The following is a 55,247-nucleotide window of genomic DNA, read 5'->3' as shown; positions in this document are numbered from 1 at the left end:
CAAGCACGGCATCGGCCGTCTGGATCTGGTCGAGGGCCGGTTCGTGGGCATGAAGTCGCGCGGCATCTACGAAACACCGGGCGGCACCATCCTTCTGGAAGCGCATCGCGGCATCGAATCCATCACCATGGACCGCGGAGCAATGCACCTGAAAGACCAGCTGATGCCGCAATATGCCGAGCTGATCTACAACGGTTTCTGGTACAGCCCCGAGCGCGAGATGCTGCAGGCCGCCATCGACAAATCTCAGGAACACGTCACCGGCACCGTCCGCGTGAAACTCTACAAGGGTCTGGCCTCGACCGTGGGCCGCTGGTCGGATCACTCGCTGTATTCCGAGGCGCATGTGACTTTTGAGGAAGACGCTGGCGCCTATGACCAGAAAGACGCCGCGGGCTTCATCCAGTTGAACGCACTGCGGCTCAAGCTGCTGGCGGCGCGCGACAAGCGGTTGTCCAAGTGACCGAGGATGACGGCCTGGACGACGAACTGGAAATGTTCATCGAAGCGCAGGACACGGTCTGGTCCGATGTCCTGCGCGAACTGGAACGGGGGCAGAAGACCAGCCATTGGATGTGGTTCGTCTTTCCGCAACTGGCCGAGCTGGGCCAATCGCACATGGCGCAGCTTTACGGGATCGAGGATCTGGACGAGGCTGCGGCCTACCTGGTCCATCCCGAATTGCGCCGCCGCCTGACCGAGGTGGCCCGGCTGATGCTGACCCACGCGGGCAAGGACCCGGCCGAGATTCTGGGCAAGGTGGACGCCAAGAAGCTGCGGTCGTCCATGACCCTGTTCGCCGCCGTGCCCGATGCTCCGCCTGAATTCCAGGAGGTTCTGGGCGCGTTCTATGACGGGCAGCCCTGCCCGCGCACACAGCAGGCCCTGGGCTGAGCGGTTTCCCGTAAGGTCACGCTTGCCCCGGCCCCTGCCCTCTGTCACCCCGAACGCAAGTGCGAAAAAGGGAGGCAGGGATGCTGCAGGAGATCGCCGAGGGAATCCAAAAAGGGCTGGCCGACAAACGCTTTGACGGCTCGTTGAAATTTGATTGCGGCGCCGATGGCGTGATCGTGCTGGCCGACAATACGGCCACCACCCAGGACCGCGAGACCGATTGCACCATCCGCATCTCGCGCGAAAACCTGGGCAAACTGCTGACCGGCAAGCTGAACCCGATGACAGGGGTGATGATGGGCAAGCTCAAGATCTCGGGCGACATGGGCGTCGCGATGAAGCTGGGGCAGTTGCTGGGCTAGGCGATAAACTCGTCTCACCACCGCGTGACAAACGGTTTCAGCCGATTGCCAGCCGCCCCGTTGCGCGGCAGCCTGAGGCGGAAAGGAGATCCGCCATGACCCGTTGCCTCGACCAGATCAAGCTGACCCTTCTGTTTGCGCTGATTGCGCTGGCGCTGATCCTGCGCGCTCAGCCTTCCCCGGCGGCCGGAACCGAGACGCTGACCGTGGCGGGCGGCTGTTTCTGGTGCGTCGAGGCCGATTTCGAATCCGTGCCCGGCGTGATCGAGGCGGTTTCGGGTTACACCGGCGGCACGACTCCGAACCCCACCTACAGCCAGGTCACGAGCGGCGGCACCGGCCATTACGAGGCGGTGCAGATCACCTTCGATCCGGCCCGCGTTTCCCGTGAAACCCTGCTGAACCTGTTTTTCCGCTCGGTCGATCCCACCGATGCGGGCGGGCAGTTCTGTGACCGGGGTGAGAGCTATCGCACAGCGATTTTTGTCTCTGACACAGGCGAAAAAGCTTTGGCCGAACGCAGCAAGGCCGAAGCACAGCGTGCGCTGGGTCAGGCCATCGTGACTCCGGTCCTGTCGCTTGGGGCGTTCTATCCGGCCGAGGCCTATCATCAGGATTACTACAAGGGCAAAAAGCTGGTGTTCACCCGGTTCGGGCCGAAACGCCAGCTGAATGCCTACAAGGCCTATCGCAAGGCCTGCGGCCGCGATGCACGGGTCCGGCAATTGTGGGGCAACGCCGCGCCGTTTGCCGGATCTTAATCCAGCGCGGCCTCGCGCACCTCTTTCAGATCGGGAATGACGTCCGCCGTACCAGGCCGCATCACCATCAGGGCAGCGGCCCGGTTGGCTTGGGTGATGGCCTGCGCCATCGGCATCCCCCGGTCCATTCCCGCCAGAACATATCCGGTAAAGGTGTCCCCGGCCCCGGTCGTGTCCACGGCCTTGACCTTGTGGGCGGGAAACTCTGCCGCCGCCTGCCCGCGTTGATGATAGCGGGCGCCTTTTGACCCCAGCGTGACGATCACATGCTCGACCGGCAGATCGGCCGGAGCCATCCCTGTGGCCTGTTGCAGCTGGGCGGCCTCGACCTCGTTCAGGATCAGGAAATCCAGATAGGGCAGCACCGCCTGCACCGCCGTTGCGCTGAAGGGGGCTGCGGCATAGCACACCGTCAGACCCCGCTCGCGGCCCAGCTTCGCGGCCTCGACCTGTGCGGTGGTCTCGTTCTGGAACACCAGAAGACCGCGCGTGTCAGAGTCTGCCAGCGCGGCGGAAACCTGACCGGCTCCGATCGCATGGTTGGCGCCGGGGTACAGGATGATCAGGTTTTCGCCCTGCGCATCCACGGCGATGATCGCATGGCCCGTGGGCTGATCGACCTGCGCGATGTGCCGCGTGTCGACCCCGTATTCGGTCAACCGGTCGCGCGCCCACAGCCCGTCGGCCCCCACGGCGCCGATGTGGCGCACATGCGCCCCGGCCCGTGCCGCCGCAACCGACATGTTCGCGCCCTTGCCGCCCAGAAACCGCTGCAAACCGCTGGCCGCAAGGGTTTCACCCGGCGCCGGCAGGTGCGGCAGCGCATAGACCATGTCGGCATTGATCGAGCCCAGGTTCCAGATTGCCATCGGATCACGCCATGTCGCACGAGGCCAGGATGGCCATGTTCAGGATGTCATTCGCGGTCGAGCCGGTCGAACAGATCTGGATCGGCTTGTCGATGCCGGTCAGGATCGGGCCGATCACCGTAGCATCGGCCATTTCCTGCATCAGCTTGGTGGAAATCGAGGCCGAGTGCCGCGCAGGCACGATCAAGATGTTGGCCGGCCCGGTCAGGCGGCAGAAGGGATAGGCCTCTTGCTGGTGGGCGTTCAGCGCCACGTCGACGGTCATTTCGCCTTCGTATTCGAAATCGACGCCGCGCGCCTCCAGCACCTGCGGGGCTTTGTACAGCTTTTCGGTCCGCTCGGAGACCGGATAGCCGAAGGTCGAGAAGCTGACGAAGGCCACCCGAGGCTCCAGCCCCATGTGGCGGGCAACCGTGGCGGCGCGTTCGGCAATCGTCGCCAGATCGTTCTCATCGGGCCATTCATGCACCAGCGTGTCGCCGATCAGGACGATCCGGCCCTTGTGCAGCAGCGCGGTGATCCCGGCAGCGCCATGGGCGGCGTCGGCGTCGAACACATGGCTGATGCGGTCCAACACATGCGCCGATTTGCGGGTGGCCCCGGTCACCAGACCGTCGCCATGCCCATGCGCCAGCATCAGGGCCGAGAACACATGCCGGTCGCGCGCGGCCAGGCGGTGGATGTCCTTGCGGTCAAAGCCTTTGCGTTGCAGTCGCTGATACAGAAAGTCCTTGTAGGTCTCGAGATGCGTGGTGTTGGCGGCGTTGACCACCTCCAATTCGCGCACCGCGTCGCCCAGACCGGCGGCTTCCAGCTTGGTCTTGACGTCGTCGGGCCGGCCCACGACCAGCGCCTTGCCAAAGCCCGACCGCTGATAAATCACCGCCGCGCGCAGAACCCGCGGATCGTCGCCCTCGGCAAAGATCATCCGGCTTTGCGCCGCGCGGGCCCGGGCGTTCAGGCCGCGCAGAATGCTGGCGGTCGGGTCCATGCGCGACTTGAGGCTCAGCTCATAGGCCTCCATGTCGATGATCGGCCGCCGGGCCGCGCCGGTGTCCATCCCCGCCTTCGCGACGGCCGGCGGAATGCGATAGATCAGGCGCGGATCAAACGGCGTGGGAATGATGTAGTCGCGCCCGAAGGTCAGCGATTTGCCATAAGCCAGCGCCACCTCGTCGGGCACGTCCTCGCGCGCCAGACGGGCCAGCGCGTGGGCGCAGGCGATCTTCATCTCGTCATTGATGGCGCGCGCGTGGATGTCCAGCGCCCCGCGGAACAGGTAGGGAAAGCCCAGAACGTTGTTGACCTGGTTGGGATAGTCGCTGCGCCCGGTGGCCACGATCGCATCGACGCGCACCTCGTGTGCCTCTTCCGGGGTGATTTCCGGGTCGGGGTTGGCCATGGCGAAGATCACCGGATTGTCGGCCATGCTGGCGACCAACTCCTGCGTGACCGCGCCTTTGACGGACACGCCCAGGAACACGTCGGAACCTTTCATCGCCTCTTCCAGCGTGCGCAGCTCGGTCTGAACCGCATGAGCCGACTTCCACTGGTTCATGCCCTCGGTCCGACCCTGATAGATCACACCCTTGGTATCGCAGACGATGCAATTTTCATGCTTGGCACCCATCGACTTGAGCAGTTCGATACAGGCGATCCCCGCCGCCCCGGCCCCGTTGAGGACGATCTTCACGTCCTCGATCTTCTTGCCCGAGATGTGCAGCGCGTTGATCAGCCCCGCCGCACAAATCACCGCCGTGCCGTGCTGGTCGTCGTGAAAGACGGGGATGTCCATCTCTTCCTTCAGGCGCTGTTCGATGATGAAGCACTCGGGCGCCTTGATGTCTTCCAGGTTGATGCCGCCAAAGGTCGGCCCCATCAGCCGCACTGCACGGCAGAATTCGTCGGGGTCCTCAGTGTCCAGCTCGATATCGATCGAGTTCACGTCGGCGAAGCGTTTGAACAGGACCGATTTGCCCTCCATCACCGGCTTGGACCCCAGCGCGCCCAGATTGCCCAGCCCCAGAACCGCCGTCCCGTTCGAGATCACGGCCACAAGGTTGCCCTTGTTGGTATAGTCATAGGCGGTCTCGGGGTTCTCGGCGATGGCTTCGCACGGAACCGCCACGCCGGGGCTGTAGGCCAGCGACAGATCGCGCTGCGTGGTCATGGGAACGGTGGCCTGCACCTCCCACTTGCCGGGGGTGGGTTCCAGGTGAAAGGCCAGCGCCTCTTCTTTGGTGATCTTCGCTTTGGGCATTTTGACGGTCGGTTCCATGACTTCGGGGCTTTTCGCCTCATACCGCAGGCGGGGGCGCGCCTCAACGACTATGCGATTTCACCTTTCGTCGCGGTTGGGGGATTTGTAAGGTCGCGCCGGAATACGCCAGAGGGGAGCAGCCTTGTCCAACGTCACGCCAATGATGGCGCAATACCTGGAAATCAAAGAGGCCCACAAAAACGCCCTGCTGTTCTACCGCATGGGCGATTTCTATGAGATGTTCTTCGAGGATGCCGTGAACGCCGCCGAGGCGCTGGACATCGCCCTGACCAAGCGCGGCAAGCACAATGGTGAAGACATCCCCATGTGTGGCGTGCCGGTACATTCGGCCGAGGGCTATCTGCTGACGCTGATCCGCAAGGGCTTTCGCGTCGCCGTCTGCGAACAGATGGAAAGCCCGGCCGAGGCCAAGAAAAGAGGCTCTAAATCGGTGGTAAAGCGCGATGTGGTGCGCCTCGTCACCCCCGGCACCCTGACCGAAGACGCCCTGCTGGAGGCGCGCCGCCACAATTTTCTGGCCGCCTATGCCGAGGTGCGCGACGAGGCCGCGCTGGCCTGGGCCGACATTTCGACCGGGGCGTTTCACGTGATGCCGCTGACCTCGGTTCGCCTCAGCCCCGAGCTGGCCCGGCTGGCCCCGTCCGAACTGATCGTGGCCGATGGCGCCGAGGCCGATCTGCGCGACACGGTCGCAGACCTGGGCATCGCCCTCACCCCCATCGGGCGGGCCAGTTTCGACAGCACTGCGGCAGAAAAACGCATCTGCGGGTTGTTTCACGTGGGCACGCTGGACGCGTTCGGAAGCTTTGGCCGGGCCGAGATCTCGGCCATGGGCGCGCTGATCGACTATCTGGAAATCACGCAGAAGGGCAAACTGCCACTGCTGCAGACCCCGATGAAGGAATCCGAGGATCGCGTCGTGCAGATCGACGCGGCCACCCGCCGGAACCTGGAACTGACGCGATCTTTGTCGGGCGGACGGGCCGGATCGCTGCTGTCGGTGGCGGACCGCACCGTGACCCCGGGCGGCGCGCGCCTGTTGGAACAACGCCTGTCCAGCCCTTCCCGCAACCTAGATGTGATCCACGCGCGGCTGGACGCGGTCGATTTTGCCGCGCAGGACAGCCTGATCGCCGCCGATCTGCGCGAGGCGCTGCGCAAGACGCCCGATTTGGACCGCGCCCTATCGCGCCTGTCGCTGGAGCGCGGCGGCCCGCGCGATCTGGCCGCCATCCGCAACGGGTTGGCGCAGGCGCAGGCGATTGCCGAGATCTGCGCGGGTCAGGACCTGCCGGTGCTGCTGGCGACCGCGGTGCAGAACCTCGTGGGCTTCGACGATCTGCTCGACCTGCTGGATCAGGCGCTGGTCGCCGACCCGCCGCTGCTGGCGCGGGATGGCGGCTTCATCGCCCCCGGTTTCGACGCCGAGCTGGACGAGGCCCGCACCCTGCGCGACGAAGGCCGCTCGGTCATTGCCGGGTTTCAGAAGAAATACGCGGAACATACCGGCATCGCCTCGTTGAAGATCAAGCACAACAACGTGCTGGGCTATTTCATCGATACCACGGCCGCCCATGCCGAAAAGATGCTGAACCCGCCGTTCAGCGAGACCTATATCCATCGCCAGACCACCGCCAACCAGGTGCGGTTCACCACGGTTGAGCTCAGCGAGATCGAAACCCGCATCCTGAACGCCGGCAATTTGGCATTGGAGATCGAAAAGCGGCTCTATCAAAGGCTTTCTGACGAGATTCTGGCCCATGCCGCCCGCATCAATCAGGCCGCGCGCGGGCTGGCCGAGCTGGACCTGACCATCGCGCTGGCCGATCTGGCGCTGGGCGAGAACTGGTGCCGTCCGCAGGTGGACAACTCACGCGCCTTCGACATCGTCGCGGGCCGCCACCCGGTGGTCGAGCACGCGCTGCGTCAGCAATCTGGTGATGCCTTCATCGCCAATGACTGCGACCTCAGCGCCGAGGACGGTGCCGCCATCTGGCTGCTGACCGGCCCGAACATGGCTGGTAAATCGACCTTCCTGCGCCAGAATGCGCTGATCGCGCTGCTGGCGCAGATGGGCAGTTTCGTCCCGGCCGAGTCCGCCCATATCGGGCTGGTCAGCCAGCTGTTCAGCCGCGTGGGCGCCTCCGACGATCTGGCGCGGGGCCGGTCGACCTTCATGGTCGAAATGGTGGAAACCGCGGCCATCCTCAACCAGGCCGACGACCGGGCGCTGGTGATCCTCGATGAGATCGGGCGCGGCACCGCCACCTATGACGGCCTGTCCATCGCCTGGGCCACGCTGGAACATCTGCACGCCGCCAACCGCTGCCGCGCGCTGTTCGCCACCCATTACCACGAGCTGACCGCGCTGGCCGGCAAGCTGGAGGGCGTCGAAAACGCCACCGTCGCGGTCAAGGAATGGGAGGGCGAGGTGATTTTCCTGCACGAGGTCCACAAGGGCGCAGCCGACCGGTCCTATGGTGTGCAGGTCGCGCAACTGGCCGGCCTGCCGGCTTCGGTCGTCGAACGCGCACGCGTGGTTCTGGACCAGTTGGAGAAGACCGAGCGCGAGGGGGGCAAGCAAAAAGCGCTGATCGATGATCTGCCGCTGTTTTCCGCCGCAACGCCCCCGCCGCCACCGGCTGCGAAAGCCTCGCCGGTCACCGACATGCTGGACCAGATCCTGCCGGACGAGCTGACCCCGCGCGATGCGCTGGACCTGATCTACAAACTGAAAGAGGCGGCCAGATCCTGACCGCCCCATTCAATTGTCAGTGAAGCACTGGCCCGTCAGCTGGCCGGGGTCGAGCTGACCCCCACCTGCGCCGGACGCAGCAGGCGGTCATGCAGCATGAACCCTTCGGCTGAGACCTGGATAATCTCGCCCGCTTTGGTGCCCGGCACCGGGGCTTCGAACATGGCTTCGTGCAGGTTCGGGTCGAACTTGTCGCCAACCTCGGGTGTGATCACCTCGATCCCGTGTTTCTGGAATACGTCCTTCAACACGCGCATGGTCAGCTCGACACCTTCGATCAGGCCGGCTGCGACCTCTTTCTGCTCGTCCGTAGCCGCCTCGAGCGCTCGTTTCAGGTTGTCGTAGACCGGCAGCATGTCGCGCGCCAGTTTGGACCCACCATACTGTTCGGCCTCACGGCGGGCCCTGTCGCCACGCTTGCGTGCGTTTTCCGCATCCGCCAGGGCGCGCATGAACTTGTCGCGCAACTCATCGCGCTCGGCCTTCAGGGCATCCAGTTCCAGCGCTTCTTCGCTGATCTCGGCCATCTCCTCGGCCAGTTCTTCCGCCTCGGCAGTTGCAATGTCGTCCAGAAAGTCTTCGTTCTTCGGCTCTGCCATCTTTTACCCTCTAGCTCCGATCGGAAATCAGCTTCCCAACCAGTTGCGCCGTGTAGTCCACGATCGGCACGATCCGCCCATAGTTCAGACGGGTCGGCCCGATCACGCCAACGGCGCCGATTATCTTTCGATCAGCGTTCATATAAGGAGACACCACCAAAGAGGAACCCGAAAGTGAGAAAAGTTTGTTCTCGGAACCGATAAAAATGCGCACACCTTCGCCTTCCTCGGTCAATTCGAGGAATTCGGCAATGTCACGCTTGCGTTCCAGATCGTCAAACAGGACCCGGATTCGCTCCAGCTCCTCTTCTTGACCGGTTTCGCCCAGCAGATTCGCCCGCCCGCGCACGATCAGACGCGCCGAGTCCGACGCCTCACCCTCCCAGGCCGCAAGGCCGCTTTCCACAAGCTCGCGGGCCAGCACGTCGATCTCTTGCCTGCGCGCTGCGATTTCGGTCTGGATCATCCGGCGCACATCAGACAGTTTCCGGCCCTCGATCAGGGCGTTCAGGAAATTGGCGGCCTCACGCATCGAACTGGGCGTCTGACCCGGTGGTGGCGTGAACAGCCGGTTCTCCACATGGCCATCTGCGAAAACCAAAACCACCAGGGCCCGGTCATGGCCCAGGGAAACGAACTCAATATGCTTGATTTCGGATTCGTGCTTGGGTGTCAGCACCAGCGACGCGCCATGCGTGACGTTCGACAAGGCAGCCCCGACGCGATCCAGCATACCGCTGACATCACCGGAATTGCTGCCCAGTGTTTCATCCAGCTTCTTGCGGTCGTCCTCGCCCAGGTCGCCAACTTCAAGCAGGCCGTCGACGAACATGCGCAACCCGACCTGTGTGGGCACCCGGCCGGCGCTGACATGCGGACTGCCCAAAAGGCCCAGAAATTCGAGATCCTGCATGACATTGCGAACCGTTGCCGCACTGACTTTTTCGCTGAGCGACCGGCTGAGGGTGCGGCTGCCGACAGGCTCGCCGCTTTCCAGATAGCTTTCGACGATCAGGCGAAACACTTCCCGCGACCGGTCGTTCAACTCGTCCAGAATTTTGCTCGCTTCACTCATCGGTGGTTCCCTTGCTGGGTGGCCATTAAATAGCTGCCAACAGAAAGGTCAATCGGGGTTGCATCGCTGCCATGCCGGGCGTTATCCCCAAGCCAGCAGACAAAGGATATCTCATGCGACCCTCTGGACGAGATTTAAGCGAAATGCGCCCGGTTTCAATCGAGACCGGGTTTACCAAACATGCCGAAGGTTCCTGCCTGATCAAGATCGGCGACACCCATGTTCTGTGCACCGCCACGATCGAGGATCGCGTACCGCCTTTCATCAAGGGGTCAGGCCTGGGCTGGGTCACCGCCGAATACGGCATGCTGCCCCGCGCGACCAACACCCGGATGCGGCGCGAGGCCGCCAGCGGCAAACAGGGTGGCCGGACCGTCGAGATCCAGCGCCTGATCGGCCGCGCCCTGCGCGCCGGGGTCGACCGCGTCGCCTTGGGCGAACGCCAGATCACCGTCGATTGTGACGTGCTGCAGGCCGATGGCGGCACCCGCTGCGCCTCGATCACCGGCGGCTGGGTCGCGCTGCGGCTGGCGGTGAACAAGCTGATGAAGGCCGGCGACGTGATCACGGACCCGCTGGTCGATCCGGTCGCCGCCGTATCGTGCGGCATCTATGCCGGCCAGCCCGTTCTGGACCTGGACTATCCCGAAGACAGCGAGGCCGGCGTTGACGGAAACTTCATCATGACCGGCTCGGGCAAGCTGATCGAGGTGCAGATGAGCGCCGAAGGTTCGGTCTTCAGCCGCGCGCAGATGGATCAGCTGATGGAACTGGCCGAAAAAGGCGTGTCCGAGCTGGTGGCCGCGCAAAAGGCCGCCACCGCATGACCCGCCGGTTCGAAGGTGATAGGCTGCTGGTGGCCACGCACAACAAAGGCAAGCTCGAGGAGATGGCCCATCTGCTCGAGCCCTTTGGCGTGACCGTCGTGGGCGCGGCCGAGATGAACCTGCCCGAACCCGAAGAGACCGAGGACACGTTCGTCGGCAACGCGCGCATCAAGGCCCACGCGGCCGCACAGGCCACTGGTCTGCCGGCCCTGTCCGACGATTCCGGCATCACCATCGATGCGCTGGATGGCGCGCCGGGCGTGTACACCGCCGACTGGGCCGAAACCGGAAATGGCCGCGATTTCCTGATGGCCATGACCCGCGCCCACACCGAGCTTGAGGCGCGCAACGCTCCGCATCCACGCACCGCCCAGTTCCGCTGCACGCTGGTACTGGCTTGGCCCGACGGCCATGACGAGGTGTTCGAGGGCGTCGCACCCGGTCATCTGGTCTGGCCGATCCGCGGCAAGGACGGGTTCGGCTATGATCCGATGTTCGTCCCTGAAGGATTCGTCATTACCTTTGCCGAGATGGATCGCTGGGAAAAGAACAAGATCAGCCATCGTGGTCGCGCGGTCGAGCTGTTCGTGAAAGGCTGCTTTGGCGGATGATTGGCGCAACGGGGGCTTTGGCCTGTACGTGCATTGGCCCTTTTGCGAGGCCAAGTGCCCCTATTGCGATTTCAACAGCCATGTTTCCAGAAATATTGATCAAAAACAATGGCTTGACGCCTATCTGTCCGAACTGAAGCGCTCGGCCGCCGAAACCCCCGACCGGGTTCTGAACACGATCTTCTTTGGCGGCGGCACCCCGTCGCTTATGGCGCCCGAAACCGTTGCCGCCGTGATCGACACCGCCCGCAGCCTTTGGCGGCCCGCCAATGACATGGAAATCACGCTCGAGGCCAATCCCGGCTCGGTCGACGCCGGACGGTTCGCCGCCTATCGCGATGCGGGCGTGAACCGGATCTCGATGGGCATTCAGGCGATGAATGACGAAGATCTGCGGCGGCTGGGCCGCATCCACAGCGTGGCCGAGGCACGCGCGGCCTTCGACATCGCCCGCACCTGTTTCGACCGGGTCAGCTTTGACCTGATCTATGCCCGCCAGTACCAGACGCTTGAAGCCTGGCGCGCCGAGCTGACCGAGGCGCTGTCGATGGCGATCGACCATCTGTCGCTGTACCAGCTGACCATCGAGGCCGGCACCGCATTCGGCGACCGCTACTCTGTCGGCAAGCTGCGTGGCCTGCCCGAGGACGACAACGCAGCCGATATGTATCTGGCCACGCAAGAGATCTGCGAAGCCCACGGCATGCCCGCCTACGAGGTGTCGAACCACGCTGTTCCCGGGGCCGAGTCTCGGCACAACCTGATCTATTGGCGCTATGGCGATTATGTCGGCATCGGACCGGGCGCACATGGAAGGATCACGGTGAACGGCCAACGGATCGCAACCGAAACCCATTTGGCTCCGACCGCGTGGCTGAATGCTGCCACGCAAGGAAATGGCGAAAAGCTGCGGACCCCGCTGACCGCCGAAGAACAAGCGAACGAATACCTCATGATGTGCCTTCGCTTGACTGAGGGTCTAGATATGGACCGTTTCAATTGCCTGTCCGGGCACCCTTTGCCTCAACCCAAACTGGACTATCTGCAAGACATCGGAATGATCACCCAAGACGGCCCCCGCGTTTCCGCCACTGCTGACGGCCGCGCGGTTCTCAATGCGGTGATCCGTGAGTTGCTGGATTAGTCATGCACTATTTGTGGGCCACATTGGGATTGCTCTGCGTCGCGTTGGCCATGATCGGTGTTGCCCTGCCCCTGCTGCCCACCGTTCCGTTCCTACTGTTGGCCGCCTTCTGTTTCGCGCGCTCTTCTTCCCGGCTGCACGACTGGCTGATGTCTCACCGAACCTTCGGCCCGTTGATCCTTGATTGGCAAACCTCGGGCGCGATCCGGCCAGCCGCAAAAAAGGCGGCGACCCTATCGGTTGCCGCCGTCTTTGGTTTGTCGGTTCTGGTCTCTGTGCCCAGCCATGTCCTGATTATTCAGGCCGTGACCTTGGGCGCGGTGATGATCTTTATCTGGTCACGCCCTAACGGCTGAGCTTGGCGCAGAGATCATCCAGTTGATCCAGGTTTTCATAGGTCAGCACGACCTGCCCGGTCTCGGTTCCGGGCTTGTGGTTGATGACCACCTTCATCGCCAGAATCGCGGAAAGGTCTTTTTCCAAGGCCCGCGTGTCCGCGTCCTTGCCTGCATTCAGGTCACGCGACCGCGGTGCGGGACGATCTTTGTCGCCCTGTTGCTGCTTCTTGACCAGCGCCTCGGTCGCGCGGACTGACAAGCCGTCTTTCACGACAATTTTCGCCAGTTCGGACGGGTTATCCGCCGTGATAAGGGCGCGCGCGTGTCCGGCTGAGAGTTTGCCTTCAATAACAAGGGCTTGAACGTCACTTGGCAGGGACAGCAGCCTCAGAAGATTGGCAATGTGACTGCGGCTCTTACCCAGGGCTTCGGCCAGCTTTTCCTGGGTGTGACCGAACCGATCCATCAACTGCTTGTAGCCAGCGGCCTCCTCCACTGCGTTTAGATCAGCGCGCTGGATATTCTCGATGATGGCGACTTCAAGTACTTCGGTGTCGTCAAATTCGCGCACGACGACCGGAATGTCGTGCAACTGTGCCATCTGCGCGGCGCGCCAGCGGCGCTCACCCGCGACGATTTCATATTCGCCGCCGCCGACCGGGCGAACGATCAGGGGCTGGATGATCCCTTTCTCTTTGACCGAGGCAGCAAGCTCGTCCAGTTGATCCTGTGAAAATGTGCGGCGCGGCTGATTCGGGTTTGCCCGCAGCTTCTCGATCGGAACCTTCATGTCTGGCCGACGTGGTTCAGCTGTGACCCGGCCTTCAGGATCCTGTGATACATCCGCCATCAAGGCGGACAAGCCGCGCCCCAATCCGCGAGGTTTTCCTTTTCTGGCGCTCACTTCGCCCTCCTGACAGCCGCTCAGGCAGCCACTTTTTTGTTCTTTTGCATGATTTCGCGTGCCAGATGCCGGTACGCCATCGCCCCCAGAGACCCCGAGTCATATTGAAGGACCGGAAGTGCAAATGACGGCGCTTCGCTGACCCGGACATTTCTGGGTATCTTGGTTTTAAATACCATCTCTCCCAGATTGTCACGCGCATCCTTTTCGACCTGCCGGGACAAGTTGTTGCGGTTGTCATACATGGTCAACACAATACCTTCGATTCTGAGGTCTGGATTCGCAGACTGGCGAACCTCTCGAATCGTCAGCATCAGTTGCGACAGGCCTTCCAGCGCAAAGAACTCGCTTTGCAACGGAACCAACACCGAGTGCGCCGCCACCATCGCGTTGACTGTCAGCAGATTGAGGGACGGCGGGCAGTCGATCAGAACGAAATCAAAACCGAACTTGTCGATCGCCGGTTGCCTGAGCGCGTCGTGCAGCAAGTAGCTGCGTTTTTCATTCGAGATCAGCTCAATATCGGCCGAGCTGAGGTCAACCGTGGCCGGAACGATACTGAGGTTTTCGATTTCGGTTTCCTGCACGACGGCCTCCAAGGGCGCCTCGTCCAGGATCAAATCATACGTGGTCCAATCACGATCCTCGACCCCAAGCCCGGTGGACGCATTTCCCTGCGGGTCCAGATCCACGACCAGAACCTTGCATCCTGCCTCGGCCAAACCCGCCGCCAGATTGATTGCTGTCGTAGTCTTGCCGACCCCACCCTTCTGATTGGCAACCGCCATGATACGAGGTCCTGCAGGGCGCGACAGATCAACCACGTGAGACTCCTTTGATCTTCAGGATGACAGCCTGGGGGTCAGTTAAACTATTAGCCGTCTCCGTGGTGAAATTCCATTCCCGTTGTGCCGCGTCGATTTCTTTTTTCCAGGTGGCGCCTTTGGGAAACACAGCCACTCCATCTTCCCTTAAATGCCTGTCACAGAATGACAATAAAGTCGTCAGGTCTGCGAGCGCCCTTGCGGACAGGACATCAGCGCCCAGGGGATCGATAGCCTCGATCCGCTTTGAAATTACCGAGCAGTTGGCCTTGGTTTCGCGGATGACGGTGCGCAAAAACGCCGATTTTCTCTGATCGCTCTCAACCAGGGTAAATTCCGTCTCAGGCGAAGCTTCAGAGGCCAGTATCGCGCAGACCAGCCCCGGAAGTCCTCCACCGCTTCCCAGATCGACCCAGTGATTCTTTGGTTCAACCAAGTGAAAGACCTGGATCGAGTCCTTTACGTGCCGCGACCAAACTTCTGGCAGAGTGCTGCGCGAAACCAAGTTAATCTTTGGATTCCACTTCCGCAGAAGATCGACAAAGACTGACAGCTTTTCGAATGTTTCACGTGAAACATTCAAGCCATCGGGCGAAGCGCACGAGTCGCCGTTCATGCCTTTTTTGCTCTCTGACTGCTTCTGAGTTTTGCCAGTACCAAGGTCAAAGCAGCAGGCGTAACACCCTCCACGCGACTCGCCTGGGCAATGTTCGCCGGTCGCGCGGCTGACAGCTTCTGCTTCAACTCATTCGAAAGACCTGTGAGCGAGGAATAGTCAAAATCCGCGGGTATGGCATGGGTTTCGTCGCGCTTCATGGCTTCGACGTCTCGTTGTTGCCGAGCTATGTAATTGGCGTACAGCGCGTCCCTTTCGATCTGCCGACGGGTGTCTTGGTCGACGTCCTCCAGCTGCTGGATCAGCGGCACAAGGTCCTCGAAGCAAACGTTCGGAAACGCCAAGATTGCCATTCCGTCCCTGCGGTTACCATCCTGATTTACTTCGATGCCAGCTGTGCGGATTTCCTTGGGCGTAAAGGTCCGTTCGGTCAGTACTGACTTCACAGCACCCAGCCTTTCCATTTTGGTTTCAAAAGCCAGGCGACGGTGATCCGATATACACCCAATTTCCAGGCCTTTCGGCGTAAGGCGTTGATCCGCATTGTCCGCGCGCAAGGACAGACGGAATTCGGCGCGCGAGGTAAACATCCGATACGGTTCCGCTACACCCCGTGTGGTCAGATCGTCAATCATGACACCAATATAGCTATTGGCTCGAGTAAATTGAATCGCATCTCGCCCCTGAACTTCCAACGCGGCATTCAGGCCCGCGACCAAGCCCTGAGCGGCCGCCTCCTCATATCCTGTGGTTCCATTGATCTGCCCTGCAAGATATAGTCCCGGGATCTCCGGCAAGGCCAGGGACGCGTTCAACACACGCGGGTCCACATAGTCGTATTCAATGGCGTAGCCCGGCTGCAGGATCTCTGCCGACTCAAGGCCTTTGATGGATCGGACATACTCGACTTGGACATCCTGCGGCAGCGAAGTCGAAATCCCGTTTGGATACACCGTGTGGTCATTTACCCCCTCAGGCTCCAGGAAAATCTGGTGGGAGTCCTTATCCGCAAACCGAACGATCTTGTCTTCGATCGAAGGGCAATATCGCGGCCCCACTCCCTCGATATGCCCCCCATACATCGCAGAGCGACTCAGGTTCTTCTCGATGATTTCATGGGTTTGCGCGTTCGTATGTGTGATGCCGCAAGAAATCTGCGGCGCCACCGGTGTTTTGGACAAGAATGAGAACATGGTCGGGTCATCATCACCGTCCTGCCGTTCCAATCCGTCCCAGTCGATCGTGCGTCCATCAAGTCGAGGAGGCGTTCCTGTTTTCAGCCGCGCCATCGGCAGGTCATAGCTATCCAACCGCTCAGCCAGTCGTACAGACGGCCTGTCGCCCATACGGCCTCCGGGCCTCTGAACATCGCCGATATGGATCACGCCCCGCAGAAACGTTCCCGAGGTTAAAATAACCGCTTTTGCAGGGATTTCAGATCCATCGGACAGAACCACCCCGGCAACACGATGACCGTCCATTCGGAAATCTATGACTTCTCCGGTAATGACTTCGAGGTTCTTGCGCGCCTTTGTTTCCTGCTGCATTGCAGCCCGGTACAGCGAGCGGTCGGCCTGCGCACGGGGCCCTTGAACGGCGGGCCCTTTACGACGATTCAGAAGGCGAAACTGGATTCCCGCCCGGTCTGCAACCCGCCCCATAACGCCGTCCAGCGCGTCGATCTCTCGAACCAGGTGGCCTTTTCCAAGTCCACCGATCGCCGGATTGCACGACATGACACCGATGTCGGTTTCCGAAAGTGTCACCAAAGCTGTCTGCGCACCCATCCGGGCCGCGGCGTGGGCCGCCTCGGCCCCTGCATGTCCCGCTCCGATAACGACGACGTCAAACTCCGAATGTTTCACGTGAAACACTCCTCATTTACCCAAACAAAAGCTGGCGAATATTTCGTCCAGCAGGTTTTCCACATCTACTCTACCGACCAAAGACTCCAACGCGCGGATGGCGATCCGCAGCTCTTCTGCTGCAATATCGTACAGGTCCGGGCCGGAATCCAGAACTCTGAGTGCTTCGGACAGAGCGGCCGAGGATTTCAGCATTGCAACACGATGGCGTTCCCGGGTGGCAATACCAGAACTTGCGGTTCGCTCTCGCAAGACTACCGATATGTTGTGGATCAGGCGGTCTATTCCCTGACCTGTCTTCCCCGACACACCCTCGGTCCCATCTGAACGAAGGTCGGACTTCGGCAGAACCTGGATGTCGCCGGATTGCATACCAATTCCCAACGCTTCCGGGTCCTCGGTCAGAAAAACGCGAAGGTCGGCATTTTCCGCCCGCTTTCTGGCCAGAGCGATCCCAAGACCCTCTACGTGGTCCTCTGTTTCGCGCAACCCGGCCGTATCCAGCAACGTGACCGGCAAGCCTGCCAGGTCCATCCGCACCTCGATAATATCGCGGGTGGTGCCAGCATATTCCGAAGTAATTGCCGCCTCCCGGCCCGCAAGCGCATTCAGCAAGGTCGACTTGCCCGCGTTCGGTGGGCCGACAATAGCCACTTCAAAGCCGGTGCGAATCCGCTCGGCAATCCTCACGCCCTTCGCCTCCCGCTCCAGATCCGCCATGACAGCAGTCACAAGCGATCGGACTTCGGGTGACACATCCGTTGGCACGTCTTCATCGGCAAAATCAATGACGGCCTCCAGCAATGAGGCCGCCCGGATCAAATCCCGCCGCCACCGTTCCGCCAAGTCGCCCAATTCGCCGGCCAGGATGGTCTGAGCCTGCTTGCGCTGTGCATCGGTCTCTGCGTCGATCAGATCGGCCAAGCCTTCGACCTGGGCAAGGTCCATCTTCCCGTTTTCAAGAGCACGCCGGGTGAACTCGCCCGGCTCAGCCAGTCGCAGATCCGGCATTTCGGACAAGACGCGCAGAACCGCGTTGACCGAAGCCGTGCTGCCATGGATCTGCAACTCGGCCACATCCTCGCCGGTAAAGCTTGACGGACCGTGGAAGGTCAGGACCAGCCCGTCATCCAGGCGCGACCCGTCAGGTGCCCGCAACTCACGCAGGCACATGCCACGCAACGGCAAATCTCCACCTGACAGAACCTTGGCCGCTTGGTGCGACTGCGGTCCTGACAGGCGGATCACAGCGACCCCTGCCTTGCCTTGCGCGCTGGCCAAGGCGAATATCGTATCCATTCGAAGGCCTCGCGTCGGTTACAAGACCGTATCAGGTATTCATCGAGTCGAAGAACTCGGAATTGGTCTTGGTCTGTTTCAACTTGGACAACAGGAACTCGATCGCGTCGGTTGTGCCCATCGGGTTGAGGATACGGCGCAGAACGAAGGTTTTGGCCAGATCGCCCTTGTCGACCAGCAGGTCCTCTTTCCGGGTGCCGGACTTGAGGATGTCGATGGCCGGGAACACCCGCTTGTCTGCGATCTTGCGATCCAGAACGATCTCCGAGTTACCTGTGCCCTTGAATTCTTCAAAGATCACTTCGTCCATCCGGCTGCCAGTGTCGATCAGCGCGGTGGCGATGATGGTCAGCGAACCGCCCTCTTCAATGTTCCGGGCCGCACCGAAGAACCGCTTGGGCCGCTGCAGGGCGTTGGCGTCGACACCACCGGTCAGAACCTTGCCCGAAGACGGCACCACGGTGTTGAACGCTCTACCAAGTCTTGTGATCGAGTCGAGAAGAATAACAACATCTCGTTTGTGCTCGACCAGGCGCTTGGCTTTTTCGATCACCATCTCGGACACGGCGACGTGGCGGGTCGCCGGTTCATCAAAGGTCGAGGATACCACCTCGCCCTTCACCGAGCGCTGCATGTCCGTCACCTCTTCGGGGCGTTCGTCGATCAGCAGGACGATCAGGTAGCACTCCGGGTGGTTCCGCTCGATCGAGTGCGCGATGTTCTGCAGGATCACCGTTTTACCGGTCCGCGGCGGCGCCACGATCAGCGACCGCTGGCCCTTGCCGATCGGCGCGACCAGGTCGATCACACGAGCGGATTTGTCCTTGATGGTCGGATCTTCGATCTCCATCTTCAACCGCTCATCCGGATAGAGCGGCGTGAGGTTGTCGAACAGGATCTTGTGCTTGGCCTTTTCCGGATCTTCGAAGTTGATCTTGGTCACCTTCGTCAGCGCGAAATAGCGCTCATTCTCGTCCGGAGCCTTAATCTCACCCTCGACCGTGTCGCCGGTACGCAGCGAATGCTGGCGGATCATGTCGGGCGAGACATAGATGTCGTCCGGGCCGGGCAGATAGTTCGCCTCGGGCGAGCGCAGAAAGCCGAAGCCGTCCTGCAGCACCTCAAGCACGCCGTCGCCGCCCACGGTCCAGCCCTCGTCCGCGCGTTCGCGCAGGATCTGGAACATCATCTCGCCCTTGCGCATGGTCGAGGCGTTTTCGATCTCGAGTTCTTCGGCCATGGCCAGAAGGTCTTTGGGGCTTTTCGCCTTCAGATCGGACAGGTTCAGGGATTCGATTGTCATGATGATACGGACCTTGGCCGCAGAGGTGCGGCACAGCGTTGAATTTCAAACAGGAAGATGCGCCATCCGGACGGATGGGTTGACCCCTACATAAGGCCGGTCGCCGCCCGAGTCAAACCGGTGCGGAAATAGCCCTCAGAACTTCAGAATGACCGCCAGAACGATGATGACCATCAAAACGGTCGGAACCTCGTTCATCATGCGGTACTGGCGCCCTGTGAGCGTATTGCGGCCTTCGACGAAATCCTTGCGCCGGGCCATCAGCCAGTGATGGAACCAGGTCATGCCGATCACCGCAGCACCCTTGACCCAAGGCCAGGACCAGTCCCACCCGACGATGCCGGGCGTGAACACCATGATGAGGCCACAGACCCAGGCCACGATCATTGCCGGCCGCATGATCACGCGCAGCAGTTTTTCTTCCATTTCAAAGAAGATCTCGGGAGCGCCGTCTACCGCTTGTGCCTTTTCGACGTGATAGACGAACAGACGCGGGAGATAGAACAGCCCCGCCATCCACGAGATCACCGCCATGATGTGCAGCGATTTCACCCAAGGGTACAGTGTGAAGAGAAGATCGGTCATCGGGTTTCCCGGCACTGGTCGGACCCTCCCTAATAAAAAAAATAGAAAAGAGAAAGGATGATGGTTTTGTAGGGTGGGCAAAATCCGTGGATTATTGTTTTGTCCGCCAGTTTTCCCCAGGTGGATGAATAAATTCCAAAACTGGGTGATTCTGGTGATTTCATTTTTTACATAATAAAAACAAGCATTTAAACTATACATCGCGGACCTGTCTTGGGGATAACTCAAGGGACATCTTTTGATGAATAGGAAGTCCCAAGATCCCGAGTTATCCTTGTCCCGACCGGACAGTCTTTGAGCGACTCAGGGAAGTTTCAGGCCTAAATCGCGGGCTTGCGTGTCAACCGGAAAACCATACAAACCGTTCAAGACCAATGATCCACTTGCCCACGGGGTTTTCCACATGACTGTCCCCATCGTTCTTGCCTCGGGGTCCGAGATCCGCGCGCAGTTGCTGCGGAACGCCGGAGTGCCGTTTTCCGTCCAGGTCGCCCGCGTGGACGAGGATACCGCCAAACGCGCGCTTCTGGCCGAGGGCGCGCCGCCCCGCGACATCGCCGATGCACTGGCCGAGCTCAAGGCGCGCAAGATCAGTGACAAGACGCCCGGAGCGATGGTTCTGGGTTGTGACCAGGTTCTGGATTTCGACGGACGACTTCTGTCGAAACCCGAAACGCCCGAAGACGCGCTGGCGCAGTTGAAGGCGATGCGCGGCAAGCGTCACATGCTGCTGTCGGCGGCGGTGATCTATCAGAATGGCGAACCGGTCTGGCGCCATGTCGGACAGGTGCGGTTGCGGATGCGCGCCAGTTCGGATGCCTATCTGAAGGGCTATGTCGCGCGCAACTGGGACAGCATTCGCCACGCGGTCGGGGCCTACAAGCTGGAAGAAGAGGGTGTGCGCCTGTTCAGCAGCATTGACGGCGACTATTTTAACGTCTTGGGTATGCCCCTGCTGGAGCTGCTCAATTTTCTAGCGGTCCGAGGGGTGATCGAACAATGACCGACAAACGCATTCCACTGGCCGGAGTCATTGGACACCCGATTGCCCATTCCCGATCGCCTGCCCTGCATGGCTATTGGCTGAAGACCTATGGTTTGCCGGGCCATTATGTGCCGATGGATGTTGCGCCTGCCGATCTTGAAACGGTCCTGCGCTGCTTGCCCAAGGCCGGGTTCGTGGGGGCCAATGTTACTGTTCCGCACAAAGAGGCCGCGTTGCGCCTGGCCGATCATGTGTCGGACCGCGCCTCGGTGATCGGGGCGGCGAACACGCTGGTGTTCCGGTCCGATGGCTCGATCCACGCAGACAATACCGACGGGTACGGGTTCATGCAGAACCTGCGTGCGGGCGCGCCGGATTGGGTGCCGCAGGATGGCCCGGCGGTGGTGTTCGGCGCGGGCGGTGCCGCGCGGGCGGTGCTGCAGGCGCTGGCCGAGGCCGGCGTGCCGGAGATCCTGCTGACCAACCGCACGCGGTCGCGCGCCGACCACCTGAAAGAGGAATTCGGCCAGCGCATCTCCTTGGTTGATTGGGTGCAGGCCGGAAACGTGATCGAAAACGCCGAGCTGGTGGTGAACACCACGTCGCTGGGTATGCAGGGTCAGCCCGAGCTGCGCGTCCCGCTGGACGGGTTGCAGCCGGGAACGGTGGTGACTGATCTGGTCTATACGCCGTTGAAAACCCGCCTTCTGGAACAGGCCGAGGCTGCCGGCTGTACGGTCGTCGATGGGCTGGGCATGTTGCTGCACCAGGCGGTCCCGGGGTTCGAGCGGTGGTTCGGCCTGCGTCCCGAAGTTACAGAAGAAACCCGCGCAGCGGTTCTGGCATGAGCTTTGCGCTGGGTTTGACCGGGTCGATCGGCATGGGCAAAAGCACCACCGCCGACCTGTTCGCGCAGGAAGGTTGCGCCGTGTGGGATGCCGACGCCGCGGTGCATCGGATGTATGCGGCAGGCGGCGCGGCGGTCGCACCGATCCGCGCGGCCTTCCCCGAGGCCATCGAGAATGGCGCGGTCAGCCGCGACGCCCTGAGACGGATCATCAGCGCCGATCCGACCGCGTTGAAACGGATCGAATCCATCGTGCACCCGCTGGTGGCCCAGGATCGCGAGGCGTTTCGACAGGCGGCCAAGTCGGACATCCTTGTCTTTGACATCCCATTGCTTTTCGAAACCGGCGGCGACGCGCAGATGGATGCGGTGGCCTGCGTTTCGATCCCCCCGGACGAGCAGAAAAGCCGCGTCATGGCGCGGGGCACGATGACCGAGGCGCAGTTCGAGCAGATCCGCGCCAAGCAGATGCCGAATGACGAAAAATGCGCGCGGGCGGATTTCGTGATCGTCACCGACACTCTGGACCATGCCCGCGCACAGGTGCAGGATGTGATCAGGCAGATCAGGGCAGGACTGACAGATGCGTGAAATCGTACTGGATACGGAAACCACCGGATTCGATCCCGAAAGCGGCGACCGGATCGTCGAGATCGGGGCTATCGAGCTGTGGAACCACGTCGCCACGGGCGAGACCTATCACGTCTACATCAACCCCGAACGCTCGATGCCGGCCGAGGCCTTCGGCGTGCACGGCATCGGCCCTGACCTGCTGGAGCCGCCGCAACCTGCCGAACCGGGCCAGATCACCCTGAAGGACAAACCTGTCTTTGCGAAGGTCGGGCAGGCCTTCCGCGATTTCGTGGGGGATGCACGGCTGGTGATCCACAACGCGTCATTCGACATGAAGTTCCTCAATGCCGAGTTGGGATGGATGGGCCTGCCCCCGATTCCGATGGAGCAGGCGCTGGACACGCTCGCGATCGCGCGCAAGAGGTTTCCCGGCTCGCCCGCCTCGCTGGATGCCCTGTGCCGGAGGTTCAACATCGACAACTCGAACCGGGTTCTGCACGGCGCGTTGCTCGACTCGGAAATCCTGGCAGAGGTCTATCTGGAACTGATCGGCGGGCGGCAGCCCGATTTCGGCCTGTCCTCGGCGTCTGCCGAAAACTCAACCGGTGGCGACATCTGGCGCCCCGGTCCACGGCCCAACCCACTGCAGCCCCGGATTACCGAGGATGAGCGTGCTGCGCATGATGCATTTGTCGAAAAGCTGGGCGAAAACGCCCTGTGGTCCCGCACCTGACCTGGGTCAGATGCGGGTTGCCTAGTCACGCTTCGGTTTTGTCGGACGCTTCGGCCTGACGGCGCATCAACTCGTTGCGGTACAGGCCGACGAAATCGATGTTGTCGAGGTTGACCGGCGGGTAGCCACCGTCGCGGGTGATGTCGCTGACGATGCGGCGCAGGTACGGGAACAGCATCCGCGGGCATTCGATCATCAGGAACGGGTGCAACTGATCATTCGGCACACCTTCTACGTGGAACAGGCCGCAATAATCGATCTCGCACAGGAACAGGATGTCCTCCAGACCCTTGGCCTTGGACTTGAGGTTCAGCTTGATCGACACCTCGTATTGGTGGTCTGCCGAGCGCTTTTTCGCATCCAGGTTCACCTGGACCGAGATCTCGGGCTGCACGTCGCCCGAGACGCCTTTTTGCGCCATCACGTTTTCAAAGGACATGTCCCGGATGAACTGTCCCAGAATGCGCATCTGGATTTGGGGGGCTGCCTGGGGCTCGGTTGTGCCGGCGGCGGTTTCTTCGGTCATGGATCCGCTCCAAAATTTAAATTCGCCACTGCTTATCAAGTTGGGCCGGGCACCTCAATGCTGGTGCGGCCCTTCCACCCATTTCGACGGTTGTGCGGGTTTTGTGCGCACTTCCGAATACTCTCCGTCTATGATGTCATCCCCACCGAACGGATCGCGCGCCGCCCCATATTGCGGGCCGGGACCCATCTGGAACTGGGCAATCGTGACCCGTGATTTGAGATACCGAAAAACCGCGGCCCGCACCCCGGGAACCAGCAGCGCAAAGCCGATTGCGTCGGTGAAGAACCCAGGAGTCATCAGCAGAACGCCCGACAGCAGGATCATTGCACCATTGGCCAGCGGTTCGGTCGGGTCGTCCAGTTCGGAAAAGGCGCGCTGCAGCTGACCCATCGCCATGCGACCTTGTGTCCGCACCATCGCGGTACCCAGAACGGCGGTCAAAACCACGATTGCCAGCGTCGGCCACAGGCCGATCAGACCGCCGACCTGGATAAAAAGGGCGATTTCGATGATCGGCACCAATAAAAATGCCAAGAACAGATACATATGCGCTATCCTTTCCCATAGGCCGGGCTGTGGACTTGCCACCAACTGTCACCTACATAGTGGCACGAGGCCGCGTGTACAAAGTCTCGGTGCTGAAAAGAGGACGAAATGAATTCACCCCTGATCCAGCTTCTGGTGCTGGCTGGCATAGCCATCTTCCTGATCCTGCGTCTCAGAAGCGTGCTGGGCACGCGCGAAGGCTTTGAAAAACCACCGGTGCCGCAGCAACCCGACACCGGGAAGTCGCGTCGTGATTTCGAAGTGATCGACGGCGGTCCGGATCGTGACATTACCGACCATGTGCCCGAAGACAGCGAATTGGCGCAGACGCTGGCCGCAATGAAGCGAGTCGAGCCCAGCTTTTCGGTCAGCGAGTTTCTGCAGGGCGCCCGTGGCGCCTATGAGCTGATCGTCATGGGGTTCGAGCGGGGCAATCTGGATGAAATCCAGCCCTTCCTGTCCGAGGAAGTTTTCGAAACCTTCGTGTCGGTTGTCGCCGATCGCGAGGACAAGGGCCTGACGATCGAGGCCGAGTTCATCGGTGTGCGTGAGATGGGCCTTGTGGATGCACAATTCGACAAGGATTCAAACCGCGCCGAGATCACTGTGCGGTTCGTCGGCGAGCTGACGTCGGTCGTGCGTGACCGGGGCGGTGACATCATCGAAGGCAGCCCCAACACGATCAAGCGCCAAAAGGACAGCTGGACTTTTGCTCGCGTCATGGGCGCGGATGATCCGAACTGGCTGCTTGTCGCCACGGACGCATGATCGGAACGCTCCGGTCGCTGATGCTGGTGGCGGTTCTGACCGCCGCCAATGCCGCCGGAGCTGAGGCGACGCGATCCATCCTGTCATTTGCTGACCTTGATGGCTGGGCCGAGGATGACCACGGCGCGGCTTTGTCCGTTTTTCTGGACACTTGCGGGGATCTGGACGATCCGGACTGGCGTTCGTTGTGTGCAGCCGCACGGACATACGAGCCCGATGCCGCGCGCGCCTTTTTCGAACTGTTCTTCCGGCCCATCCTGATCGAGGATGAAAAGGCCCCGCTGTTCACCGGATATTTTGAACCGGAATTGAACGGCTCGCGGACGCGGACTGAAACCTACAGATACCCGGTCTACAAGATGCCGCCCGAGGCGCGGGCGGCTGGGCAATGGCTCAGTCGGCGCGAGTTGCTGACCAGTGACGTGATGAAGGGCCGCGGCTTGGAAATCGCCTGGGTCGATGACCCGGTCGAGTTGTTTTTTCTGCAGATTCAAGGCTCGGGGCGCATCCGTTTGCCGGATGGCAGTTCGGTGCGTGTCGGATATGGCGGGGCCAACGGCCACCCCTATCGGTCGGTTGGGGTTGAGCTGGTCCGGCGCGGTATTCTGGGTGCGCATGATGTGAGCGCCCGAATGATCCAGTCCTGGGTGCGCAAGAACCCCGAGATTGGGGCCGAGCTGTTGATGCACAACCCGTCCTACGTCTTTTTCCGCGAGGTGTCGCGGGTGGCTGCAGACCGCGGTCCTTTGGGCGCAATGAACCGGTCGATCACCGCAATGCGCAGCATCGCCGTGGACCCGGCCTATACCCCGTTGGGTGCGCCGGTCTGGGTCGAAAAAGACGGCAAGACTCCGCTGCGGCGCTTGATGATCGCACAGGACACCGGCTCGGCAATCAAGGGCGCACAACGGGCCGACATCTTTTTCGGAACCGGGGACGCCGCAGGACAGGCAGCGGGCCAGCTCAAGGATCCCGGCCGCATGATCGTTCTGCTGCCGATCCAGCGTGCCTATGCCATGCTGCCGGATGAGTTCTGATGACCCGCCGCAAGCTGACCGAAGACGAGATTGAATTGTGGCACAAGGTGACCCGGCAGACCGAGCGGCTGCACCCGGAGATTCCCCAATCCGTTCACCCATCGACATTGCCGAAACCCAAGCCGCGAAAAACCCCCAAAGCGCGGATAGACACCTTTGAACTGGGTCAGAATGCACCGACAAATGGACGCGGTCACAGCTTGAAGCCCGCAATCGGCGACAGCCTGCGCGCCGCACCCGTACAGATGGACAGCAAGGCCTTTGCGTGGATGAAACGCGGCAAGCTGAAACCCGAAGGCAAGCTGGATCTGCACGGAATGCGGGTCGACACAGCCCATCCTGCTTTGATCCGGTTCATCCTGTCGGCGCAGGCATCGGGAAAACGACTGGTTCTGGTGGTCACCGGCAAAGGCAAGGACAGGGACGAACCTGGCCCGATCCCGACGCCCCGCGGCGTGCTGCGCAACCAGGTGCCTCAGTGGTTGAATTTGCCGCCCCTGGCCCAAGCGGTTCTTCAGGTCAGTCCGGCCCATATCAGCCATGGCGGTGATGGGGCTTACTACGTGTATCTGAGGCGGATCCGCTAAAGCAGTCGCCGCGCCCTCTGAATACCGATCCAAACTATGCCGCACGTCGCCACGAAGAACCAGGCGATCCACAGGAACTGCGTGCTGAGCGGCACGCCCAGATCGATCAGCCCGCCAGTCAGGCCGGGCCCGACAGCAGACCCCAGCACCATGACGGCCGCAGCCATCGCCTTGATCGCGCCGATGTGACGGGTGCCGTAGAACTCGGCCCAGAACGCGGCGGGCAGCGTGCTGTTGGCGCCGACCGAAATGGCAAGACAGGACAAACCGATAACGGCGCCGGGGATTGTCTGGACAAACGCAAACAGGGCAAACCCGGCAGCCATCGGAAGCTGATAGAACGGCATCATCCGCGCCGTGCCCCATCTGTCCAGCGCCCAGCCCGAGGCGAACATCGCCAAGATCGACACCCCAGTATAGACCGGAAACAACGCAACCAGTTGGATATGGGCCCAGCCCTTGGTGTGCGCCAGATGGACCTGGTGAAAGAAGAACGCAGTAATGAATGCCGAAGGTCCCATGAGCGCCGGCATCATGAACCAGAAAAGCGGGTTCAACAACGTTTCGCGCCGGGTCCAGTGCCGCCCAAGCATCCCGGTCGCGCTGGTTTCCCGAGCCAGGCTTTGCGGCGTCCGCTCCTGACCCAGCATCCGCATCAACGCGGGTATTCCCAACAGCGCGATGGCGGCCGAGAGCGCCCAAAGAAAATGCCAGTCGACAAAGGCCATGGCGGCGACGAACAGCACGGGCAGCAGGGCCTCACCGACGGCAAATCCCAGCGTTGCGATGGAGAGTGCCCTGCCCCGCGTGGCCGTGAACCACCGGGCCATCGCAACCATGGCAATGTGGCTGCACATGCCCTGGCCGAACAGACGCAGCAGAAAGATCACCACGGGCAACAGGATCACCCACTGATTGACCGCCATCGCCAGCGCGGCACACGCAAGCCCAAGCAGGACAGCCGGACCCAGCACTCGGACACGATAGATATCGGTCAGCCCTCCGGCCCAGATCATGACGATCGCGGAAACAGTCGTGCCCAAGGAATAAAGACCGCCCCATGCGCCGTGGCTGAGGCCGAACTCGGCCCGGATCTGCCCGGCGAAGATCGAAATGAAAAAGGTCTGCCCGAAACTGGACATGAAGGTCAGCAAGACCCCCGCGCCCAACCACGGAGCATTGTCCGCAAGGAAAAGGCGGACCCCTCGCCCTATCACGGAGTGCTGACCCGCACCTGCCCGGTTTCGGTCAGAACAACCTCGGTCGCGCCGGCATCGTTTCGCACGGCCGGCGGCACCAGAAGATCAATGCCGCCTTGATCCCGGCCAAAGGTCCTGCTGACCCGGCCCGCCGCGTTGAGAATCGACAGAAGTGCCGGAGATGTGGCGGCCACGAAATGCGAGGATTCCGCATCTTTGTTGAAGGCCGTGGTGTCGATGATGCTGACCGGGTACGGCGCCAGCTTCTCGGTCGAGCTGATGTTGCCCAGCCGCTCGCCCTTGGCAGTTCCGCGCAGGCGTCCGGACACGTTCAAGATTTTGTCTTTGCGCGAGACCATGATCACGAATGGCTCGGGCGGAGATTTGATCACCGCCATCTGCGACCGGAACACGTCAACGTCGAGATCGGGCGAGATCAGCAATACCCCTTCCAGATTGCGCCGAGACCAGCCTGGCTCGCGCAGCTCAGCCTGGCGCATCATCTCCATGGTCAGCGCACCTCCCATCGAGTGCGCAACGATCAGCACGCGCGGGACGCCCAGGGATTTCAGCGTAGAGATGGTTTGTTGAAGCCCGTCGCGGGCAAACAGCATGCTGTCCAGATCATAGGCATAGCCCGATCCGGCCCCTCGGCTGGGCCAGGAATAGACCAACGTCTTGCCCGGCAGGCCGATGTCGTGAGCCAACTGAGCCGCGCGAAAAACGGTTTCGGTCTGGGTGGCGTTGTAGCCATGAACAAAAATCGTAACTTCCTTGGCGCCGTTCAGCCGTGCTTTCAGATCCTGCTCGGACGGAAATTCTCGCACACCGGCCAAAACGAATTGCCGGCTCGGATTCGGGTCCGAATAGGAAAACTCAAGCGTCCCGGGGCGGTGGTTCGGCGGGATCGAGACGGTGGTTTCGAGGAATTGCAGGCGGTCAGCGCGACGATACCCGTACGAGCCATCGGCCTCGCGTGCGCGGGTGGTCGCCGCGAACACGGTCTGCGCCGTGCCGACGTCCAACGCTTCGGGCAAGGTGACCGAGATGGATCGGTCAACGCAGCCTCCCAAAACGGAAACCGTGACGAAAATGATCAGATAGCGCAGCACGGAACGATCCCAGACCAACAGTTACGTGCTACGCATAGCGTAACCTGCCGACGCGTCCAGATAATTGCGCAGGATCAACCGGCGAAAACCGGCTGATCATGTTACAGAACGTAACGGCTCAGGTCCGTGGATTTGGTCAGCTCACCAAGGTTTTCATCCACAAAGGCCGCGTTGACCACGATTTCCGCGCCGGCACGGTCCGGGGCGACAAAGGACAGATCTTCGAAAACGCGCTCCATCACGGTGTACAGGCGCCGGGCGCCGATATTCTCGACGCTCTGGTTCACCTCGGCGGCGATCCGGGCCAGCGCGGCGATCCCGTCCTCGGTAAAGCTGACGGTGACGTTTTCGGTGCCCATCAAAGCCGTATACTGGCGGGTCAGCGCGTTGTCCGTCTCGGTCAGGATGCGCACGAAATCCTCTTCGGTCAGCGCACGCAGCTCGACCCGGATCGGCAGACGCCCCTGCAGTTCCGGCAACAGATCCGAAGGCTTGGCGATATGGAACGCGCCGCTGGCAATGAACAGAATGTGGTCGGTCTTGACCGGGCCGTGTTTGGTGGACACGGTCGTGCCTTCGATCAGTGGCAGCAGGTCGCGCTGCACGCCTTCGCGGCTGACATCCCCGCCGCGGGTTTCTGCCCGGGCGCAGACCTTGTCGATCTCGTCCAGAAATACGATGCCATTCTGCTCGACCGATTCCAGCGCCGCGCGGGTGACGGCCTCGTCATCCAGCAACTTGTCGGCCTCTTCCCCGATCAGGATGTCATAGCTTTCGGCCACCGTTATGCGGCGCTTGACGGTGCGCCCGCCGAAAGCTTTGCCGAAAATGTCGCCCAGGTTCATCATGCCCATCTGACCGCCCGGCTGGCCGGGAATGTCGAACATCGGCATCGGGTTGGACGTATCTGCCAATTCAAGCTCGATCACCGTGTCGTCCAGCTCGCCGGATTTCAGCTTCTTGCGGAACATCTCGCGGGTGCTCTCGCGGGCGTCCGAGCCGGCGATGGCCTCGATCACGCGGTCCTCGGCAGCCTGATGCGCCTTGGCCTTGACCTCTTCGCGCATGTATTCACGGGTCTGGATGATAGCGGCATCGGCCAGATCGCGGATGATCTGTTCAACATCGCGGCCGACATAGCCGACTTCGGTGAATTTGGTCGCTTCGACCTTGATGAAAGGCGCGCGGGCCAGCTTGGCCAAGCGGCGGCTGATCTCGGTTTTGCCCACGCCGGTGGGCCCGATCATCAGGATATTCTTGGGATAGACCTCATCGCGGATGTCGTCCGGCAACTGCTTGCGCCGCCAGCGGTTGCGCAGGGCCACGGCGACAGCGCGCTTGGCATCCTTCTGCCCGATGATGAAACGATCCAGTTCCGAGACGATCTCGCGCGGGGTCAGGTCGGTCACAGGGCAGTCCTTTCGATGGTCGGCAGTCAGCTGCGGCTTAGGTAAGCACGGGGTCGGCAAAAACAACCGAGACCGCACATTTGGCCGCGTTGGTTAACAATGACCCGGCGCCAATGCAATTCTTTCCTGACCTCCGTGTTGGGAGATTTCGGTGTCCTCTGATAGGGTTGGCGGAATGTGCGCGGGACCCGGAGAGTGAAATGTCCAAGATTGCCAAGATTACCCTGCTGTTCGTGGTGTTCGTGGACCTGATCGGCCAAGGGCTGGTTTTTCCGATCATCAACTCGCTGATCATGGAGACGAAATCGGGGTTTCTGCCGGAAAGCACGCCAATGGGCAGCCGTCATTTCTACTACGGTCTGGTGATCGGGTGTTTCTTCCTGTCCTGGTTTCTGGGCGTCGTCTATGTCTCGAAAGTTTCGGACTCCATCGGGCGCAAGAATGCACTTCTGGTCTGCCTGGGCGGCGCGCTGGCCGGCTATGCGATCACCATTGCGGCGCTGTATCTCAACAGCCTGATCCTGTTGATCGTGGGCCGGTCGATCACCGGGTTCACGGCCGGAAACCAGCCCATTGCGCAGGCGGCCATGATCGACGGCAGCACGGATGCGGCCGATCGTGACCGGAACATGGGTTATATCGTGACAGGGGTCAGCTTTGGCCTGGTCGGCGGCCCGATCATCGGAGCGGTCCTGTCGGATGCGGCGCTGTTGGGCAGCGTTGCCACGCTCAAGACCCCATTCTACGGCGCGTTTGTCCTGGTGCTTATCGCGATCCTGCTGGTGCTGTTCTTTTTCAAGGATACCCGAACCGAACGCGAACCCTTCGTCTTTCGCCCCCGCGATGTGACCGACAGCCTGGTCGCCGTACGTGGCCACCCCATGGTTCTGAAGATCCTGCCCGTCTACGCGTTCTTCATGATCGCGAACGTCACCTTCTACGTGTTTGTGGACAATTTCCTGACCAGCGCTTTTGGTTACGGCGTGATCGGCGGCAGCATGGCCATGGTCGTCATTGGTGTGGCGCTGGCCTTCTCCAGTACGTTTCTCGTAAAACCAGCGCAGGAACGGTTCAGCAAGCACAACATCATATATGTTTCGCTGATCGTCATGGTGATCTGCGGCTTTGCCTTTGCCTTCAGCCCCAGCGGCGTGCTCAGCTACGTGCCGGTGTTCCTGTTCTATTTCCTGTTCGGCGTGGCCTACCCGACCCTTCTGGGCCTGTTCTCCTCGTCGGTCAGCGAGGCGGATCAGGGCTGGGTCATGGGCGTAACCACGGCCGTGTTCTGCCTGGCGGGTGGAATCATGTCGCTGATCGGCGGCGGGTTGATGAGCATCGATATCCGCCTGCCCTATTACATCGTGATCGCCTCGGCCATTCTGGGGCTGATCGGGATGCACCGCCGGTGGAAGGGCAAGGAGATTTCGGCCCTGCTGGCCTGACCCCTAGCCCGAAATGCTCTCAACCGTCAGGTTGCCGTTGGTGTAGACACAGATATCCGCGGCAATTGCCATGGCCTCGCGGGCAACCTCCTCGGCCGACTTGTCGCTGTCCATCATCGCGCGCGCGGCTGCCAGGGCAAAGTTGCCACCCGACCCGATCGCCGCCACGTCATGTTCCGGCTCGAGCACGTCCCCGGCCCCGGTGATCACGAACAGGTCTCGGCCGTCGGTGACGATCAGCATCGCCTCAAGCTTTTGCAGGTACTTGTCGGTGCGCCAGTCCTTGGCCAGTTCGACCGAGGCGCGGGCCAGTTGACCGGGCGTGGCCTCCAGCTTGGCTTCCAGCCGTTCCAGCAGCGTGAAAGCATCGGCGGTCGATCCGGCGAACCCCGCGACGATCTCGAAACCGCCGGGCGACAGGCGCCGTACCTTGCGGGCGGTGCCCTTGATCACGGTCTGGCCCAGGCTGACCTGCCCGTCACCCGCGATGACGATCTGGCCGCCTTTCTTGACGCCGATGATCGTGGTGCCGTGCCAACCGGGAAAGTCGTTCTCCGCCATTCAAGCCTCCGTATCCGTTGATGCCCTATATGGGCCGGGGGCGCGATCCGCGCAACCCGTTCTCAAACTGCCTAAAAGATATGCAATCCGTGCATCACGGGGTTGTCGGACCAGCAATTGTGAGTCGCCTGTCGCAAGACTAGATGAGGCTTACAACCGACACAGGGTCGGCTGTTTCAAAAAAGGAATGCGCAAATGGCAACCACCGCAAATATCCATGCGCCGCTCGGAGCAGCTACCATCCTGCGTGTAGTGGACGGCATCTCGCACGCTTTCGAAGCTGTCGCCGAATGGAACACCGCCCGCAAGACCCGCAAGCTGCTGTCGCAACTGAGCGATGCCCAGCTGGAAGATATCGGTCTGGTCCGCGAAGATATCGCCAAGATCTGAATTCAGACCGAATTCGACTAAAGACGAATGGCCGCTTGGATTTCCGGGCGGCTTGTTCTTTTTGCGCAGACCATGCACAAAAAAGGCGCCCGATGAGGAGCGCCTTCTTTTGTTGAGTTCCGTTCGGTATCAGATGGATTCGTCGATCCAGCTTTGCAGGGCGGCCTTCGGGGCAGCGCCTGCGCGGTTCGAAACCACCTGACCGTCCTTGAAGATGAACAGCGCGGGAATACCGCGCACACCCATGGCTGCGGCCGAGTTGGGGTTGCTGTCCACGTCGACCTTGGCGATCTTGACCTTGCCGTCATATTCGGCCGCCAGCTCTTCCAGAGCGGGGCCGATCTGCTTGCAGGGTCCGCACCACTCGGCCCAGAAATCCACCACGACGGGGACGTCCGAGTTCTTGACTTCGGCGTCAAAGGTTTCGTCGGTTACGGCTACGGTCGACATATTCTGTCTCCTGAATGACATGCGGTTGGGAGTCGAACGTAGGTGTGCCAATTGGGGAGGTCAAGATATCTGGGCCCGCACCAGCGCATCTGTCACAAGATCGTGTGGCAGCCACATCAGGCGCGCCGTCCGCGTCCACAAAATCGCGGTGCGGATCTCGCGGCCGGGATAGATCAGCGACAGCGCGGCGGCATAGGCGCCCATCTGGCGCAGCAGGCCCTCGGGGCAGGTTTCGGCCCGATCGGGAACCGTGGCGTTTGATTTGAAATCAATGACTTGCACCACGTCATCCGTCACGATCAACCGGTCGATCACCCCGTGGATCCGGCGACCGTCCAGAGTGGCCGAGACCGGCACCTCGCCCAGCGCGTCCGGGGCAAAGACGGGGGTCAGGTCCGGTGCGGTCAGCACGCCCGCCGCCTCTGCCAGAAGGTCGCGGCGGTCACCGTCCTGCATATCGGGCAGAAGCCGGGCGCAGAGCTGATCCCACCGGTCGCGCGGCGCCGGGGCCAGATGCTCGAGCAGCAGGTGCAGGCGGGTGCCGCGCAGCTTGGCGGCCTCTTCCTCAAGCCCGGTTTCGCCCGCCAGGGCCTTGGCCCCGCCCAGATCGGAGGGGCTGAGCGTCTCGGGATCGGGTATCGGCTCGGGCGCGGGCCGGTGGAACAGGTCCGGCAGGGTATCCTGCACCGGCTCCGGGGTCGGGCGATGGTCCAGCGGCAGACCCTCCCAATCGCCATGCGCCAGACGGCGGATGCCGGTGCCGGGGGTCTCGGTGGCGCCTGCCCGGCCAATCGCCTCTTCGACCAGTTGGTACCAGCTGGACCCGTCCTTGCCCAGATCGCCGGCAGCCGCCACGATCAGCCATTTCTCGGCCCGGGTCAGCGCGACGTACAGCAAACGTAGCCGCTCGTTCTCCTCGCGTTGGCGCGCGTCTTCGCGGGCGCGGGCGACGAGGCCAGGCGACAGGTCGGTGGGCACCTTCCACAGCGGCGTTCCGTCGGCGACCATGATCTCGGCATCGCGGGGCGGCTGCCGCTTGCCGGTGTCCGGCAGGATCACGATCGGCGCCTCCAGCCCTTTCGAGCCATGCACCGTCATCACCCGGATCATGTTACCCACGCCGGTCATCTGGCGCTTGATCTCAAGGTCGTCGGTCTGCATCCAGACCAGGAACCCCGTCAGGCTGGGAATGTCCGACCGCTCATAGGCCAGCGCCTGCGACAGCAGCGCGTTGATGCCGTCCTCGGCCTCGGCGCCCAGACGACCCAACAGTTTGCGGCGGCCGTCATGGCGGGTCAGCACCCGTTCGATCAGGTCAAAGGGGCGCAGAAAGTCCACCTGCCCGCGCAGATCGTTCAACACGGCCAGCGTTTCGGGAAAATCCCCGGCGCGTTGGCGCAGCGCCGCCCACAGGTACCTTTCCTGACGGCGATGGGCCAGGTCGAACAGCATCTGCTCGGACCAGCCGAACAGCGGCGATTTCAGCACCGTGGCCAGCGACAGGTCATCCTCGGGCGTGGCCAGGAAACTCAGCAGCGCGGCCAGATCCTTGACCGCCAGTTCCGCGCCCACCTTCAGCCGGTCGGCCCCCGCGATCGGCAGACCCTGGGCCTTGCAGGCGCGGATGATCTCGGCGAACAGGTCCGAGCGGCGCTGCACCAGGATCAGGAAATCCCCCGGCCGCACCTTGCGGCGCACGAATGTGCCGCGCGTGGGGCCGTCTTCGGGGATGGTTTCGCCGGCGTCGATCATGGCCTTGATGCGCGCGGCGATCTGGTTGGCCAGGATCACCGTGTGATGCTGCGCCGCGGGCCGATCGACCGGGTCGGTCCAGTCGCCCTCGTCCGCGTCCTCGACCTTTTCCACCACCGGCCACAGATCGACCCGGCCGGGCAGATCGGCCTTGAAGGCGCGGTGCTGGGATTCTTTCTGAAACCCCGCCTCGGCGCGGTTTTCGAACAGAATATCGACCAGCGACAGGATGGAGCTGGAGGAACGGAACGAATATTCCAGCGTCCAATCCCACAGTTTAGAGCCTGATTCCTGCAGTTTCCGCCCGAACTCGGCCTGCATCCGGTCAAAGGCCTGCGGGTCGGCCCCCTGGAAGGAATAGATCGACTGTTTCTTGTCGCCGACCACGAAGATCGTCCGCTCGACCCCAGACCGTGCGCCCTCGCCGCTGGTGAATTCCTGCGCCAGTTTCTCGACCACGTCCCATTGATCGGGGCTGGTGTCCTGCGCCTCGTCCACCAGGATGTGGTCGATGCCGCCATCCAGCCGGTACAGAACCCAAGCGGCCACCGCCGGATCGTTCAGCAACAGGCGCGCGCGCAGGATCAGGTCGTCGAAATCCAGCCAGCCGCGCAGTTGCTTGCGGCGTTCATATTCCGGCAGGAATGCCGCCGCGAAGCGGTGCAGCACCATGGACTTGCGCGCGGCGGCCAGCGCCAGGCGCCCTTCCCGCGCGGCCTCGACCCGCCGCATCAGCGCCTCGAGCGGATCCATTTGCCCCGCCAGAACCCCTTCGCGCAGCGCCTTGGTGGGAAAGTTGCCGATCTTGGCGGTAAAGGGCTCTTTGGCGGATTTTCCGGTCAGGAACACGTCTTCCAGCACGGGCAGCTGACCCGGCGCGGGTTCGGTGAAGCCCGACAGTTTCTCGGCCGCCTTGGCGTCGGTCTTGCCGCCGCCCGCCAGCGCCGGAAGGATCGACCGGATCAGCTCGACCTCGCCGCCCAGAAACACCTGCGCCAGCAGCGCGTCCTCGTCGAAACCCTCGGGCAGGCCAAAACGGGCCAGCAGGTCGGGCCATTGCAGCGCGGGCGTGAACAGGGTGCGTTTCTGGGCGATTGCGGCGGTCAGCTTGTCAAAGCCGGTATCGGTGATGTGGCGGGCCACGTCCTCGATCAGGCGGGCCCGCGGGCCTTCGGCGAAGTCCTCGACGATTTCCTCGCGCAGAAGGGCCGCGGCGCGGTCTTCCATCTCGGAAAACTGCGGGCTGACCCCGGCCTCGAGCGGGAACCGCCGCAGCAGCGAGGCGCAGAACGAGTGGATCGTTTGGATCTTCAACCCGCCCGGCGTTTCGATGGCGCGCGCGAACAGGGTGCGGGCCCGGGCCAGGCGGTCGGGGTCGATCACCCCTTCGACGCCCAGTTCGGTCAGTTGCCGCAGCAACGCGGCGTCGTCCAGCATCGCCCACTCGCCCAGCCGTTTGAACAGGCGGTTCTGCATCTCGCTGGCGGCGGCCTTGGTATAGGTCAGGCACAGGATGTGCTGCGGCTGGACGCCGTCCAGCAGCAGCCGCGCCACGCGGTCGGTCAGAACCCGCGTCTTGCCCGAGCCCGCATTGGCCGCCAGCCAGGTCGACGCATCGGGCCGCGCCGCCTGAACCTGCCGTTCGGTCGCATCGTCGCGCGGGGTCATGTCAGATCCTCGGGCTTGGTTTCGGCGGTGCGGTCCCATTCGCCGAACCGCGCCAGGTGGTCATAGTCGCCCACGTCGCTGTCCTTGTGCATCATCCGGCGCGACGAAAACCCCTGATCAGGCTCTAAATAAGTGGAAATCAGCTCCTTCAGCTCGGCCAGAACCCTGTCGGGCGGCTCTTTGTCCAAGGGTGCCGGGACCTCTTTGTAGGTGCCGCCCATACCGATGAACACGGCGTTGGCCACGGCCATCGGGTCAAATCCTTCGATCCCGCCCTGCTCGGCCATCGCGGCCTCTATCAGCAATTGCTTGTCGAACTTGGCCTGCTGCGACTCCGAGGGTGGCGTGCCGGTCTTGTAGTCGATGATGGTCAGCGCGCCGCGGCTGTTGCGGTCGATCCGGTCGGCGCGGCCATTCAGGGCGAACCCAAGCGGTTCCAGCGTCAGGCGCATCTTGGCCTCGAAGGCGATCGGACCGCCGTCGCTGCGGCGGCTGATCTCGGCGCGCAGAAAGTCGTCGGCGATCCGCTCGAGCCGCGCCAGCCACAGTTTCCGGGCGGTGGGCCAGGCGACATGCTGATCCAGCAGCGCCTCGGCCCGTTTCAGGAAGTTGTCGCGGGTCAGCAGCGCACCGTCCAGCACGCTGTCCTTGACGAAATGTTCCAGGATCTCGTGGATCACGATGCCGCGCAGCAGGGCGTCGGGCGCCTGTACCAGTGGGTCCAGCGGTTTCAGGCGCAGGACGTGCTTGGCATAGATCGCATAAGGGTCGCGGATCAGCCGCTTGATCTCGGTCACCGAAAGGCGGCGCGGGCGCGCGGCCACCGGCGGGCGCGGTGAAGGACGCGGTGCGGCGGCGATCCGGGGCGCCTGTTCCAGCATCTCGGACCAGCGCAGCCATGTCTTGCCCCGGTCGCGCATCTGTTCCAGCGCCGCGCGGCCGCCCTGATCCGGCAGGCCCTGCAACAGGTTGGTCAACCGGTTCAGCCAGCGTGACGGCACGGTTTCGGCATCATCCGAGCGGACCGCGCGGGTCAGCCAGACCTCGGTCGCGCCGATGGCCTGCTGGAAATCATGCGCCGACAGGCCGATTCGCCGTTCCGGCAGCAACAGGCCGGCACGGTCGCGCATCTGCCGGTTCAGCCAGGGGTCTGGCGCGGGAGCCTCGGGCCAGCTGCCTTCGTTCAACCCGCCCAGGATCAGCAGGTCGGCACCCTGAACGCGCGCTTCGAGCGTGCCCCAGATCATGATCCGCGGGTGGGGGGCGTCGCGGTCGCGGACCTCTTGCCCGGCCAGCAGCGCGCCCAGCAGATCGGCGAAATCCAGCGCCGTCATCTCGCCGCCGTGCTCGGCCTCGTCTGCAAGTCCCGAGATCACCGCCAGCGCCGATTGACCTGCGTTCTTGTCCCACAACTCGCCCGCGCCGTCGGTTCCGGCGCTAGCAATCGCCTCGGCCAGATCGCGCAGGCGCTGCACCCAGTCGGTCAGGGGCAGGGTGCCGCTGATCTGCTGGTTGCAGAAATTGCGGATCAGCCACAGAGCCCACGCATCCGGCACGTCTTTTTCGACGGCAAAACCTGTCAGGCTGGCGCTGTCGGGGAAGGGCGGGCCGTTGCGGCGCAGGTGCAGTTCCAGATCGCGGCTGTGCAACAGATGCGCGCCGCGGTCGCCGGCGCTTTGACACAAAGGGTGTTTCAGCAGGGTCAGCAGTGCCTCGGCATCCAGACGGCGCGCGAACAGCCCGGCCACATGGCGCAGGAACCGGCCCGGTGGCGACAGTTGCAGCGGCAGGCCGGCGCTGTCATCGGGCAGGATGTTCCAGCGGTCCAGCGCGGCGCTGACCTGGCGGGTCAGCATCCGGTCGGGGGTGATCAGGGCGGCGGTCTGGCCGGTCTCGGCCGCCTGCCGCAGGCGCAGGGCGATGGCCAGCGCCTCGGCCCGCGGCGATTGCGCCTCGACCAAGGTGATGTTGCGAGTCGCGGCATCCAGATCGCGCAGCTGCGGGCCTTCGCTCATCCAGGCATCGGTGATCGGGGCAGGGCGCAATGCCAATGAAACCAAACGGTTGCGCGCGGGCGAGGGGGGCTGGTCCGGGGTCCAGGATGCGATCTGATCCGGCCCTATCCCCAGTTCGGTCATCAGCTTGCGGAACCGGTATTGCGGGTGATCCTCCGAGGTCATTGCCGAATCCAACCGTTCCCAGACATGAGCGGGTTGGTCGAAATCGTACCCCGGCAGGATCAGCGCCCCCTGCGGCAGCCGCGCCACCGCCTGCATCAGCATCAGCGTGGTCCCGCGCGAGCCGGTGGACCCGGCCAGGATCACGGGGTGTTGCGGCGGCGCGTCCTGCCAGCGGGCGATCAGGTTCTCGACCACGCGGCGTTGGCGGGCCTGCACGTCCAGACTGCCATCCTCGGTCTTCAGGAACTGGTCGGCGATGCCGATGAAGGCCTGCGTCCGTGCCCAATGGCCCGACAGGTCAGTCACGTCCAGTTGCCGGATCGCCTCGGGCGGGACGCCTTCGCCCTGCATCTCTTCGATCAGGGCAGCGAGGCTGTCGGAAAGGTCAAACAGCGACGACCGCGCGGCCAAGTCCGGTTGCTGGTCCAGCAGTCGCGCCACCAGCTGCGTCAGTTCCAGCCGGCGACGCAAGGGCGGTACGGCGGGCGGTACACGATCAAGATCGACGCTTTCGCCCAGATCGGTGACCAGCGAAATGCGGGGCAAGAGGCAGGGCGGACCCTGATCGAACAGCTCGCGCACGCGGCGGGCCATGCGGCGGGTGTTCAGCACCAGTTGCACGCGGGCCAGTGCCTCGGGCGAGTGGCCGTCGCAGCGCGCCCGCAGCCCACGCACCAGCGCCTGCGGAAAATCCGCACCGGGCGGCACCGCAAAGACCCGGGGGGTGGCGCTGGGGTCAAACATCGGCCAGCATCTCCTCGGCCAGGGCGATGCCTTCGGGCCGGCCCACATCGCACCAGCGCCCGGGATACTGCAGACCGTACAGCCGGCCATCGCGGTGCATCCGGTCCCACAAGATATTGAGCGAGAACGCTTTTTCCGGAATGTCCGCCAGACCGTCGGTCTTCAGGATCTGAATGCCGCCATAGACGTGACCCGGCCCGCGTTCAAGCCGGCCTTGGGGGTCGATTCTGAAATCTCCGAGGCCTGCATGTCCGATCGTCTGTGCGATCGGCACGCAGATCAACAGAGCGTCCATCCGCGCCGGATCCCAAGCCGCCTTCAGCAACTCCAAAGGGTTGGGCCCGGACCAGATCGCATCGGTGTTCATCGTGAAAACCGGCCCCGGACCCAGCAGCGGCAGGGCCGCGCGCAATCCGCCGCCGGTTTCCAGGATGTCCGGCTGTTCGTGTGAAAGCAGGACACCACGTGGCGCCAAATGATCTGTCAGCTGATCAGCCAGGTAATGCAGGTTCGCGACCACCCGGCGCGGCCGCGCCGCATCCGTCAGGTCCAGAGCATGGTCGATCAAGGGCCGTCCGGCCACCGGGATCAGCGGCTTGGGTCGGGTGCGGGTCAACGCGCCCATGCGGGTGCCGAAACCGGCGGCAAACAGCATGATGGCCTCGGGTGTATCGGTCATCCGGCCCTCAGCCTTGCAAGGTTTTCGGGCGTTGGGGATGGCAGCGCCTGCCGAACCAGATCCGCGACCGAGACCAGCGCCGGATGCTCGAGATCGCGCATCAGATGAGCCCAGGCCGCCGGGATAAGATCCACGTAATGCGGTTTGCCATAGTCGGTGGCAAGGCGGGCAAATCCCCCCAGTATCCGCAGGTTGCGTTGGGCGCCGAGGACACTGTACGCCGTGCGGAAATCATGGTCATCCACACCTGTTGCCGTGATGTAGCGGTTGACCATGCTCATTTCGATTGCGGCGGGCACAGTGCGGCGGACATCCTGCAGCAACGACATCAGGTCATAGGCGGGATGGCACAGCATTGCGCTTTGAAAATCCAGCAGGCCGACCCGGCGGACCCCGTCGCGCTCAGGCAGCCAGATCAGGTTCTCGGCATGGTAGTCCCTTAGGGTCACCACCCGCGTGCCCGAGGTTTCCTGCAGCAAAATGTCAGCGAACCGATGCTGAAAACGATCATGGGCGTCTACGTCATAGGCGCCTTGTATCCCTTGGGCATATTTGGTGAAGGCAAGGGCCGACAATTCCGCCATTAGGGACGGGTCATAGCTTTCCAACGAGGGCAGGGGCCCAGAGTGCAGATGGACCAGCACGTCGGTTGCGGCCTCGTACAATTCACGCTCGACCTCCGGCTGCTTCTCGATCAGGCGGGCAAACAGGTCGTCGCCGAAATCCTCCAGCAGGAGGAACCCGCTCTCGGCGTCCTCGGCAAGAATCTCGGGCGCGCTCAGACCGACGGACCGCAGGTATTCTGCCACCCTGACAAACGGTTCCACGTCTTCCCCCTTGTCCGGGGGCGCGTCCATCAAAACGGCGGTCCGCCCGGTGTCCGGGTCGGTCAGACGTTCATACCGGCGGTTCGAGGCGTCTCCGGCCAGCGGCGCGTAAGAGGCTTTGGCCCAAGGGGTCCGTGCGATCAGCGCCTCGGCCAGAACTGCGCGGTTGGTCATGCGATCCTCTTCAATTTGTCGGTCCACTTGGGGTCGGACCACGTCAGGGTCAGGTGTCGGGTTTCTTCGGCAGCGGGGTCGGCATGAAACTGCACCAACAGGGCCGAGGCTGGCTGTAGCGGACCCAGCTTGTCAGGCCATTCCACGAGGCATATCGCCGTATCAAAAGCCTCGGTCAGGCCCAATTCCTCGATCTCATCCACCGAGGTAAGCCGGTACAGATCGGAGTGCCAGATTTCGCCGGCTTCACCATCGTAAACCTGAACCAGCGTGAATGTGGGCGATGGCACATCTTCGGGCACAGGCAGGGCCGATTGGATCAGATTGCGAGCAAAATGGGTTTTGCCACTGCCGATTGGGCCGTCCAGTAAAATAACGTCGCCGGGCGCCAAATGGGCGGACAGGCGGCTGGCCAGATCGGCGGTTTCTTCCGGTGATGTCAGAGTGATCGAAGCGGGCGAATTCATGGCGCCACAATGAACGGGGGCCGAACCCTCTGCAACCCGGTTCAGGCGGTGATCTGCAACATATCCGGCGTTTCTCCAAGCGCGTGTTCGATCGTGAACCGGACGATGGTTGCGCCGTTCTGGATTGGGCTGACCGTGCACAAGAGCCGGGTGCCGTCGCGCTTGTACAGATCCGAGCTCCACTCGACCCGGTTGTTGCGCATTTCCACGAAGTCCCGAATGTCACCCAGAATTGGATTGGCCTGACATTGCGACTGCCACTGGCGTGTGACGTCCAGAACCGTGACTGGTTCAAAGCCGACCTCGTCCGAGTCTCCCCACAGCAGTTGGTAGGCGTAGTTGGTGAAGGCCAGCGTCCCGTCATCGGCAAACACGGCGACGGCATCCGCGAGCTTGTCGAGGATTGACTGCATAAGGTCCATCTCGGATCGGAACCGGCGGGTCAGGGTGATCTCGGCCGTAATGTCCTCAAACAGAAAGGCGACGGCGCCGTCGGGATGGGGGCGACCGCTGACCGAATAGACTGAGCCCGACGGCAGTGACCAGGTTTCCTGATAATTTCCGTCCTCGGCCGCTTCCAGAAGATCGTTCATCTGCCGGCGCCAACTGCGGTAGTTCTTGGGTTCGGGCATCATGTGCTGATCCCGAAGGCGGTCAAAGAAGCTTGAGATATTCGGCCGGCAACTCAGAAAATCGGGCGGCAAAGCGGTCAGGTCGATCAGGGCAGGGTTGAACAGTGCCAACTGGCGGTTTCGATCAAAGATTGCCAGGCCGATCGACAGCTGCGCGAAGGTTTTCGTCATTGTCTGGACGAACTTGCGCTGGGCGGTCTCGGCCTCGACAATGGCGTTTACGTCGACCGCGTAATGCAGGTGACCTTCGTCCAGTTCCACAAGCGTCAGATCGAACCACAGCTTGTTGCTGCTATCCTTCACCGGAATTGAGACGCGGGTCTTCTTGCCGGGCCGCGCTTCTTCGGTCAGTTCAGGGAACATGGGTTGGGTCAGATCCGTGTCCTGCCCACGCGCCTTGCGGGCCAGTGCAACATAGGCGGCGTTGCACCATCTTATCTTGTTGGCATGATCCAGAAGCCATACTGGGTAGGGCGCGCGGTCCATGGCGAGGCGGATCGGATCGTTCGGATCCCTCCTTGTCGGTTCGGTGATGCCGGTCAGATCACGCAACTGCACCCGGACGATGCCGTCGATCCATTCACACCGAACCTCGCGCTCGACCGTACAATCTATCGCCGAAACCACGATATTGCCTTGCTGGCGGACGGTTTCGTAAGTCTCGGGGAAGGCCGGAAAGTCGCGCTGCAACAGGCGCCTGAGATCATCCCAGTCATTCACCGCCTCGAACCCGGACAGGGCGATGTCGGAGTGGCTGATCAGGCGGCTTCCGTTGAACAAAAACACCGCATCCAACAACGAAGCCGGCGCAGACAAACCAAAATTGTCACCGCGCCGCGGACGGCGCGGCATGAGCCACTGCAGGGCAAAGCCCGACGAAACCAGGCTGATCGCCGCAAGTATGATCCAGTCGGCCACAGTGCCGCCTACCCCAAAAACAAACCGGACCCGACTTTGCGCTTAAATAGTTAACGGTGTCTTAACTCAGACCTGGAACCGTTCGTTCACGCCCGACGGCACCGGGTTGTCGCCTGTCTGCGCATCGATCAGCTTGCGCGGCCATGTCACCAGCACGATCGCGCCGCGTCGCTCGGCCTGGTCCGTCACCGCCTGGTAAGGGTCTGACCCATTTGCAAATTTCAGTTCGGCGCCGCTGCGCTCCAAGAGCGTTTTTGCGATGAATAGGCCCAACCCCATACCCTCGTATTCGGGGCGTGTGCGCAGATCGCTTTCGGCGCGTCTGCGGCGCATGAACGGGTCACCGATACGGCCGATGATGTGTGACGGATAACCACGCCCGTCATCCATGATGCTGACGGTGATCCGGTCCGGCGTCCATTCGGCCTCGACCCAGACTTGTGCGCGGGCAAAGTCCACGGCGTTCTGGATCAGGTTTCGCAGGCCATGAATGATCTCGGGCTTGCGCAGGATCGAGGGCTGCTGGACATCCCCGTCAGGCCCCGGGCCTTCGTCAAAATGTACCTGTTTGCCCCTGTGTATATGGGGCTCGGCCGCCTCGTGGATCACGGCGGACAAAGGTGCCTGGCGCAGGTGCAGGTCATCTTTGCCGGCCCGACCCATGTCGCGCAGGATGTCGCGGCATCGGTCGGCCTGTTCGCGGATCAGGGCGGCGTCTTCTTTCAGGTCCGGGCGGTCGTCCAATTCTTCGATCAGTTCCGAGCTGGTCAGCTTGATCGTGGCCAGTGGGGTCCCCAACTCGTGCGCGGCGGCGGCGACAACGCCGCCGAGGTCGGTCAGCTTCTGCTCGCGCGCCAGGGCCATATGGGTGGCGGCCAGCGCCTCGGACATCGACTGAACTTCGGCGCTGATGCGGTGCGAATAGGCGCCGATGAATACGATCGCGATCACGATGGCGGCCCAGTTGCCGAACAGCAGGATGTCGGGGATGTCCAGAACAAGGCCGAGATCGGTGCGCAGCGGCAGGTGAAACTGGGCCAGAAGCGTCGCCAACACGATTGCGGCGCCCCCGATGATCAGGGTCGACCGGGTGCTCATGACGTTGGCCGCAATCGTCACGGGGCCCAGCAAAAGCAGGGCAAACGGGTTGTTCAGACCGCCTGTGAGATACAGCAGGAAAGCCAGCTGCAGCAGGTCGAACATCACCATGAGGAAGTTTTCGAATTCCGACAGGCGCTTGTTCTGCGGGAACAGCAGGATGGCGGTCAGGTTGCCCATGACCGAAACACCGATAGCAAGGTAGCACAGCCCAAGCTCCAGCTGGACGTGATAGGTCTGCTGGGCAACGGTGATGGCCGTGATCTGGCCGATGATTGCGACCCACCGCAGCAGGATCAACGTGCGCAGCCGGATCCAGCTGCTGCGTTCCTGTCCGCGCCAGAGGCTGGTGTTGGAATCCGTCATCGGGCGATTATGTCCTGTTGCGTTCGCTGGTCAACTTGATAGGTGTCCCGGCCGAACCGATCAACAACCCCATGTGTCAGGAATTTCGCCATGACCCGCCTTTATGCCGTTCTTGCAACCGTCGTGCTGGCCGTGGGCCTGGGCGCCATGTGGCTGATGACGCGCGGCGGCGGTTCGGACGACAAGTTTGCGCAGTGCCGGTCCAGCCAGATTGCAGGCGGCACCGCAACCATCGGCGGCCCGTTCGAGTTGATCAACTCCAAGGGTGAAACCGTGACCGACAAGGACGTGATCACCGAGCCCTCGCTGATCTATTTCGGTTACACCTTCTGCCCCGACGTCTGTCCGCTGGACACCACCCGCAATGTCGAGGCCGTCGACCTGCTGACCGAGCGCGGTTATTCGGTCACTCCGATCTTCATCTCGGTGGACCCGGACCGGGACACCCCCGACGTCGTGGGGGATTTTGCCTACAACCTGCATGAAAAGATGATTGGCCTCACCGGTACGCCGGAACAGGTCAAGGCCGCGAGCCAGGCCTACAAGACCTATTACAAGGCCCAGGACAAGAGCGACGAGTACTACCTCGTCGACCATTCGACATTTACCTACCTCGTCACGCCGCAGGATGGGTTCCTCGAGTTTTTCAAACGCGACGCGACGGCCGAGCAGATGGCCGACACCGTTGCCTGTTTTGTGGACCAGGCGGCAGAGTAACCGTCGGTTTGACCTTTGGTGTGGCGCTGCTATTACTCATCTCAAAGCCTATCGGCATGAAATAGCAGAAAGACCACACCATGGCAGACAGTGCCCAGCTTGACATCGGCCCCGACAAATCCCTGCTTCTGGTGGATGATGACGAGCCGTTCCTGAGACGTCTCGCCAGGGCGATGGAAAAGCGCGGGTTCGAGGTGGAAACCGCCGGATCCGTCGCCGCCGGCCGCGCGATCGCCACCGCCCGCCCGCCCGCCTTTGCCGTGGTGGACCTGCGGCTCGAGGACGGCAACGGGCTGGACGTGGTCGAGGTGCTGCGGGAAAAGCGCCCCGACAGCCGGGTCGTGGTTCTGACCGGATACGGTGCAATTGCGACTGCCGTGGCGGCGGTGAAAATCGGCGCCACCGACTATCTGTCGAAACCTGCCGACGCCACCGACATCACCAACGCGCTGCTGGCCAAGGGCGACGAACTGCCCCCGCCCCCCGAAAACCCCATGAGCGCCGACCGCGTGCGGTGGGAGCACATCCAGCGGGTTTACGAGCTGTGTGACCGAAACGTCTCGGAAACAGCGCGGCGTCTGAACATGCACCGCCGGACCTTGCAGCGGATTCTGGCGAAACGCAGCCCGCGGTAGCTTTTTGCCGATCGGCACTATTCTGGCAACAGGCTTGGGAAATCAAGAAATTAAGGTTCGCCTACAACTTCCACTGAACCTTCGCCAATAAGGTCCTGAAGTTCTGTTGTAGAACGCCTGCCGGTCCGTCCGCTCGTGCGGATTGCTTCACCAGCAATTCGAACAACCTCAGGGGACGAAGCAAATTTCGAGTGACTTGTGCTTTGAGAGTCCTGTACTTGGCTGAGATCAATAACGGTGACTCCTGACCTTGCGAGTTCGGCGGCATCGGCTGCGCCAACACGGTCGACTCCGCCAGAAATGAACTTCGAAAAACTCAAGGCTCCGTCGTCCGAGGATACGAGAACAAAGATTTTCTGATTGTCGTGGGTGATAGTTGAGAGCTGGCTTTCGAATACCGCCAAATCGATATCGGGTGCTGCCAGAATTATGTTTCGAATTTTTTTGTTGGGATTAAACTCGCCAGCAATTTCGGCTTGTGAGATGGCTTCCATCGTAAGGAACGCTCCCATCGAAAACGCGAGTATGTCAAATTGTTGAGCCTGTGATCGCGAAATGATCTCACCGGCGTTCAAAAAGTCTGATCTGGCAGCGAGGGCGCTGTTGATATCGTAGACGTATTTCAGAGTCTCTGCAGCAGACGCCCATGACATCAATACGGGGATCCCGTCATACTCGGTATCCTCGACAAACTGTGCCAATCTAAGGATGGCATCGCTCAGGGTCGTGTTGTAGCCGTGCACAAAGACCAGAACGTTTCTGTCGGAAACGCTGAGGTTCAGTAATTGATTGTCCATTTCAGAAACAAAGGCGGCTTCCGAAACATAGACTTTTGGTTCAACTATGGTGAAGTGCTTTGAGGCAATAGGTGGCAGAGAGCTGGCTCTTTCAATTTTCCCTGCTTTGTGAATTGGCGGGATGGTGACGACTACTGAAGCCAAGCCCAAACCCTCACCGCGGTCACCGGAAAAGAAGACCCCTTCTGCACCGGACGCTTGACGCGTCGTGGCAATGAAGACTGTTTGGCGCTTGGCCTCTTTTACCTCAGATGCAGGAAGTCTTGGATTATCGATCCCTACCAATTCCGGCGGGCGGCCGCATGAAGCCGCTCCCAGCAACATCATCGTGGATAAACACAGAAGCCGGAATGCGCGCGGTAGATCCGAAGTTCCAATTCTGAGGCGTTTCATACAACGACGATCACTCGGCTCGGTTGCGCCTCATTAGACTGACGGTGTCGTTCTTCTGTCAACCGGCGAACGCTGGAGCCGCTTTTTTTGGCTCAAACAGTGTCTTCTCTGCGGAACGATATTGAGTAAATGAGGCCGTTCTTCGGAGTTTAGTCACACGGACTGCGTGGGCGCCGCAAAGGCAAATATGCGGCTGGGGGCAAGCAAGATTCCGTTACCATTCGAGTTTCATAGCTCCGCCAACAGCTCCGCGTGCCGCGCCGTATATGCCTGCCGAACCTCAACCGGTGGCCTGAGTGTGATCTGCAACCTCTCCATCACCGCCGCGTCCGGTCGGCCAAAGAACTTGGTTGCCTCGGCCTCGGAAAACCCCGCGATCTGGGTAGCCTCCATCCACGCGCTGATTTTGTCGGCTTTCTTGATCTGACGTTTCACCGTTTTCGGCACCGCGGCGGGCAGGCCGAAGCGGATGTGGATTGCCGCCGCCAGCCGGTCGTCCAGCGCGCCGTAACCCGGGCCGACCGCGGCCTTCACCGGCGAGATCATGTCGCCGATCACATATTCCGGCGCATCGTGCAGCAGCGCCGCCAGCCGCCATTTCACCGGCGCCTTGGGGGCGATCCGGCCGAACAGCTCTTCGACCAGCAGGGAATGCTCGGCCACGGAATAGGCGAAATCACCCGCCGTCTGGCCGTTCCAGCGCGCCACGAAAGCCAGACCATGGGCGATATCCTCGATCTCGATATCCACCGGTGTCGGGTCCAGCAGGTCCAGCCTGCGGCCCGACAGCATCCGTTGCCATGCCCTGGGTTGTGTTGCCATTCTGCCATGCCCCATCTTGTCCACCGTGCCCGAGACCCGGTTTTATGCTATGCTTAAGCCATCCTGATCACTGGCTGCCAACAATTTCTTGAGCAATCGTGCTTTGAACCGGCACCTTGTGATCACGACATGAAGACTGAGGGGGGCACGCGCTCCTCCCAGTGTGCCCCTCTCGGATTGAAACCCAACCGAAAGGAGCCTGTCATGTTCAAGCGTGTATTCGGACTGGCACTTGTCTTTGGAATGGCTGCGGCCGCGCCGCCTGCATTGGCACAGAACTGCGCCTTGCGCGGAGATGTGATCGCCAAACTGCAGCAAACCTATTCAGAGGAGCTTGCCTTTGGCGGCTTGCAGAACTCGCGAGGCGGACAAATGGTCATGGAGGTATGGGCGTCACGCGAAAGCGGGACCTATACCGTTCTGGTGACCCACGCCAACGGCATCAGCTGCATTGTCGCCGCCGGCACCGATTTCTTTGAAGCGATCCCAAAGATTCAAGCCGAGGGGACGCCCAGTTGAACTGAGCGCCGCTCGCGGTCCACTGCCACCCACATTGCCACTTTTCCCCAACGGTGTTAGGGGCTGCCCAAACCGTTGTTGATCGGAATGGAGCATCTGATGGCTGGCGACTACATCGTCAAAGACATTTCACTGGCCGGGTTCGGCCGCAAGGAACTGGATATCGCTGAAACCGAAATGCCGGGCCTGATGGCTCTGCGCGCGGAATACGGCGACAGCAAGCCGCTGAAAGGGGCGCGCATCGTCGGGTCGTTGCACATGACGATCCAGACCGCCGTGCTGATCGAAACGCTGGTCGCGCTGGGCGCGGACGTGCGCTGGGCGTCGTGCAACATATTTTCGACCCAGGACCACGCGGCGGCGGCCATCGCCGAGGCGGGCATTCCGGTCTTTGCCATCAAGGGCCAGACTCTGGAAGAGCATTGGGACTATCTCGACAAGTCTTTCCTGTTCGAAGACGGTCCGAACATGATCCTGGATGATGGCGGCGACGCCACGCTGTACATCCTGCTGGGCGCGCGCGCCGAAGCGGGTGAGGACATCATTCCCGTCCCGTCCTCGGAAGAGGAAGAAGTCATCAAGGCGCAGATCAAGAAGCGGATGGCCGCCAGCCCGGGTTGGTTCACCAAGGTACGCGATCAGATCAAGGGCGTGTCCGAGGAAACCACCACCGGCGTCAACCGTCTGTACCAGCTGGTCAAGGACGGCCACCTGCCGTTCCCGGCGATCAACGTGAATGACAGCGTTACCAAGTCGAAATTCGACAACAAGTACGGCTGCAAGGAATCGCTGGTCGACGGTATCCGCCGCGCCACTGACACGATGATGGCCGGCAAGGTTGCCGTGGTCTGCGGTTATGGCGACGTGGGCAAGGGCTCGGCCGCCTCGCTGCGCGGCGCGGGCGCCCGCGTGAAGGTGACCGAGGTCGACCCGATCTGCGCCCTGCAGGCCGCCATGGATGGGTTCGAGGTGGTTCTGCTGGAAGACGTGGTTTCGACCGCCGACATCTTCATCACCACCACCGGCAACAAGGACGTGATCCGCATCGAGCACATGCGCGAGATGAAGGACATGGCCATCGTCGGAAATATCGGCCATTTCGACAACGAGATTCAGGTGGCCAGCCTAAAAAACCACAAATGGACCAACATCAAGGACCAGGTGGATATGATCGAGATGCCTTCGGGCAACCGCATCATCCTGCTGTCCGAAGGCCGTCTGTTGAACCTCGGCAATGCCACCGGACACCCGTCCTTCGTGATGTCGGCCTCGTTCACCAATCAGGTTCTGGCCCAGATCGAACTGTTCACCAAAGGCGACCAGTACGAGAACAAGGTCTATATCCTGCCCAAGCACTTGGACGAGAAGGTCGCACGCCTGCACCTGGATCGGATCGGCGTCAAGCTGACCAAGCTGGACAAGGAACAGGCGGATTACATCGGTGTCACGCCCGAAGGCCCGTTCAAGCCCGAGCATTACCGGTATTGATCCGTCAGAAATACGCGGAGAAGGCGGCCATCTGGGCCGCCTTTTTTGTTGCGCTCAGCGGAGCGGCGGCACGAAATCGCCGCGCCCCTGCGGCGTCAGGTCCAGAATGTTCCATAGGGGCCAGGCAGCATCGACATGGCGTGGATGCCAGTCGCTGGGCTGAAAGAACAGCTCGGAGCTCCAGAAATGGTGGATTCCCTGCGCATCGCGTTGAAACACGTTCAGAATCGGCAACTGGTTTCCGTCCTCGGTCTCGGCCAGATAGTCTTGCTGGTACGTCGTTTCCAACGCGGAATACAGCGGCAGATCCTGCCAGCCCATGCGCTGGCTCAGCGCAGCCAAGGCATCCGGTGTATTCTGCGCCACGACCGCAAAGGCGGTTTTTCGGGTCAGATGTGCGACCTGTCCGGTCAGCCCGTCCAGAAAGGCCGAGCACATGGGGCAGGGGTCCTTCGCTTTGGGGCCAAACATCAGCGAATACACGACCAGAGTGTCATGATCACCGAACAGGCTTGAAATCGGGGCAATTTTGCCGCCGAGGTCCCGAAAGGCATAATCCTGCGGAATTTGGCCGCCCTTGGGCAAGGTCCGGCGCAGCGCGGCCACTTCCTCGACCCGCGCACGCAGATCGGCTTCGGCGGCCAACAGGGCATTTCGGGCGGTTCGGTACTCGGCGCTTTCGTTCGGTAGGGCGATGGTCATGGCAGTCTCCGCGACTCAATGATTAACTAAAATGTTAAATAAAAGTGAAACAATGATCAACCCGCGGGTGCGCGTATCCCTGCCTTGGGGGGAAACCGTCGGATTTTTCCCTTTGTTGAAAAGCTGTCAGCCGTTACCGTTCAGCCAGCGCCGCAAAGGCCGGAACCCAACCCACACAGGAGAGGACAATGGGAAAACGTGACGAGTTGATCGCCAAATACGCGGATGATCTGAAGAACAAATGCGGTGTGACGCCGGACATGGACCTGCTGACCAAGGTTACCATTGGATGCGGCCCGGCCATCTATGACGCGGATGCCGCGACCGTCGCCGCCAGCCAGGAAGGTGAGCTGGAGACCGTCAAGAACAACTTTCTGATCAAGAAACTGGGCCTGTCGGATGGTCCCGAGCTGATGGCAGCGATCAACAAGGTCATGGAGACCTATGGCATGTCCGAGCGCAACAAATACCGCGCGGTGGTCTATTACATGCTGACCAAGCATTTCGGCAAAGAGTCTGTCTACGGCTGATCGCGCCGCGACATTCGGAAACGCCCGCCCGACTGGTTCGGCGGGCGTTTTGCATTTGAATCATAATCTATTGATTTCATGTTTGAAAAACCGCTGCGCCTTGGGCTACATTCAACCCGTGACCAGGACGGTCAGAACCAGAGATTTCTTTGCGTGTGGTGAGTAGGGAGCACGCGGGGTAGGGAAGGTTCTGCATCGTCAGGGCCTTCCCTTTTTTCTCAATCCGTCAGGGCCTGGCCCAATTCGCAGATCACCGCCCATTCGGCATCCGAGACGGGCTGAACCGACAGGCGCGAGTTCTTGACCAGCACCATATCGGCCAGCCGTGGATCGGCCTTGATCTGGTCCAGCGTGACCGGTTTGGCGAAGGGGCGCACCGCCTTGATGTCCACGCATTCCCACCGGTCGTCGTCGGTGGTGCTGTCGGGGTGGGCCTCGGCGCAAACCTCGACGATGCCGACGATCGCCTTGTCCTTCTGCGAATGATAGAAAAACCCCCGGTCGCCCAGCTTCATCTGCCGCATGAAATTGCGAGCCTGATAGTTGCGCACCCCGTCCCATTCCTCGCCCGCGTCGCCCTTGGCGACCTGCTGGTCCCAGCTCCAGGTCGAGGGTTCGGATTTGAACAGCCAATACGCCATCAGCCGATGACCTTCTTCCACGGGATCAGTTCGACCGACTTGAACAGACCGGCCTTGGCATAGGGGTCGTTGTCGGCCCAGGCCTGTGCGGCGGCCAGGTCCTCGACATCCAGGATGACCAGCGACCCGATCATGGCATCGCCATCCAGCAGCGGCCCGGCCTGTGCGACTACGCCTGTTTCTTCGATATAGGCCAGGTGCGCGGCGCGATTGTCCAGCCGGGTCTGCAGGGCGCCGTCCTTGTCGCGGGCGATCAGGGCGATAAGCATGTCATTCCTCCTTGAGTGGGCGATTGAGCAGGGATTGCAGGGCCTCGGCGACACTGTAGGCGCCACGGCTGAGCTGCGCCACCGTCTGGCAGATGGGCATGTCCAGCCCTTCGGCCGACGCGATGGCGGCCATGGCATTTGCCGTGGCCACGCCTTCGACGGTGGTCGCGGCGTCAAAGGACTCGTTGCGGCCCAGCGACAGGCCGAACCGGAAGTTGCGCGACAGCTCGGACGAGCAAGTCAGAACCAGATCGCCCAAACCCGACAGGCCCATCAGGGTCTCGGGCCGGGCACCGCGCATTGCGGCAAAGCGTTGCATCTCGGCAAAGCCGCGCGTCATCAGGGCCGCGCGGGCGCTGTCCCCCAGACCGGCGCCGATGCAGGCCCCGCAGGCGTTGGCCATCACGTTCTTCAGCGCCCCGCCCAACTCGGCCCCGGTCACGTCGGTGGTCCGGTAGAGCCGCAGGTTGGCGGTGGTCAGCGCCTGTTGCAACCGGGCGCCGAGCTTTGCGTCGCCGCAGGCCAGGGTCAGCGCCGTGGGCAACCCGCGCGCGATGTCATCGGCAAAGCTGGGCCCGGTCAGCAATGCAGTGCGGGCGCTGGGCAGCACCTGTTCGATCACGGCAATCGGACCGAGGCCGGTGGATAGCTCGATACCCTTGCAACAGGCCACAAGGGTGCGACCCTGCAAGTCCGCCGCATGGTCCGACAGGACATCGCGCAGCTTTTGCATGGGCACAGCCAACAACACCACGTCGCTCTGACAGGCCAGCATGATTTCAGCGGTCACCGTGATGGCGTCGGGCAGGGTGACACCCGGAAGGCGGGCATTATTGCGGCGGGTCGCCTGCATCGTCTGCGCCCGTTCGCCCGACCGGGCCCACAAGGTGACCGGACCCTTGCCCGCCAGTGAGATCGCCAGCGCGGTTCCGAAGGCGCCCGACCCAAGGACCGAGACGCTCATGCCTTGGCCCCCTTGCGCCCGCCGCCCAGCATGGCCGGGCTAGTCTGGTCCAGCGGCCAGCGGGGACGGGCGGTCAGGTCCAGCCCGTCACGCGCGCCCAGCCGGAATCGTTCCAATCCCGCATAGGCGATCATCGCCGCATTGTCGGTGCACAGGTGCAGCGGAGGGGCGGTAAACCGCGCGCCGACATCCGCGGAAACAGACTCTAACGCAGACCGAATGGCTGTGTTGGCCGCAACGCCCCCGGCCACGGTGATGACCGGCTCGGCCGGGTTGGTTTCAAGATACAGGGCGATGGCGCGGCGGGTCTTTTCGGCCAGCGTATCCACAACCGCCTGCTGGAACCCGGCGCACAGATCGGCGCGGTCCTGACGCGTCAGCCCGCCTTTTTCGGCCACGATATGGTCGCGCATCCGCATCAAGGCGGTCTTGAGCCCGGAAAAGGACAGATCGCATCCGGGCCGATCCAGCAGTGGTCGCGGAAAGCGAAAGCGTTTGGGGTCGCCATCGCGCGCCTCGGCCTCGACCGAGGGGCCGCCGGGTTGAGGCAGGCCCAACAGGCGCGCGGTCTTGTCGAAGGCCTCGCCCGGGGCGTCGTCGATGGTGCCGCCCAGCCGGGTAAACCGCTCGGGGCCGTGGGCGATCAGGTATTGGCAGTGCCCCCCGGATACCAGCAGCATCAGGTAGGGAAAGGCGATCCCGTCCGTCAGGCGCGGGGTCAGCGCGTGGCCGGCCAGGTGGTTGACGCCGATCAGCGGCAGACCGGTGGCCGCGCTGATCCCCTTGGCGCACATCACGCCGGACATGACCCCGCCGATCAGTCCCGGCCCGGCGGTCACGGCCACGGCGTCTATATCCTGCAGAGTCAGGCCCGCCTGCTCCAACGCCTGCTGCACGCAGACATCCAGCTTTTCGGCATGCGCGCGCGCCGCGATCTCGGGCACCACGCCGCCAAAGGCGCTGTGCAGGTCCGTCTGGCCATGCACTACCGAAGACAGAACCTGCACCGGTTCGCCCTCGGTCTGCCGCACCACGGCCGCCGCCGTGTCGTCGCAGCTGCTTTCCAATCCCAGAACGGTAAGTGTTTGCACCATCGGCCTGAACCATTGCATCATGATCTGGTCGCGGGGTATCACCCCGCGCCGCAGCAAACAATCCTCAAGGCCCGAACGCCCGCCCGTGTACCTGTTGATGACCCGCCCCCGCGCCGCCTCGGAAAGGTTCGTGGCGCAGCTGCCCGAACGTTTGCGGTCGCGGGTTCAGGTGGTCTATTCCCCGCTGCTGGATATCCGACCGATGGAACAGGCGGTGGACACGACTGGAATTCGGGGCCTGATCTTCACCTCGGCCAATGGCGTGGCGGCCGCCGCGGCGCAGGATGTGCGCCGGGATCTGCCCGCCTATTGCGTGGGGCCGGCCACCACCGAAACGGCCCGCCAGGCCGGGTGGGAGGCCCGAATGGCCGGCGAAACCGCCGAGGAACTGGTCGCCAAACTGCTCAAAGAGCGCCCGGACAGCTCGCTGCTGCATCTGCGCGGCGAACACAGCCGGGGAAACATCGCGGCCCGGCTGACCGAACTGGGCCTGACCGTGCGGGAACAGCCGGTTTATCGCCAGCAGCTGCTGCCTTTGACGCCCGAGGCCCGGGCGGCTGCGGTTGGTTCGGCCCCGGTGATTGCGCCCTTGTTCTCGCCGCGAACCGCGCGACAATTTGCCGACCTTTGGCCCGGACCGGCGCCGCTTTTGGTCGCCGCGATGAGCGGCCCGACCGCCGAGCCCCTTAAAAACTTGGCGATTGCCCGCTTGCGGATTGCCAAACGCCCGACGCCCAAGAAAATGCGGAAAGCCGTGAAAAAACTCGTTAAATACGCGATCCGGCTTGAGGGTGCGATGGGCGCGGATTAACTTGGTTGCGTCTGCGCGTCAGGTTTTATGGGAATCGACAGGGGGAAGTGACGGTGGCTGCCAAGAAAGACACAGACCAGAAACCGGCCGACGACCCCAAGGTCGATGAGGTGCCCGAAGCGGTCGACGCCAAGACTGACGCCTACACGCTTGACCCGGAAGATCGGGTTGAACAAAGCCCTTCCGAAGCCGAAGCCGAAGCCGAAGCCGAAGCCGAAGCCGAAGCCGAAGCCGAAGCCGAAGCCGAAGCCGAAGCCGAAGCCGAAGCCGAAGCCGAAGC

The 55,247-nt window shown here is 62.1% G+C and carries 56 protein-coding genes and 1 pseudogene (1 of these 57 running past the window's edge); 25 read left to right on the top strand and 32 right to left on the bottom strand.

Going from position 1 to position 55,247, the window contains the following annotated elements; genetic code table 11:
• From ACR0MM_RS18055 to msrA, 4 genes are all read left to right on the top strand, one after another.
• Positions 1-463 carry the 3' end of an argininosuccinate synthase gene (locus tag ACR0MM_RS18055; RefSeq protein WP_170363962.1) on the top strand. Its footprint begins 764 nt before the window's first position, so 463 of the gene's 1,227 nt are visible here — the last part of the coding sequence; the start codon falls outside the window, past its left edge; it ends in the stop codon at positions 461-463.
• Between the two features lie 32 nt (positions 464-495).
• A complete protein-coding gene (locus tag ACR0MM_RS18050; protein WP_480697792.1) occupies positions 496-894 on the top strand; it encodes a DUF1810 domain-containing protein in 399 nt (132 codons plus the stop codon).
• Positions 895-974: 80 nt separating this feature from the next.
• Positions 975-1,256 (top strand): SCP2 sterol-binding domain-containing protein, encoded by a 282-nt coding sequence (locus ACR0MM_RS18045; RefSeq protein ID WP_005979840.1) that lies wholly within the window; start codon positions 975-977, stop codon positions 1,254-1,256.
• 95 nt (positions 1,257-1,351) lie between these two features.
• Positions 1,352-2,017: a peptide-methionine (S)-S-oxide reductase MsrA gene (msrA, locus tag ACR0MM_RS18040; protein WP_480697727.1), complete on the top strand. Its 666-nt coding sequence runs from the start codon at positions 1,352-1,354 to the stop codon at positions 2,015-2,017.
• On the opposite strand, the gene ACR0MM_RS18035 is transcribed toward msrA, so the two are convergent.
• Together ACR0MM_RS18035 and ACR0MM_RS18030 are read right to left on the bottom strand one after the other, a co-directional pair.
• Positions 2,014-2,886 (bottom strand): ribokinase, encoded by an 873-nt coding sequence (locus ACR0MM_RS18035; RefSeq protein ID WP_480697725.1) that lies wholly within the window; start codon positions 2,884-2,886, stop codon positions 2,014-2,016. The two genes, msrA and ACR0MM_RS18035, sit on opposite strands and share 4 nt — an antisense overlap.
• Positions 2,887-2,890: 4 nt before the next feature.
• Complete coding sequence (locus ACR0MM_RS18030) at positions 2,891-5,146, bottom strand: NADP-dependent malic enzyme (protein WP_480697723.1); 2,256 nt, start codon at positions 5,144-5,146, stop codon at positions 2,891-2,893.
• Positions 5,147-5,306: 160 nt separating this feature from the next.
• Between ACR0MM_RS18030 and mutS the strand changes: the two genes are divergently transcribed.
• On the top strand, positions 5,307-7,922 hold the full coding sequence (gene mutS, locus ACR0MM_RS18025) for a DNA mismatch repair protein MutS (RefSeq protein ID WP_480697790.1): 2,616 nt from the start codon (positions 5,307-5,309) through the stop codon (positions 7,920-7,922).
• A 35-nt stretch (positions 7,923-7,957) separates the two neighbouring features.
• Here the strand turns inward: mutS and ACR0MM_RS18020 are convergent, their stop codons facing one another.
• On the bottom strand, positions 7,958-8,521 hold the full coding sequence (locus ACR0MM_RS18020) for a nucleotide exchange factor GrpE (protein WP_170364359.1): 564 nt from the start codon (positions 8,519-8,521) through the stop codon (positions 7,958-7,960).
• Positions 8,522-8,531: 10 nt separating this feature from the next.
• The gene (hrcA, locus tag ACR0MM_RS18015; RefSeq protein WP_093963901.1) at positions 8,532-9,596 is read right to left on the bottom strand and encodes a heat-inducible transcriptional repressor HrcA; all 1,065 of its coding nucleotides are present in this window, start codon (positions 9,594-9,596) and stop codon (positions 8,532-8,534) included.
• 113 nt (positions 9,597-9,709) lie between these two features.
• Here hrcA and rph point away from each other — a divergent pair, with 113 nt between their 5' ends.
• The 4 genes from rph to ACR0MM_RS17995 are packed head-to-tail and all read left to right on the top strand — an operon-like array spanning position 9,710 to position 12,534.
• A complete protein-coding gene (gene rph, locus ACR0MM_RS18010; RefSeq protein ID WP_005979825.1) occupies positions 9,710-10,423 on the top strand; it encodes a ribonuclease PH in 714 nt (237 codons plus the stop codon).
• On the top strand, positions 10,420-11,034 hold the full coding sequence (gene rdgB / locus ACR0MM_RS18005; protein ID WP_480697721.1) for an RdgB/HAM1 family non-canonical purine NTP pyrophosphatase: 615 nt from the start codon (positions 10,420-10,422) through the stop codon (positions 11,032-11,034). The genes rph and rdgB overlap by 4 nt, the downstream gene beginning before the upstream one ends.
• On the top strand, positions 11,024-12,178 hold the full coding sequence (gene hemW / locus ACR0MM_RS18000) for a radical SAM family heme chaperone HemW (RefSeq protein ID WP_480697719.1): 1,155 nt from the start codon (positions 11,024-11,026) through the stop codon (positions 12,176-12,178). The genes rdgB and hemW overlap by 11 nt, the downstream gene beginning before the upstream one ends.
• A 2-nt stretch (positions 12,179-12,180) precedes the next feature.
• Positions 12,181-12,534 (top strand): YbaN family protein, encoded by a 354-nt coding sequence (locus tag ACR0MM_RS17995; RefSeq protein WP_170342635.1) that lies wholly within the window; start codon positions 12,181-12,183, stop codon positions 12,532-12,534.
• Here the strand turns inward: ACR0MM_RS17995 and ACR0MM_RS17990 are convergent.
• The 7 genes from ACR0MM_RS17990 to ACR0MM_RS17960 form a co-directional block, all read right to left on the bottom strand.
• The gene (locus ACR0MM_RS17990; RefSeq protein ID WP_170342632.1) at positions 12,524-13,420 is read right to left on the bottom strand and encodes a ParB/RepB/Spo0J family partition protein; all 897 of its coding nucleotides are present in this window, start codon (positions 13,418-13,420) and stop codon (positions 12,524-12,526) included. The genes ACR0MM_RS17995 and ACR0MM_RS17990 overlap by 11 nt on opposite strands.
• A gap of 20 nt (positions 13,421-13,440) precedes the next feature.
• On the bottom strand, positions 13,441-14,244 hold the full coding sequence (locus ACR0MM_RS17985; protein WP_315901682.1) for a ParA family protein: 804 nt from the start codon (positions 14,242-14,244) through the stop codon (positions 13,441-13,443).
• Positions 14,237-14,860 (bottom strand): 16S rRNA (guanine(527)-N(7))-methyltransferase RsmG, encoded by a 624-nt coding sequence (gene rsmG / locus ACR0MM_RS17980; RefSeq protein WP_480697717.1) that lies wholly within the window; start codon positions 14,858-14,860, stop codon positions 14,237-14,239. Before rsmG ends, ACR0MM_RS17985 begins: the two co-directional genes overlap by 8 nt.
• Positions 14,857-16,734 carry a tRNA uridine-5-carboxymethylaminomethyl(34) synthesis enzyme MnmG gene (gene mnmG, locus ACR0MM_RS17975; protein ID WP_480697715.1) on the bottom strand — a complete coding sequence of 626 codons (1,878 nt, stop codon included), beginning with the start codon at positions 16,732-16,734 and terminating at the stop codon, positions 14,857-14,859. The genes rsmG and mnmG overlap by 4 nt, the downstream gene beginning before the upstream one ends.
• A 3-nt stretch (positions 16,735-16,737) precedes the next feature.
• Positions 16,738-18,024 carry a tRNA uridine-5-carboxymethylaminomethyl(34) synthesis GTPase MnmE gene (mnmE, locus tag ACR0MM_RS17970; protein WP_170342625.1) on the bottom strand — a complete coding sequence of 429 codons (1,287 nt, stop codon included), beginning with the start codon at positions 18,022-18,024 and terminating at the stop codon, positions 16,738-16,740.
• Positions 18,025-18,055: 31 nt separating this feature from the next.
• A complete protein-coding gene (gene rho / locus ACR0MM_RS17965; RefSeq protein WP_170342621.1) occupies positions 18,056-19,327 on the bottom strand; it encodes a transcription termination factor Rho in 1,272 nt (423 codons plus the stop codon).
• 135 nt (positions 19,328-19,462) lie between these two features.
• Positions 19,463-19,912 (bottom strand): CopD family protein, encoded by a 450-nt coding sequence (locus tag ACR0MM_RS17960; protein WP_170342619.1) that lies wholly within the window; start codon positions 19,910-19,912, stop codon positions 19,463-19,465.
• A gap of 403 nt (positions 19,913-20,315) precedes the next feature.
• Between ACR0MM_RS17960 and ACR0MM_RS17955 the strand changes: the two genes are divergently transcribed.
• Genes ACR0MM_RS17955 through dnaQ form a run of 4 tightly spaced genes read left to right on the top strand, consistent with a single transcriptional unit; the run spans position 20,316 to position 23,050 of the window.
• The gene (locus ACR0MM_RS17955) at positions 20,316-20,915 is read left to right on the top strand and encodes a Maf family protein (RefSeq protein ID WP_480697712.1); all 600 of its coding nucleotides are present in this window, start codon (positions 20,316-20,318) and stop codon (positions 20,913-20,915) included.
• On the top strand, positions 20,912-21,745 hold the full coding sequence (locus ACR0MM_RS17950; RefSeq protein WP_480697710.1) for a shikimate dehydrogenase: 834 nt from the start codon (positions 20,912-20,914) through the stop codon (positions 21,743-21,745). Before ACR0MM_RS17955 ends, ACR0MM_RS17950 begins: the two co-directional genes overlap by 4 nt.
• Positions 21,742-22,335 (top strand): dephospho-CoA kinase, encoded by a 594-nt coding sequence (gene coaE, locus ACR0MM_RS17945; RefSeq protein ID WP_480697708.1) that lies wholly within the window; start codon positions 21,742-21,744, stop codon positions 22,333-22,335. Before ACR0MM_RS17950 ends, coaE begins: the two co-directional genes overlap by 4 nt.
• The gene (gene dnaQ / locus ACR0MM_RS17940; protein ID WP_480697706.1) at positions 22,328-23,050 is read left to right on the top strand and encodes a DNA polymerase III subunit epsilon; all 723 of its coding nucleotides are present in this window, start codon (positions 22,328-22,330) and stop codon (positions 23,048-23,050) included. The genes coaE and dnaQ overlap by 8 nt, the downstream gene beginning before the upstream one ends.
• A 25-nt stretch (positions 23,051-23,075) precedes the next feature.
• Here the strand turns inward: dnaQ and secB are convergent, their stop codons facing one another.
• Positions 23,076-23,576, bottom strand: a complete 501-nt coding sequence (gene secB, locus ACR0MM_RS17935) for a protein-export chaperone SecB (protein WP_170342607.1) — start codon at positions 23,574-23,576, stop codon at positions 23,076-23,078.
• A 54-nt stretch (positions 23,577-23,630) separates the two neighbouring features.
• On the bottom strand, positions 23,631-24,125 hold the full coding sequence (locus ACR0MM_RS17930; protein ID WP_170373143.1) for an FxsA family protein: 495 nt from the start codon (positions 24,123-24,125) through the stop codon (positions 23,631-23,633).
• 108 nt (positions 24,126-24,233) lie between these two features.
• Here ACR0MM_RS17930 and ACR0MM_RS17925 point away from each other — a divergent pair, with 108 nt between their 5' ends.
• Genes ACR0MM_RS17925 through ACR0MM_RS17915 form a run of 3 tightly spaced genes read left to right on the top strand, consistent with a single transcriptional unit; the run spans position 24,234 to position 26,517 of the window.
• Positions 24,234-24,893 carry a Tim44/TimA family putative adaptor protein gene (locus ACR0MM_RS17925; RefSeq protein ID WP_170340666.1) on the top strand — a complete coding sequence of 220 codons (660 nt, stop codon included), beginning with the start codon at positions 24,234-24,236 and terminating at the stop codon, positions 24,891-24,893.
• Positions 24,890-25,930: a murein transglycosylase A gene (gene mltA / locus ACR0MM_RS17920; RefSeq protein ID WP_170340665.1), complete on the top strand. Its 1,041-nt coding sequence runs from the start codon at positions 24,890-24,892 to the stop codon at positions 25,928-25,930. The genes ACR0MM_RS17925 and mltA overlap by 4 nt, the downstream gene beginning before the upstream one ends.
• A complete protein-coding gene (locus ACR0MM_RS17915) occupies positions 25,930-26,517 on the top strand; it encodes a Smr/MutS family protein (RefSeq protein WP_480697703.1) in 588 nt (195 codons plus the stop codon). The genes mltA and ACR0MM_RS17915 overlap by 1 nt, the downstream gene beginning before the upstream one ends.
• Here ACR0MM_RS17915 and ACR0MM_RS17910 read toward each other — a convergent pair.
• The 3 genes from ACR0MM_RS17910 to hslU all read right to left on the bottom strand — a co-directional run bounded on the left by ACR0MM_RS17910 (position 26,514) and on the right by hslU (position 30,237).
• Positions 26,514-27,659 carry an MFS transporter gene (locus ACR0MM_RS17910; protein WP_480697701.1) on the bottom strand — a complete coding sequence of 382 codons (1,146 nt, stop codon included), beginning with the start codon at positions 27,657-27,659 and terminating at the stop codon, positions 26,514-26,516. The two genes, ACR0MM_RS17915 and ACR0MM_RS17910, sit on opposite strands and share 4 nt — an antisense overlap.
• A gap of 71 nt (positions 27,660-27,730) precedes the next feature.
• The gene (locus ACR0MM_RS17905) at positions 27,731-28,828 is read right to left on the bottom strand and encodes an alpha/beta hydrolase (RefSeq protein WP_480697699.1); all 1,098 of its coding nucleotides are present in this window, start codon (positions 28,826-28,828) and stop codon (positions 27,731-27,733) included.
• 101 nt (positions 28,829-28,929) lie between these two features.
• Positions 28,930-30,237 (bottom strand): ATP-dependent protease ATPase subunit HslU, encoded by a 1,308-nt coding sequence (gene hslU, locus ACR0MM_RS17900; RefSeq protein WP_170525518.1) that lies wholly within the window; start codon positions 30,235-30,237, stop codon positions 28,930-28,932.
• A 200-nt stretch (positions 30,238-30,437) separates the two neighbouring features.
• Between hslU and ACR0MM_RS17895 the strand changes: the two genes are divergently transcribed.
• Positions 30,438-31,679, top strand: coding sequence for an MFS transporter (locus ACR0MM_RS17895; protein WP_170361080.1), 1,242 nt, complete (start codon positions 30,438-30,440; stop codon positions 31,677-31,679).
• A 3-nt stretch (positions 31,680-31,682) separates the two neighbouring features.
• On the opposite strand, the gene hslV is transcribed toward ACR0MM_RS17895, so the two are convergent.
• Entirely contained in the window at positions 31,683-32,240 is a 558-nt protein-coding gene (gene hslV / locus ACR0MM_RS17890; RefSeq protein ID WP_093963878.1) for an ATP-dependent protease subunit HslV, read from the bottom strand.
• A 195-nt stretch (positions 32,241-32,435) separates the two neighbouring features.
• Here hslV and ACR0MM_RS17885 point away from each other — a divergent pair, with 195 nt between their 5' ends.
• The gene (locus ACR0MM_RS17885; RefSeq protein ID WP_093963877.1) at positions 32,436-32,630 is read left to right on the top strand and encodes a DUF1127 domain-containing protein; all 195 of its coding nucleotides are present in this window, start codon (positions 32,436-32,438) and stop codon (positions 32,628-32,630) included.
• 129 nt (positions 32,631-32,759) lie between these two features.
• Here the strand turns inward: ACR0MM_RS17885 and trxA are convergent, their stop codons facing one another.
• The 8 genes from trxA to regB all read right to left on the bottom strand — a co-directional run bounded on the left by trxA (position 32,760) and on the right by regB (position 44,585).
• Positions 32,760-33,080: a thioredoxin gene (trxA, locus tag ACR0MM_RS17880; protein WP_170456975.1), complete on the bottom strand. Its 321-nt coding sequence runs from the start codon at positions 33,078-33,080 to the stop codon at positions 32,760-32,762.
• 60 nt (positions 33,081-33,140) lie between these two features.
• Complete coding sequence (gene addA / locus ACR0MM_RS17875) at positions 33,141-36,500, bottom strand: double-strand break repair helicase AddA (RefSeq protein ID WP_480697697.1); 3,360 nt, start codon at positions 36,498-36,500, stop codon at positions 33,141-33,143.
• Positions 36,497-39,424: a double-strand break repair protein AddB gene (addB, locus tag ACR0MM_RS17870; RefSeq protein ID WP_480697695.1), complete on the bottom strand. Its 2,928-nt coding sequence runs from the start codon at positions 39,422-39,424 to the stop codon at positions 36,497-36,499. The genes addA and addB overlap by 4 nt, the downstream gene beginning before the upstream one ends.
• Complete coding sequence (locus ACR0MM_RS17865) at positions 39,417-40,103, bottom strand: nucleotidyltransferase family protein (protein ID WP_480697693.1); 687 nt, start codon at positions 40,101-40,103, stop codon at positions 39,417-39,419. The genes addB and ACR0MM_RS17865 overlap by 8 nt, the downstream gene beginning before the upstream one ends.
• Positions 40,100-41,104: an aminoglycoside phosphotransferase family protein gene (locus ACR0MM_RS17860; RefSeq protein WP_480697691.1), complete on the bottom strand. Its 1,005-nt coding sequence runs from the start codon at positions 41,102-41,104 to the stop codon at positions 40,100-40,102. The genes ACR0MM_RS17865 and ACR0MM_RS17860 overlap by 4 nt, the downstream gene beginning before the upstream one ends.
• Positions 41,101-41,571: a tRNA (adenosine(37)-N6)-threonylcarbamoyltransferase complex ATPase subunit type 1 TsaE gene (tsaE, locus tag ACR0MM_RS17855; protein WP_480697689.1), complete on the bottom strand. Its 471-nt coding sequence runs from the start codon at positions 41,569-41,571 to the stop codon at positions 41,101-41,103. The genes ACR0MM_RS17860 and tsaE overlap by 4 nt, the downstream gene beginning before the upstream one ends.
• Before the next feature lie 41 nt (positions 41,572-41,612).
• A complete protein-coding gene (locus tag ACR0MM_RS17850; protein WP_480697687.1) occupies positions 41,613-43,121 on the bottom strand; it encodes a PAS-domain containing protein in 1,509 nt (502 codons plus the stop codon).
• 66 nt (positions 43,122-43,187) lie between these two features.
• A complete protein-coding gene (gene regB / locus ACR0MM_RS17845; protein WP_093963869.1) occupies positions 43,188-44,585 on the bottom strand; it encodes a sensor histidine kinase RegB in 1,398 nt (465 codons plus the stop codon).
• Between the two features lie 90 nt (positions 44,586-44,675).
• Between regB and ACR0MM_RS17840 the strand changes: the two genes are divergently transcribed.
• Both ACR0MM_RS17840 and ACR0MM_RS17835 read left to right on the top strand, forming a co-directional pair.
• Positions 44,676-45,302, top strand: a complete 627-nt coding sequence (locus tag ACR0MM_RS17840; protein ID WP_480697685.1) for an SCO family protein — start codon at positions 44,676-44,678, stop codon at positions 45,300-45,302.
• Between the two features lie 80 nt (positions 45,303-45,382).
• The gene (locus ACR0MM_RS17835; protein ID WP_093963867.1) at positions 45,383-45,937 is read left to right on the top strand and encodes an ActR/PrrA/RegA family redox response regulator transcription factor; all 555 of its coding nucleotides are present in this window, start codon (positions 45,383-45,385) and stop codon (positions 45,935-45,937) included.
• A 50-nt stretch (positions 45,938-45,987) separates the two neighbouring features.
• On the opposite strand, the gene ACR0MM_RS17830 is transcribed toward ACR0MM_RS17835, so the two are convergent.
• Positions 45,988-47,127, bottom strand: coding sequence for an alpha/beta hydrolase (locus tag ACR0MM_RS17830; protein WP_480697683.1), 1,140 nt, complete (start codon positions 47,125-47,127; stop codon positions 45,988-45,990).
• Between the two features lie 228 nt (positions 47,128-47,355).
• Entirely contained in the window at positions 47,356-47,949 is a 594-nt protein-coding gene (locus ACR0MM_RS17825; RefSeq protein WP_170361062.1) for an HD domain-containing protein, read from the bottom strand.
• A gap of 204 nt (positions 47,950-48,153) precedes the next feature.
• On the opposite strand from ACR0MM_RS17825, the gene ACR0MM_RS17820 reads away from it, so the two are divergent.
• Both ACR0MM_RS17820 and ahcY read left to right on the top strand, forming a co-directional pair.
• Entirely contained in the window at positions 48,154-48,468 is a 315-nt protein-coding gene (locus ACR0MM_RS17820) for a hypothetical protein (protein ID WP_170443817.1), read from the top strand.
• A 99-nt stretch (positions 48,469-48,567) separates the two neighbouring features.
• Complete coding sequence (gene ahcY / locus ACR0MM_RS17815) at positions 48,568-49,956, top strand: adenosylhomocysteinase (RefSeq protein ID WP_170340635.1); 1,389 nt, start codon at positions 48,568-48,570, stop codon at positions 49,954-49,956.
• Positions 49,957-50,010: 54 nt separating this feature from the next.
• Here ahcY and ACR0MM_RS17810 read toward each other — a convergent pair whose 3' ends face one another.
• Positions 50,011-50,658 (bottom strand): DUF899 family protein, encoded by a 648-nt coding sequence (locus ACR0MM_RS17810; protein WP_480697681.1) that lies wholly within the window; start codon positions 50,656-50,658, stop codon positions 50,011-50,013.
• Positions 50,659-50,846: 188 nt separating this feature from the next.
• Here ACR0MM_RS17810 and ACR0MM_RS17805 point away from each other — a divergent pair, with 188 nt between their 5' ends.
• Entirely contained in the window at positions 50,847-51,188 is a 342-nt protein-coding gene (locus ACR0MM_RS17805; RefSeq protein ID WP_093963863.1) for a DUF2853 family protein, read from the top strand.
• A 218-nt stretch (positions 51,189-51,406) separates the two neighbouring features.
• Here ACR0MM_RS17805 and ACR0MM_RS17800 read toward each other — a convergent pair whose 3' ends face one another.
• From ACR0MM_RS17800 to tsaD, 4 genes are read right to left on the bottom strand one after another with little or no spacing between them, the layout of a single operon-like run.
• Entirely contained in the window at positions 51,407-51,829 is a 423-nt protein-coding gene (locus tag ACR0MM_RS17800) for an EVE domain-containing protein (protein WP_170438868.1), read from the bottom strand.
• Entirely contained in the window at positions 51,829-52,098 is a 270-nt protein-coding gene (locus tag ACR0MM_RS17795) for a YciI family protein (RefSeq protein ID WP_170364310.1), read from the bottom strand. Before ACR0MM_RS17795 ends, ACR0MM_RS17800 begins: the two co-directional genes overlap by 1 nt.
• A 1-nt stretch (position 52,099) precedes the next feature.
• The gene (locus ACR0MM_RS17790; RefSeq protein ID WP_480697678.1) at positions 52,100-53,062 is read right to left on the bottom strand and encodes an NAD(P)H-dependent glycerol-3-phosphate dehydrogenase; all 963 of its coding nucleotides are present in this window, start codon (positions 53,060-53,062) and stop codon (positions 52,100-52,102) included.
• Positions 53,059-54,156, bottom strand: coding sequence for a tRNA (adenosine(37)-N6)-threonylcarbamoyltransferase complex transferase subunit TsaD (gene tsaD / locus ACR0MM_RS17785; protein ID WP_480697676.1), 1,098 nt, complete (start codon positions 54,154-54,156; stop codon positions 53,059-53,061). The genes ACR0MM_RS17790 and tsaD overlap by 4 nt, the downstream gene beginning before the upstream one ends.
• A 97-nt stretch (positions 54,157-54,253) precedes the next feature.
• On the opposite strand from tsaD, the gene ACR0MM_RS17780 reads away from it, so the two are divergent.
• Both ACR0MM_RS17780 and ACR0MM_RS17775 read left to right on the top strand, forming a co-directional pair.
• On the top strand, positions 54,254-54,967 hold the full coding sequence (locus tag ACR0MM_RS17780; protein ID WP_480697674.1) for a uroporphyrinogen-III synthase: 714 nt from the start codon (positions 54,254-54,256) through the stop codon (positions 54,965-54,967).
• A 53-nt stretch (positions 54,968-55,020) separates the two neighbouring features.
• Positions 55,021-55,247: pseudogene (locus tag ACR0MM_RS17775) on the top strand (hypothetical protein); the annotation flags it as partial.

This window comes from Ruegeria sp. BC6 (assembly GCF_056539185.1).
Note: the sequence above shows the minus strand (reverse complement) of the source record. Positions and strands in the feature narration are given on the sequence as shown.

What these genes read in the sequence shown, in the direction of transcription:
- ACR0MM_RS18050 (WP_480697792.1), top strand. Translation starts at nt 496, where the DNA reads ATGTTCATCGAAGCGCAGGACACGGTCTGGTCCGATGTCCTGCGCGAA.
- ACR0MM_RS18045 (WP_005979840.1), top strand. Translation starts at nt 975, where the DNA reads ATGCTGCAGGAGATCGCCGAGGGAATCCAAAAAGGGCTGGCCGACAAA.
- msrA (WP_480697727.1), top strand. Translation starts at nt 1,352, where the DNA reads ATGACCCGTTGCCTCGACCAGATCAAGCTGACCCTTCTGTTTGCGCTG.
- ACR0MM_RS18035 (WP_480697725.1), bottom strand. Translation starts at nt 2,886, where the DNA reads ATGGCAATCTGGAACCTGGGCTCGATCAATGCCGACATGGTCTATGCG.
- ACR0MM_RS18030 (WP_480697723.1), bottom strand. Translation starts at nt 5,146, where the DNA reads ATGCCCAAAGCGAAGATCACCAAAGAAGAGGCGCTGGCCTTTCACCTG.
- mutS (WP_480697790.1), top strand. Translation starts at nt 5,307, where the DNA reads ATGATGGCGCAATACCTGGAAATCAAAGAGGCCCACAAAAACGCCCTG.
- ACR0MM_RS18020 (WP_170364359.1), bottom strand. Translation starts at nt 8,521, where the DNA reads ATGGCAGAGCCGAAGAACGAAGACTTTCTGGACGACATTGCAACTGCC.
- hrcA (WP_093963901.1), bottom strand. Translation starts at nt 9,596, where the DNA reads ATGAGTGAAGCGAGCAAAATTCTGGACGAGTTGAACGACCGGTCGCGG.
- rph (WP_005979825.1), top strand. Translation starts at nt 9,710, where the DNA reads ATGCGACCCTCTGGACGAGATTTAAGCGAAATGCGCCCGGTTTCAATC.
- rdgB (WP_480697721.1), top strand. Translation starts at nt 10,420, where the DNA reads ATGACCCGCCGGTTCGAAGGTGATAGGCTGCTGGTGGCCACGCACAAC.
- ACR0MM_RS17995 (WP_170342635.1), top strand. Translation starts at nt 12,181, where the DNA reads ATGCACTATTTGTGGGCCACATTGGGATTGCTCTGCGTCGCGTTGGCC.
- rsmG (WP_480697717.1), bottom strand. Translation starts at nt 14,860, where the DNA reads ATGAACGGCGACTCGTGCGCTTCGCCCGATGGCTTGAATGTTTCACGT.
- mnmE (WP_170342625.1), bottom strand. Translation starts at nt 18,024, where the DNA reads ATGGATACGATATTCGCCTTGGCCAGCGCGCAAGGCAAGGCAGGGGTC.
- rho (WP_170342621.1), bottom strand. Translation starts at nt 19,327, where the DNA reads ATGACAATCGAATCCCTGAACCTGTCCGATCTGAAGGCGAAAAGCCCC.
- ACR0MM_RS17960 (WP_170342619.1), bottom strand. Translation starts at nt 19,912, where the DNA reads ATGACCGATCTTCTCTTCACACTGTACCCTTGGGTGAAATCGCTGCAC.
- ACR0MM_RS17955 (WP_480697712.1), top strand. Translation starts at nt 20,316, where the DNA reads ATGACTGTCCCCATCGTTCTTGCCTCGGGGTCCGAGATCCGCGCGCAG.
- ACR0MM_RS17950 (WP_480697710.1), top strand. Translation starts at nt 20,912, where the DNA reads ATGACCGACAAACGCATTCCACTGGCCGGAGTCATTGGACACCCGATT.
- coaE (WP_480697708.1), top strand. Translation starts at nt 21,742, where the DNA reads ATGAGCTTTGCGCTGGGTTTGACCGGGTCGATCGGCATGGGCAAAAGC.
- dnaQ (WP_480697706.1), top strand. Translation starts at nt 22,328, where the DNA reads ATGCGTGAAATCGTACTGGATACGGAAACCACCGGATTCGATCCCGAA.
- secB (WP_170342607.1), bottom strand. Translation starts at nt 23,576, where the DNA reads ATGACCGAAGAAACCGCCGCCGGCACAACCGAGCCCCAGGCAGCCCCC.
- ACR0MM_RS17930 (WP_170373143.1), bottom strand. Translation starts at nt 24,125, where the DNA reads ATGTATCTGTTCTTGGCATTTTTATTGGTGCCGATCATCGAAATCGCC.
- ACR0MM_RS17925 (WP_170340666.1), top strand. Translation starts at nt 24,234, where the DNA reads ATGAATTCACCCCTGATCCAGCTTCTGGTGCTGGCTGGCATAGCCATC.
- mltA (WP_170340665.1), top strand. Translation starts at nt 24,890, where the DNA reads ATGATCGGAACGCTCCGGTCGCTGATGCTGGTGGCGGTTCTGACCGCC.
- ACR0MM_RS17915 (WP_480697703.1), top strand. Translation starts at nt 25,930, where the DNA reads ATGACCCGCCGCAAGCTGACCGAAGACGAGATTGAATTGTGGCACAAG.
- ACR0MM_RS17910 (WP_480697701.1), bottom strand. Translation starts at nt 27,659, where the DNA reads ATGTCCAGTTTCGGGCAGACCTTTTTCATTTCGATCTTCGCCGGGCAG.
- ACR0MM_RS17895 (WP_170361080.1), top strand. Translation starts at nt 30,438, where the DNA reads ATGTCCAAGATTGCCAAGATTACCCTGCTGTTCGTGGTGTTCGTGGAC.
- hslV (WP_093963878.1), bottom strand. Translation starts at nt 32,240, where the DNA reads ATGGCGGAGAACGACTTTCCCGGTTGGCACGGCACCACGATCATCGGC.
- ACR0MM_RS17885 (WP_093963877.1), top strand. Translation starts at nt 32,436, where the DNA reads ATGGCAACCACCGCAAATATCCATGCGCCGCTCGGAGCAGCTACCATC.
- trxA (WP_170456975.1), bottom strand. Translation starts at nt 33,080, where the DNA reads ATGTCGACCGTAGCCGTAACCGACGAAACCTTTGACGCCGAAGTCAAG.
- addA (WP_480697697.1), bottom strand. Translation starts at nt 36,500, where the DNA reads ATGACCCCGCGCGACGATGCGACCGAACGGCAGGTTCAGGCGGCGCGG.
- addB (WP_480697695.1), bottom strand. Translation starts at nt 39,424, where the DNA reads ATGTTTGACCCCAGCGCCACCCCCCGGGTCTTTGCGGTGCCGCCCGGT.
- ACR0MM_RS17865 (WP_480697693.1), bottom strand. Translation starts at nt 40,103, where the DNA reads ATGACCGATACACCCGAGGCCATCATGCTGTTTGCCGCCGGTTTCGGC.
- ACR0MM_RS17860 (WP_480697691.1), bottom strand. Translation starts at nt 41,104, where the DNA reads ATGACCAACCGCGCAGTTCTGGCCGAGGCGCTGATCGCACGGACCCCT.
- tsaE (WP_480697689.1), bottom strand. Translation starts at nt 41,571, where the DNA reads ATGAATTCGCCCGCTTCGATCACTCTGACATCACCGGAAGAAACCGCC.
- regB (WP_093963869.1), bottom strand. Translation starts at nt 44,585, where the DNA reads ATGACGGATTCCAACACCAGCCTCTGGCGCGGACAGGAACGCAGCAGC.
- ACR0MM_RS17840 (WP_480697685.1), top strand. Translation starts at nt 44,676, where the DNA reads ATGACCCGCCTTTATGCCGTTCTTGCAACCGTCGTGCTGGCCGTGGGC.
- ACR0MM_RS17835 (WP_093963867.1), top strand. Translation starts at nt 45,383, where the DNA reads ATGGCAGACAGTGCCCAGCTTGACATCGGCCCCGACAAATCCCTGCTT.
- ACR0MM_RS17830 (WP_480697683.1), bottom strand. Translation starts at nt 47,127, where the DNA reads ATGAAACGCCTCAGAATTGGAACTTCGGATCTACCGCGCGCATTCCGG.
- ACR0MM_RS17825 (WP_170361062.1), bottom strand. Translation starts at nt 47,949, where the DNA reads ATGGCAACACAACCCAGGGCATGGCAACGGATGCTGTCGGGCCGCAGG.
- ACR0MM_RS17820 (WP_170443817.1), top strand. Translation starts at nt 48,154, where the DNA reads ATGTTCAAGCGTGTATTCGGACTGGCACTTGTCTTTGGAATGGCTGCG.
- ahcY (WP_170340635.1), top strand. Translation starts at nt 48,568, where the DNA reads ATGGCTGGCGACTACATCGTCAAAGACATTTCACTGGCCGGGTTCGGC.
- ACR0MM_RS17810 (WP_480697681.1), bottom strand. Translation starts at nt 50,658, where the DNA reads ATGACCATCGCCCTACCGAACGAAAGCGCCGAGTACCGAACCGCCCGA.
- ACR0MM_RS17805 (WP_093963863.1), top strand. Translation starts at nt 50,847, where the DNA reads ATGGGAAAACGTGACGAGTTGATCGCCAAATACGCGGATGATCTGAAG.
- ACR0MM_RS17800 (WP_170438868.1), bottom strand. Translation starts at nt 51,829, where the DNA reads ATGGCGTATTGGCTGTTCAAATCCGAACCCTCGACCTGGAGCTGGGAC.
- ACR0MM_RS17795 (WP_170364310.1), bottom strand. Translation starts at nt 52,098, where the DNA reads ATGCTTATCGCCCTGATCGCCCGCGACAAGGACGGCGCCCTGCAGACC.
- ACR0MM_RS17790 (WP_480697678.1), bottom strand. Translation starts at nt 53,062, where the DNA reads ATGAGCGTCTCGGTCCTTGGGTCGGGCGCCTTCGGAACCGCGCTGGCG.
- tsaD (WP_480697676.1), bottom strand. Translation starts at nt 54,156, where the DNA reads ATGGTGCAAACACTTACCGTTCTGGGATTGGAAAGCAGCTGCGACGAC.
- ACR0MM_RS17780 (WP_480697674.1), top strand. Translation starts at nt 54,254, where the DNA reads ATGACCCGCCCCCGCGCCGCCTCGGAAAGGTTCGTGGCGCAGCTGCCC.